General features: G+C 60.4%; 32 protein-coding genes, 3 tRNA genes, 1 pseudogene and 1 CRISPR repeat array (1 of these 37 cut by a window edge). Of the genes and pseudogenes, 25 read left to right on the top strand and 11 right to left on the bottom strand.

What is annotated here, in order from left to right; all coding sequences use genetic code 11:
* Window positions 1-2552: the 5' portion of a bifunctional acetate--CoA ligase family protein/GNAT family N-acetyltransferase gene (locus H567_RS26690; protein ID WP_153306335.1), read on the bottom strand. 199 nt of this gene lie to the left of the window's left edge; 2552 of the gene's 2751 nt are visible here — the first part of the coding sequence; it begins with the start codon at window positions 2550-2552; its stop codon lies beyond the left edge, outside the window.
* Window positions 2553-3024: 472 nt separating this feature from the next.
* On the opposite strand from H567_RS26690, the gene H567_RS0121820 reads away from it, so the two are divergent.
* Window positions 3025-3219, top strand: a complete 195-nt coding sequence (locus H567_RS0121820; RefSeq protein WP_028323008.1) for a type II toxin-antitoxin system VapB family antitoxin — start codon at window positions 3025-3027, stop codon at window positions 3217-3219.
* Window positions 3216-3614: a type II toxin-antitoxin system VapC family toxin gene (gene vapC / locus H567_RS0121825; protein ID WP_028323009.1), complete on the top strand. Its 399-nt coding sequence runs from the start codon at window positions 3216-3218 to the stop codon at window positions 3612-3614. The genes H567_RS0121820 and vapC overlap by 4 nt, the downstream gene beginning before the upstream one ends.
* Window positions 3615-3965: 351 nt before the next feature.
* Here vapC and H567_RS0121830 read toward each other — a convergent pair.
* The 9 genes and pseudogenes from H567_RS0121830 to rpoZ all read right to left on the bottom strand — a co-directional run.
* Window positions 3966-4040, bottom strand: a tRNA-Val gene (locus H567_RS0121830).
* Between the two features lie 87 nt (window positions 4041-4127).
* The gene (locus H567_RS0121835; protein WP_244155544.1) at window positions 4128-4997 is read right to left on the bottom strand and encodes a pseudouridine synthase; all 870 of its coding nucleotides are present in this window, start codon (window positions 4995-4997) and stop codon (window positions 4128-4130) included.
* On the bottom strand, window positions 4879-5523 hold the full coding sequence (gene scpB / locus H567_RS29740) for an SMC-Scp complex subunit ScpB (protein ID WP_051185212.1): 645 nt from the start codon (window positions 5521-5523) through the stop codon (window positions 4879-4881). Before scpB ends, H567_RS0121835 begins: the two co-directional genes overlap by 119 nt.
* The gene (locus H567_RS26700) at window positions 5516-6253 is read right to left on the bottom strand and encodes a segregation and condensation protein A (protein WP_084517765.1); all 738 of its coding nucleotides are present in this window, start codon (window positions 6251-6253) and stop codon (window positions 5516-5518) included. Before H567_RS26700 ends, scpB begins: the two co-directional genes overlap by 8 nt.
* 23 nt (window positions 6254-6276) lie before the next feature.
* Window positions 6277-7263, bottom strand: coding sequence for a tryptophan--tRNA ligase (gene trpS / locus H567_RS0121850; RefSeq protein ID WP_028323011.1), 987 nt, complete (start codon window positions 7261-7263; stop codon window positions 6277-6279).
* Window positions 7264-7366: 103 nt separating this feature from the next.
* Window positions 7367-10084 carry a CBS domain-containing protein gene (locus H567_RS0121855; RefSeq protein ID WP_051185213.1) on the bottom strand — a complete coding sequence of 906 codons (2718 nt, stop codon included), beginning with the start codon at window positions 10082-10084 and terminating at the stop codon, window positions 7367-7369.
* 129 nt (window positions 10085-10213) lie between these two features.
* Window positions 10214-10576: an RNA polymerase-binding protein DksA gene (gene dksA / locus H567_RS0121860; RefSeq protein WP_028323013.1), complete on the bottom strand. Its 363-nt coding sequence runs from the start codon at window positions 10574-10576 to the stop codon at window positions 10214-10216.
* A 146-nt stretch (window positions 10577-10722) separates the two neighbouring features.
* A complete protein-coding gene (gene dnaJ / locus H567_RS0121865; RefSeq protein WP_028323014.1) occupies window positions 10723-11841 on the bottom strand; it encodes a molecular chaperone DnaJ in 1119 nt (372 codons plus the stop codon).
* A 168-nt stretch (window positions 11842-12009) separates the two neighbouring features.
* A pseudogene (gene rpoZ, locus H567_RS30270) lies at window positions 12010-12198 on the bottom strand (DNA-directed RNA polymerase subunit omega); the annotation flags it as partial.
* Between rpoZ and H567_RS28930 the strand changes: the two are divergent.
* The 7 genes from H567_RS28930 to H567_RS0121905 all read left to right on the top strand — a co-directional run bounded on the left by H567_RS28930 (window position 12197) and on the right by H567_RS0121905 (window position 21653).
* Complete coding sequence (locus H567_RS28930; protein ID WP_153306336.1) at window positions 12197-12454, top strand: hypothetical protein; 258 nt, start codon at window positions 12197-12199, stop codon at window positions 12452-12454. The pseudogene rpoZ and the gene H567_RS28930 sit on opposite strands and share 2 nt — an antisense overlap.
* A gap of 85 nt (window positions 12455-12539) precedes the next feature.
* On the top strand, window positions 12540-14060 hold the full coding sequence (locus H567_RS0121880) for a YifB family Mg chelatase-like AAA ATPase (protein WP_028323015.1): 1521 nt from the start codon (window positions 12540-12542) through the stop codon (window positions 14058-14060).
* A 332-nt stretch (window positions 14061-14392) separates the two neighbouring features.
* Window positions 14393-16753, top strand: coding sequence for a penicillin-binding protein 1A (locus H567_RS26710; RefSeq protein WP_153306337.1), 2361 nt, complete (start codon window positions 14393-14395; stop codon window positions 16751-16753).
* Between the two features lie 2 nt (window positions 16754-16755).
* The gene (gene lptB / locus H567_RS0121890) at window positions 16756-17517 is read left to right on the top strand and encodes an LPS export ABC transporter ATP-binding protein (RefSeq protein ID WP_028323016.1); all 762 of its coding nucleotides are present in this window, start codon (window positions 16756-16758) and stop codon (window positions 17515-17517) included.
* Between the two features lie 175 nt (window positions 17518-17692).
* Window positions 17693-18634: a DUF362 domain-containing protein gene (locus tag H567_RS0121895; protein ID WP_028323017.1), complete on the top strand. Its 942-nt coding sequence runs from the start codon at window positions 17693-17695 to the stop codon at window positions 18632-18634.
* Window positions 18631-20298: a 4Fe-4S binding protein gene (locus H567_RS26715; protein WP_051185214.1), complete on the top strand. Its 1668-nt coding sequence runs from the start codon at window positions 18631-18633 to the stop codon at window positions 20296-20298. The genes H567_RS0121895 and H567_RS26715 overlap by 4 nt, the downstream gene beginning before the upstream one ends.
* 155 nt (window positions 20299-20453) lie before the next feature.
* On the top strand, window positions 20454-21653 hold the full coding sequence (locus tag H567_RS0121905; protein WP_028323018.1) for an FprA family A-type flavoprotein: 1200 nt from the start codon (window positions 20454-20456) through the stop codon (window positions 21651-21653).
* Between the two features lie 21 nt (window positions 21654-21674).
* Here H567_RS0121905 and H567_RS26720 read toward each other — a convergent pair whose 3' ends face one another.
* A complete protein-coding gene (locus H567_RS26720) occupies window positions 21675-22502 on the bottom strand; it encodes a nitrilase-related carbon-nitrogen hydrolase (protein ID WP_051185215.1) in 828 nt (275 codons plus the stop codon).
* Between the two features lie 584 nt (window positions 22503-23086).
* On the opposite strand from H567_RS26720, the gene H567_RS27655 reads away from it, so the two are divergent.
* The 16 genes from H567_RS27655 (at window position 23087) to cas2e (ending at window position 43468) form a co-directional block, all read left to right on the top strand.
* On the top strand, window positions 23087-26098 hold the full coding sequence (locus H567_RS27655; RefSeq protein ID WP_084517769.1) for a DEAD/DEAH box helicase: 3012 nt from the start codon (window positions 23087-23089) through the stop codon (window positions 26096-26098).
* An 813-nt stretch (window positions 26099-26911) separates the two neighbouring features.
* Window positions 26912-28231 carry a trigger factor gene (tig, locus tag H567_RS0121930; protein WP_028323019.1) on the top strand — a complete coding sequence of 440 codons (1320 nt, stop codon included), beginning with the start codon at window positions 26912-26914 and terminating at the stop codon, window positions 28229-28231.
* Window positions 28232-28249: 18 nt separating this feature from the next.
* Window positions 28250-28864: an ATP-dependent Clp endopeptidase proteolytic subunit ClpP gene (gene clpP, locus H567_RS26730; protein WP_035255758.1), complete on the top strand. Its 615-nt coding sequence runs from the start codon at window positions 28250-28252 to the stop codon at window positions 28862-28864.
* 6 nt (window positions 28865-28870) lie between these two features.
* Complete coding sequence (gene clpX / locus H567_RS0121940) at window positions 28871-30121, top strand: ATP-dependent Clp protease ATP-binding subunit ClpX (protein WP_028323020.1); 1251 nt, start codon at window positions 28871-28873, stop codon at window positions 30119-30121.
* 5 nt (window positions 30122-30126) lie between these two features.
* On the top strand, window positions 30127-32583 hold the full coding sequence (lon, locus tag H567_RS26735; RefSeq protein ID WP_035255760.1) for an endopeptidase La: 2457 nt from the start codon (window positions 30127-30129) through the stop codon (window positions 32581-32583).
* 97 nt (window positions 32584-32680) lie between these two features.
* Window positions 32681-32755, top strand: a tRNA-Val gene (locus tag H567_RS0121950).
* 1 nt (window position 32756) lies between these two features.
* Window positions 32757-32834, top strand: a tRNA-Asp gene (locus tag H567_RS0121955).
* Between the two features lie 554 nt (window positions 32835-33388).
* Window positions 33389-34243, top strand: a complete 855-nt coding sequence (locus tag H567_RS0121960; protein ID WP_028323021.1) for a restriction endonuclease — start codon at window positions 33389-33391, stop codon at window positions 34241-34243.
* Window positions 34244-35014: 771 nt separating this feature from the next.
* Window positions 35015-37591, top strand: a complete 2577-nt coding sequence (gene cas3, locus H567_RS0121965) for a CRISPR-associated helicase Cas3' (protein WP_208598460.1) — start codon at window positions 35015-35017, stop codon at window positions 37589-37591.
* Window positions 37572-39101 carry a type I-E CRISPR-associated protein Cse1/CasA gene (gene casA, locus H567_RS0121970; RefSeq protein WP_028323023.1) on the top strand — a complete coding sequence of 510 codons (1530 nt, stop codon included), beginning with the start codon at window positions 37572-37574 and terminating at the stop codon, window positions 39099-39101. Before cas3 ends, casA begins: the two co-directional genes overlap by 20 nt.
* Entirely contained in the window at window positions 39098-39595 is a 498-nt protein-coding gene (gene casB, locus H567_RS0121975; RefSeq protein WP_028323024.1) for a type I-E CRISPR-associated protein Cse2/CasB, read from the top strand. The genes casA and casB overlap by 4 nt, the downstream gene beginning before the upstream one ends.
* Window positions 39596-39611: 16 nt before the next feature.
* A complete protein-coding gene (gene cas7e / locus H567_RS0121980; protein ID WP_028323025.1) occupies window positions 39612-40784 on the top strand; it encodes a type I-E CRISPR-associated protein Cas7/Cse4/CasC in 1173 nt (390 codons plus the stop codon).
* Window positions 40784-41515 carry a type I-E CRISPR-associated protein Cas5/CasD gene (gene cas5e, locus H567_RS0121985; protein WP_028323026.1) on the top strand — a complete coding sequence of 244 codons (732 nt, stop codon included), beginning with the start codon at window positions 40784-40786 and terminating at the stop codon, window positions 41513-41515. Before cas7e ends, cas5e begins: the two co-directional genes overlap by 1 nt.
* Window positions 41506-42282, top strand: coding sequence for a type I-E CRISPR-associated protein Cas6/Cse3/CasE (cas6e, locus tag H567_RS0121990; protein WP_035255762.1), 777 nt, complete (start codon window positions 41506-41508; stop codon window positions 42280-42282). Before cas5e ends, cas6e begins: the two co-directional genes overlap by 10 nt.
* Before the next feature lie 9 nt (window positions 42283-42291).
* Window positions 42292-43188 carry a type I-E CRISPR-associated endonuclease Cas1e gene (cas1e, locus tag H567_RS0121995; protein WP_028323028.1) on the top strand — a complete coding sequence of 299 codons (897 nt, stop codon included), beginning with the start codon at window positions 42292-42294 and terminating at the stop codon, window positions 43186-43188.
* A gap of 37 nt (window positions 43189-43225) precedes the next feature.
* Window positions 43226-43468 carry a type I-E CRISPR-associated endoribonuclease Cas2e gene (gene cas2e, locus H567_RS30275; protein WP_353743112.1) on the top strand — a complete coding sequence of 81 codons (243 nt, stop codon included), beginning with the start codon at window positions 43226-43228 and terminating at the stop codon, window positions 43466-43468.
* Between the two features lie 160 nt (window positions 43469-43628).
* Window positions 43629-44205: a CRISPR direct-repeat array (repeat unit 28 nt; unit sequence GTTTCCCCCGCGCATGCGGGGATCGACC).
* The last annotated feature ends 3 nt before the right edge of the window (window positions 44206-44208 follow it).

A 44208-nucleotide genomic window follows, 5' to 3' on the forward strand; every position in this document is an offset into this window, starting at 1 on the left:
ATGCCTCTTTCCCGCGCAATGGCGAACAGCCGCTCCATCAGGGCGGCGCCGATCCCCAGACCCTGCCAGGGGCTCCCCACCGCCACGGCGAAATTCGCCTCCTCCTTCCGCGGGACGGCCATGTAGCGGACCACGGCCAGGACCTTTTCCTCTTCTTCATCCGGATCGAACGCCACCAGGGCCATTTCCCGGTCGTAGTCGATCTGGCTCAATCGGGCCAGCATCTTCGTCGAAAGGGATTTCAAGGGGCTGAAGAACCGGAAATAGATGCTGAGGGGGGAAAGCGCCGAGAAGAGGCCTGTCAAAAGCGGTGCATCCTCCGGCTTGATGGGGCGGACGAAGATCCGCTTCCCGCCTTTGACGGAGATCAAGCCTTCGTACTGGTTCGGATAGGGGCTGATGACCAGGTGTTCGGGAGACGGCCGGTCCGCGGGCTTGATCAGGATATGGGCATCGACTGCCATACCGCCGTCTGGGCCGATCATGAAGGGGTTGATGACCAGTTCCGATATCTCCGGGAAATCCGTCACCAACTGCGCGAGCCTGATCAGCAGCTCCTCCAGCAGTTCGAGGTCCACGGGAGGCGTGCGGCCGTGGCCCTGCAAAACGCGGTAGATCCGTGTCTCCTCCATCAGGCGTCTTGCCAGAAGGCGGCTCAGGGGCGGCAGCGCGAGTGAATAATCCTCGTAGAGCTCGGCGAGAAGACCGCCCGCGCCGAAAAGGATCACCGGCCCAAAATCGGGAACCGTCTTCGAGCCGATGAACAGTTCGTGCATCCGGCCGCAGAGCATCGGCTGAACGGTCACGCCGTCGATGCGTGCATCGGGGTGGGCGGCGCGGGCTGACGAGAGGAGTTGTTCATAGGCCTCCCGCACCTCGCCGGGGGTCCTCAGGTTCAGTTCGACCCCGCCGGCATCGGACTTGTGCGGGATGTCAGGCGAGGCGATCTTCATCGCCGCGGGGAAGCCGAGCCTCGAGGCGATCAGGGCCGCTTCATCGGCGCCGTGGACCGTTTCGGCGGGGTTGACCGGAAGCCCGTAGGCCTCGAGGACCGCTTTCGACTGGACGGCACCGAGCCTCCCCCCTCCGTTTTTCAAGGCTTCCTGGACCACGGCCCTGACGGCGGCGGGATCGAAGTCGAGCGCCCGGTTGAACTTCGGGGGGATCTCCTGAAGCATTTCCAGATTGCGGGCGTAGGAGAGGGCATACGTGAAGGCCGCGACGGCGCGCTCCGGCGAATCGTAGGTGGGGAAGGCGGACCGGTTCATGGTGTCCCGGCCGGGGTCGGCTCCTTCGCCTCCCATCCAGACGGAAAAGAGCGGGATGCTTACCCCTTTTGCCTCGAAGGCGGAGACCAGGGCCTCGGCCACATCGGCTGAGGGGTTGTGCACCTGGGGGACGTAGACTGTCATGAGGGCATCCACCTCCCTGGCGGAGAGGCAGATTTCCGCCGCCCTTTTCCACCGTTCGGGAGTGGCGTCTCCCAGGAGGTCGATCGGATTGCGCCTGCTCCAGATCGGCGGGAGCAGCCTGTCGAGCGCCTCCAGTGTGTCCGGTTCGAGGGCGGCCGGTTTGAGGCCGTAGGAGGCGAGGGCGTCCACCGCCATGACACCGGGGCCGTCCCCGTTCATCAGAATGCAGAGCCGGTTCCCGCGCGGGTTGTGCTGTTTGGCGAAAAGCTCGGCGCAGTCGAACAGTTCGTCCATCGTCTTGACGCGGAGCATGCCGGCGCGCTTGAAGGCTGCATCGTAAACGGCGCTTTCTTGGGCAAGCCCGCGGCTCCCCGGACCGTCAGCGCCGTTCGCATCGCTCGCCGAACGGCCGGATTTCAGTACGACGATGGGTTTGACACGCGAAACGGCGCGCGCGGCGCTCATGAACTTGCGCAGCGCGGTGAGCGTTTCGGCGTAAAGCACAATGGCGCTGACACCCGGGTCGTTCCCGAGGTAGTCGATCAGGTCCCCGACATCGACATCCAGGACGGAGCCGACGCTCACAAAATAGCGGAAGCCGATCCGCTCTCGGGCGGAAAGGTCCAGGATCGCGGCGCTCATGGCGCCGCTCTGGGAGATGAAGGCGAGCCCGCCGCTCAGGTGCTCGCGTTCGGCAAAGGTGGCGTTGAGCTTTGCCGGTGTGCTCACCACCCCCATGCAGTTCGGGCCGATGATCCGGATCCCGGCGGCATCCGCGTGCTCCCGGATGGCGTTTTGGAGGGATCGCCCGTCTTTGCCGGCCTCCTTTCCCGCTGCGGAGATGATGATGGCGCCTCCCACGCCCGCTTCAGCGCATTCGTCGAGGACCTCCGGAACCTGGTCGGCAGGCACGGCGATGACCGCAAGATCCACCGGCTGCCGGACATCCCGGAGAGCGGGGCGGCATTCGAGCCCCATCAGGTGGTCGTATTTCGGGTTGACGGGAAAAACCGGGCCTTCGAAGGGTGTCGCGAGCAGGTTTCTCAGCAGCACTTCACCAATGGAACCGGACTTTCCACTTGCCCCGATCACCGCCACGCTCGATGGCATGAAGATCTTTTCGAGATTGAAAATACTCACCGCGGCCTCCCTGAAAACGCCGTAAGAGGGAAAGAATGCCATCCCGCTTCGGATTTTGCGCGAAGAAGGGTCTGCAAAGCATAGCATTTTTGCGCACGGACTTCTACCTCGAGCGCGCACGGCGAGCTTTTCTTCGGACGACCCGCAGCGGAAACGGTGGACTATTCGAGGCTGGCTGCAGGAAATGATGTTTGGGATCGCTTCTTGAGTTTATTCAGTGAAGGATTTTAATGGCACCGCCAGGGATGAAAATTCGCGCAGGAGCTGTTTGGCAACGGTCACTAAAGGGACTTTTCGGGTATGTTCTTCACCGTTACGGTTGCCATATCAACCCCTTCTAGGTTGGTTGTATTTTGCAACCGTTATGCAACCAACCTGTGCTGCTGTCAAGCGGGAAGCGTTCACCCCTTGACAACGGTTGCGTGTGTATATATTATGAAATTTATACACACGCAGATCAGGAGATGATTTTATGCGAACGAACATTGTGATAGACGATGAACTGATAAATGAAGCCATGACTCTCAGCCAGCTCAAAACCAAGAAAGCTGTCGTCGAAACCAGCCTGAGATTGTTGATCCAAATCAAAAAGCAAGAGCGAATCAAAGATCTGCGTGGAAAATTGAAATGGGATGGCGACCTGGATAAAATGAGGTTGGACGAATGATACTTGTCGATTCATCCGTGTGGATTGATTATTTCAACGGAATTTCCACGTGGCAGACAGACTCGCTTGACAATTACCTTTCGAATGTCCCTGTCGTGATAGGAGATCTGATTCTTGCAGAGGTTTTGCAGGGTTTCAGGTCGAACAAAGACTTTGAAACTGCCAAAAGCCTTCTCAGCGCTCTCATATTCCGGCAAATTGGCGGATACAATGTCGCAATTCAAAGCGCCCAAAACTACCGTTACCTCCGAAAATCCGGTATTACGCCAAGGAAAACAATTGACGTGATGATAGCAACTTTTTGCATTGTCGAAGGGCTGACTCTGCTCCACGATGACCGCGATTTCGCGCCTATGGAAACGCACTTTTCATTGAAAACACTGACCCCGTCATAGGAGCCGCTGTTCGACGAGACGAAGCTGCGGCAGGCGCTTCGACACCGTTCATCCGCGAAACTTATTCACATCCAGACCGAAATTTCAAGCTGAAAATGATAGCCTCTGACAGGCTGCTTCTGTGCCGGCGTAAAAGCCCATGTAAGGAGGGGTAGGCGCAGATTGTGGAAAAAATCTGTTCGCCCCTGGTGTGCGCCTTGATTAGGCGAAAATAAGCAGCCATGTAAAAAGAAAAAGGCCGAGGGATCATTCCCCGGCCTTTTTAGTCACCCTTTAGTCACCTTTTTAAGGCTACTTTGGAGTTAACAGGTTACCTTCACGATATGTTGCAACGTTCCGGTTTTATTAAGCTGGTGGGCGGTACAGGATTTGAACCTGCGACTTCCACCGTGTGAGGATGGCACTCTCCCGCTGAGTTAACCGCCCGATAAATTGCAATCATAGGAGAGGAAGCGCCTTTTGTAAACAAAAAAAATGGCGCTTCCTGTTTTTGGATGGGCACGGGCGGAACATTCAGGGAAGCCCCACGAGGCTGCGCAGCTCCTCCACCTCGGAGGGGGTGAGGAATCGGTAGCGGCCGATCTTGAGGTCGCCCAGCGCGAGGGGCCCGAAGCCGATGCGAATGAGGTGGATGATCCGGTAGCCCAGGGTTTCGATCATGCGGCGCACCTGACGGTTCCTCCCCCGCGTGATGGTGATGCGGATGACGCTCTGCTCAGGGCCGCGCGAGACCACGGTGACGGTGGCAGGGCCGCTCGGGCCGTCCTCCAGGGGGACGCCCCGCCGGAGGGCGGCGAGGTCGCCTTCCGCAATTTCCCCTGCCAGCGTCGCCTTGTAGGTGCGCGGGACGCGGTAGCGGGGGTGGCTCAGGCGGAAGGCCCAATCGCCGTCGTTCGTAAAGAGGAGAAGGCCGAGGGTGTCGAAGTCGAGGCGCCCGACCGGGTAGACGCGGACAGGCAGGTCCTTCAGGTACTCCGCGACGGTCGGCCGGCCCTCGGGGTCGTTCAGGGAGCACATGACCGCAAAGGGCTTGTTCAGCATGAGATAGACGCGGGGGGCGGGCGCGGGGACCGGCCGGCCGTCGACCGCGATGCGATCGACCCCCCAGCGGGCCTTGGCCCCGGCCTCGGCTACGGTTTTGCCGTTGACCGTGACGCGCCCCTCGGCGATCCACTCGTCAGCCTTCCGCCGGGAGGTGACGCCCGACAGGGAGAGGATGCGGTTCAGGCGCTGCTCCTCGCCGCTTTCACGGGGCGGCCCGAAATCAGGGATCTCCGTCGCGGCCGTCCGCACCGGGCGGTTCGGGGAGGATCGCCCGGGCGGGGCCGGTTTCCTCCGGGGCTTCATGGACGGGTGCCGGCGCTTCTGAGGTCTTTTCTTCATCATGGGTTGTCAATTCCTGCAAGTCTTTCAATTGGGGGAGGGCGGCGAGGTCCCTGAGGTCGAAGACCTCGAGGAACCGCCGGGTCGTCCCGTAGATGAGCGGCCTCCCGGGGAGGTTCTTGCGGCCCACGATCCGGACGAGGTCCTTTTCGAGGAGCGTCCTCAGGATGCTGCCCGTGTCGACCCCGCGAAGCCGCTCGATCTCGTGCCGGATGATGGGCTGCTTGTAAGCGATGATCGCCAGGGTCTCGAGCGCGGCCCGCGAGAGCCTCGCCGGGGACGTGCTCAGCATCTTCAGGAGCGCCTGGGCGTAAGCAGTGCGCGTGCGGAATTGGAAGCCGCCCGCCACCTCCCGGAGGTGAAAGCTCCGCCCGAGGGACTCGAACTCCCGTGCCAGCCGTTCAAGGGCCGCCTGTATCCGGTCCAGGGGCTCTTCGGGCAGCCAGGCCTGGATGTCGCGCGCCGACAGGGGGCGGGCCGCGCTGAACAAAAAGGCCTCGATCGTCCTTTCGAGCTCGTCAGTCATCCGCGATGTCCCTCGGGGTGTTTTCGGGGCACGGCAGGATCTGGATGTCGCTTTCGGCCGCCGGCTGAAAGGTCCGTACGAGGCCCATCCGCACCATCTGCAAGAGGGCCAGAAAGGTCACCACGCACTCGAGGCGGCTGATGCCGCCCCCGAGGAGTTCCGCGAAAAAGAGCGGACCCTGGCCGCGGAGCCGGTCGAGGATGTGGGCGATCTTGTCCTTTACGCTCCACACATCCATCTGCATCTGCAGCTGCCGCTCCGGGATGCGCTGGTCGGCCACACGCTTGAAGGCCTGGATGAGCTGGAAGAGGCTGACCTCGAGCTCCGGTTCGACCCCTCCCGAGAGCTCCTGAAGCTCCTGAAAATCCCGCCGCACGAACACGTCCCGCTCCAGGATCTCCCGGTCGAAGAGGGAGCGTGCGGCCTCCTTGAAGGAGAGGTACTCGAGGAGCGGACGGGTCAGCTCCACCCGCGGGTCTTCTTCGTCCTCCTCGCCGCGCAGCTCCGGCAGGAGCATCCGCGACTTGATGTGGAGGAGCGTCGCGGCCATCACCAGAAAATCCCCGGCGAGGCTGACGTTCAGCTCCTCCATCCGGTCGATGTAGGCCAGGTACTGGTCGGCGATCGCGGCGATGGGGATGTCGAAGATGTCCACCTCGTTTTTGTGGATGAGATGGAGCAGAAGGTCCAGCGGACCTTCGAACACCTCCAATTTGATCTCGTAGTCCATGCCGCCGAGCCTGGACGGGTGTTTCAGATTTTGACCACGCTCCGCACCTGCTCCATCGTGTCGCGGGCGATCGACCGCGCCCGCTGGTTGCCCGCTTCCATGATGGCATCCACCCGGCCGGGGTCGCTTTCGAGTTCCCGCCGCTTCGCCCGGATAGGCTCGAGGCCCTTCTTCAGCCCTTCGGCCATCCGCTTCTTGCACTCCACGCAGCCGATGCCGGCCTTGCGGCACTCGCGGTCGATTTCCTGGGCCGTCTCGGGGCCGGTGTAGATCTCGTGGAACGCGAAGACGTTGCAGACATCGGGGTCCCCGGGGTCTGTGCGCTTCATCCGCTGGGGGTCCGTGATCATCTGAGCTACCTTCTGATCGATCTCCTTGTCGGAGTCCGTCAGGTAGATCGCGTTGCCGTAGCTTTTGCTCATCTTCCGCCGGTCGATCCCGAGGAGCCTGCTCGTGGGCGCGAGCAGGGTATCGGGCGCGGGGAAGACCTCCGCCCCGAAGATGTGGTTGAAGCGGCGGGCGATCTCGCGGGTCAGCTCCACGTGCGGGGCCTGGTCCTCGCCGACCGGCACCCCGTCCGCCTTGTACATCAAAATGTCCGCCGCCTGCAGGACAGGATAGCCGAGAAAGCCGTAGGTGAAAAGATCCTTTTGGCTGAGCTCCCGGAGCTGCTCCTTGTAGGTGGGGTTTCTCTCCAGCCAGGGAAGCGGCGTGATCATGGAGAAGATCAGATGGAGTTCGGCATGCTCCTTGATTTCCGATTGTACGAAAAAAGTGGACACCTGCGGGTCGAGGCCGATCGAGATCCAGTCCATGATCATGTCGCGGCGGCTGTCGAGGATGATGTGGGTGTCGGCATATTCGCTCGTCAGCGCGTGCCAGTCCGCCACGAAATAAAAGCAGGTGTATGTCTCTTGCAGCTGCTTCCAGTTGAGCAGCGCGCCGTGCAGGTGGCCGAGGTGCAGTTTGCCGGTGGGGCGCATCCCGCTGACGATACGTTTCTTCTCCATCTGTCTTCCACTCCTTGTGTGTATTCTTGCCGGCGGCGGCGGGCCGCCCCCGGGGGGATTGATCATGGGCGCCGAAAAGGGACGTTCGGGTGCATCGGCGGCTTCAGGTAGCCTCGGCCTTCCCGGCCCGTTCCGCGCCGGGAAAAGCAGGGTAGCGCCGGCGTACGAATTCCACCTCGTCCTCGCGGGTCTTGACGCGGCCGTTCAAGTGCGCCTCCGTGAGGGCCTCGAAGATGTCCCGGAAAAGCGGACCCGATTCGAACCCCATCTCGAGCAGATCCCGGCCCCGCAGGTGCAGCCGGGTCCCCTTGAGCCGCGTGAAATAGTTCGAGATCAGCTTGCGCACACGCTCGTTGTTGGCGCGCGCCATCAGGTAGAGGAGCGTCTCCGTGTGGTAGGGCGTCAGCAGGCAGTAGAGCTGGTAGTTGTCTCCCTGGAATCGAAAGAGGATATTCAACAGCTCTTCGGACTGCTCCCGCTGCTCCACCAGGGCTCGACCCTCGAGGTCGTTCATCCCGAAGCGTTTGGCCAGCTCCCGCAGGTTTTGCGGGTCGAGGGCGGAAGTCAGTGCGTGCCAGTATACCTTCCAGGCGTCGAACGGTTCGTCGAGATAGAGCAGACGGTACCAGGCCGCCACGTTCTCGATCTCTTCGAGCAGGTTCCTGAAGGCGTCCGTGTAAGTGATCTGGGGCGAGATGACCGGGAGCAGATTGAAGACGTCCATCTGCTCGATGGCCCCGATCGGGTTCTGTTCCATCAGGAGGAGCTTCAGTTCGTGGAACAGCCTTTGTCCGCTCACGTCCTTGAAGCAGTTGATCTTGACAGCGTTCTTGATCAGCGAGAGGGTGAGCTTCCCGATCTTGAAACCGAAGCGCTGTTCGAAGCGGATGGCGCGCAGGATCCGCGTCGGGTCCTCGACGAAACTGAGGTTGTGCAGGACCCGCAGCACGCGCTCCTTGAAGTCTTTCTGTGCGCCGAAATAGTCGATCAGCACCCCGAAATGCCGCTCGTTGAGTTTGACGGCCAGGGTGTTGATCGTGAAGTCCCTGCGGTAAAGATCCATTTTGAGCGAGCTGGTCTCCACGATGGGCGGCGCGCCGGGGGCCTCGTAGTATTCCATGCGGGCCGTCGCGATGTCGACCTTGGTGGTGTCCGGCAGGATAAGCACGGCGGTTCGGAACTTCCGGTGGCTGCGGACCCTTCCGCCGTAAATCCTGGCATATTCATGGGCGAACTCGATGCCGTCCCCTTCGACGACGATATCCATGTCCAGATTGTCGCGTTTGAGAAGGATGTCGCGCACCATCCCGCCCACCAGGTAGGCGTTGTACTCGAGGTCGTCCGCCACCCCTCCGAACCGGCGCAGGAGCTCGAGGATGGGGTCCGGCAGACGCTCGTTCAGCAGGCTGATCATGTTCTTCGTGCGCGGCAGCTGCGGAGTGCTCTTGGCGTCATAAAACAATTCGGGCTCGGTCTGGTCGCCCATCAGGATGGAGAGAAGATCCGTGCGGGTGATGACGCCGACGACCTCGTCGTCCTCCACCACCGGCAGAATCCTCAGGCGCGTCCGGATGATCAGCTCCTGGACCTCCTTGAGGGTGGCTTCCGGGCGCACGGTGGCGAACTCGATGTTCATGTAATCGGCGACCTTGATGTGGTTGAGGCCAAAAAAGACAGCCTTTTCAACTACCTGACGTGTCACGTACCCGAGCAGGGCCCCCTGGTCATCGATGACCAGCAGGACGTTGATGTTGTACCGGGTCATGATGTCCGAGGCCTTCTGGACGGTTTCCTCGGGTGCGATGTGCAGGACCGGCGAGGACATCATGTCGGCGGCGGTCTTTTTGGGGTTGACGGCGGTCTTGAGGATGGCCATAAGGTCGCTCTTGACCTGGACCAGGGTCCTGTCCTTGATGGTGGCCGAGGCGGCCTGCGGATGTCCGCCGCCGCCGAGCGCGACCGCGATCTCTCCCACGTTCACGTCGGGGATGCGGCTGCGCGCGACGAGATAGGTCCGGTCTTCCATCTGAGCGAGCGCGAAGATGACGTTCAGGTTCTCCATGTCCATGAACTTGTGGACCAGGACGGCGAAGTCCCCGACGTAATCGTCCCGGATCACCTCGGTGATGACGACCTCGATCCCGTTGACGGCATGGGTCGTGGCCGAGCGGGTGAGATCGTTCAGGATCCAGACCTGTTCCGTGGTCAGCTCCCGCGTGAGGAGGTCCGCGACGACGTTGTGGTCGGCGCCCATTTCGGCGAGCCACGCCGCGGCGCGGTAATCATCGGCGGTGGTGGAGGAGAAGGTGAAGGAGCCGGTGTCCTCGTGGATGCCGAGGCACATGATTGTGGCCTCGACCGGAGAGACCTCGATGCGCCGCTCCCGGATGAGGCTGGTCAAAAGGGCGGTGTTCGAGCCGATCTTGCGGACGACCTCCAGGTCGCCGTGGACGTCATCCTCCGAGTCCGGGTGATGATCGTAGATGTGGACCTCCAGTCCCTTTTTCCCGATGATCCCGGCGAACTTCCCGATCCGGTCCCGCTGGCGGGTGTCGACCAGGATCAGGCGCTTGATCCGGCTCAGGCGGATCTGCCGCAGCTTCGCGAAGTTGAACAGGTAGGAGGTGGAGTGGACGAAAAAGTTCCGGAGGTTTTTTTCCTGGGAGCCGGGAAAGACGAGCGCCGCTTTGGGATAAAGCTTGCTGGCGGCGATCATGGACGCGAGCGCGTCGAAATCCGCGTTGATGTGGGTCGTGATGACCTCTTCATAATCCTCGCCCGGCCGCTCGGCCTCGGGCGTGTTCTCCGGCTCTTTTTCCATATCGTGCAATAGGGCACCATGCGGCTGTGTGCGCTGCCGTCGATCAGGCAGGTTGGGCTTCCCGGTGGGGTGGCCGGGTTCGGGGCCCGAATCCGGCCGGTTGATCGGAAAGGTGGTTTGCAGCCGGTATCAGACCCCGCGAAGCCTTTCCTCGTTTTCCTGCTTCTTTTTGCACTCGATGCACAGGGTGGTGACCGGACGCGCCTTCAAGCGCTCTTCCGAGATGTCTTCGCCGCAGGATTCACAGATGCCGAACGTGTTGGTGTCGAGGCGCTCGAGGGCTTCCTTGATCTTGCCGATCAGTTTCCGTTCCCGGTCGCGGATCCGCAGGGTGAAGTTCCGCTCGGATTCCATGGAGGCCCTGTCGGTCGGGTCCGGGTAGTTCTCCCGTTGATCGGTCATGCCGCTCACCGTCTTGTTGGCTTCCTCGAGCAGCGCTTCCATCCGCTCGTTGAGGAGTTTTCTGAATTCTTCCTTCTTCTCTTCCGTCATCATCATGACTGTCTGCTCCGCTTTCACAAGGCATAAGATGTTGAACGATGAACACCATCAGGTGACGATGTGAAGCCAGTGCGGTGCCCCTGTGGCACCTGTCGAACGGATCGTCTCCGGCGGGCATCCGGAAACGCCTCCCGCTGTCAGGGGATCACCTTCTGCCAGAAGGCCTTCCCCTTTTTCTTCCTGCCGCCCGGACGCTTGTCCTGCGTTCGGGCGAAGGCCTCGAGCAGTTGCCGCTGCTCGTCGTTCAATTTCCGGGGGATTTGGACCCTGACCTTGACGTACAGATCCCCCCGTCTCTGGTTCCGAAGGCTCGGCATGCCCTTGCCCGGGAGCTTGAGCACGTCATCCGGCTGGGTCCCATCGGGGATCTCGAGCTCGACCTCCTTCTCCTCCTTGCCGAGCACGGGCATCTTGATCTGGTCGCCCAATGCGGCCTGCACGAAAGAGATGGGGATCTCCGCCATCAGGTCGGTGCCGTCACGGGAGAAGATTTCATGCGGCTTGAGGTGCACGACAACGAAGAGGTCGCCCGGCGGCCCCCCGTTTTCCCCTGGCTCCCCTTCACCGCGCAGGCGCAATTGGCTCCCGTTGTCGACGCCGGCCGGGATCTTCAAGGTGATGCGCCGTTCTACGCGCTGCTTGCCGCCTCCGAGGCATTTCGGGCAGGGGTCCGTGATGATGCTGCCTTGCCCGTGGCAGCTCGGGCAGGTGCTGCTGACCTGGAAAAACCCCTGGGAACGGATGACCTGGCCGCGCCCCCGGCAGGTGGGGCACACCTGGCGCTGGGTCCCCGGCGCGGCTCCCGTGCCGCCGCACTCGTCGCAGACCTCCAGGCGCGGAAAGACGACTTCTTCTTCCTTTCCGGCGAAGGCCTCCTCGAGGCTCAGTTCGATGTCGTAGCGCAGGCTTCCGCCCTGGCGGGGCCGCGGGCCCCCGCCCCGGTGGCCGCCGAACCCGAAGAAATCCTCGAAGATGTCCCCGAAGCTGCTGAAGATGTCCTCGAACCCGCTGAAGCCGGTAAACCCTTTGTTCTCGAGCCCGGCGTGGCCGAAGCGGTCGTAGATCTGCCTCTTTTCGTGGTCCCGGAGGACCTCGTAGGCCTCTGCGGCCTCCTTGAAATGTTCTTCGGCCTCCCGATTGCCGGGATTCCGGTCGGGATGATATTTCAAGGCCAGCTGACGGTAGGCCCGCTTGATGTCGTCATCCCCGGCGTTCTTGGGCACGCCCAGGACTTCATAATAATCTCGTTTTGCCATGGCTCCGAACTATTCGTTTTTCTCGGGTGCTTCCGGTGCTTCTTCCTCGGCCTGCAACGCGTCCGCTTCGGGTTCGGTCGGTTCGATCGGGGAAGCGACGGCGGTGAACGACTCGGCGATGCCCTCCAGGAGCAGCGAGTCCCTCGACTCCAGACGGGCGGATTCGTCAGCCGGCTCCTTCGGGATGACTTTTCCTGTGGCGATCTCCCTCAGCGCCGTGACGATGTCCTTGTTTTTGCAGACGACTAGCGGCTCGGCTCCTTTTCTGAGCTGGCGCACCCTTTTGGCTGCAAGGTGAATCAGACCGAAGCGGTTGTCAATCTGCTTCAAACAGTCTTCTACGGTGATTCTGGCCATGCTTGCTCTCCAGGTTTCAGGTCGTTTCCATCTGGAAATGGTTTTATTGGCCAATCCCAGCGTCAATCTGCGCGTTCACTTGTGCGGCGACCTGCAGATCGCCTCCGCACAAACGCTTGATCTCCTTGCTCTTGGCCAAAAATCCTCATTTCCGGATTGGAAACTGGATCATAAGGGGAAATCATTCCCGGAAACACATTCGCCTGAGGGCGGCGGATGCCGCCCCGCAGCGATGGAACCTTGTTGTGCAATCTAAAATAAACTTTACTTTATATACCTTGCCGTGCTAGCTGTAAACCATAAAAATGCAAACCTCCAACACGGCCGGCGGTTCATTCCCCATGCTCTCCAGGATCCTCAGCAGCGCCGTCCTCGGCATCGATGCATACATCGTTCAGGTAGAAGTGGACATCTCACAAGGGCTTCCCGCCTTCGCCACGGTCGGCCTCGCCGAAGGGGCCGTACGTGAAAGCAAGGAGCGCGTCAAGGCTGCGATCAAGAACTCGGGCTTCACCTTCCCGTCCGACAGGATCACCGTCAATCTGGCGCCGGCCGACATCCGCAAGGAGGGGTCGGCTTTCGATCTGCCGATCGCCCTGGGGATTCTCGCCGCCACGGCGTCGATCCCAGCCAGCCTCGATGAGCGGCATCTCTTCCTGGGGGAGCTCGCCCTGGACGGAAGCGTCCGTCCGGTCAAAGGCATCCTGCCGATCGCCGCAGCCGCCAGGTCCCTCGGCTTCGAGGGCATCTTTCTTCCGGGTGACAACGCGGCGGAGGCCGCCGTCGTCCGCGGGATCGACGTCTTTCCGGTCGAAAGCCTCGCGCAGGTCGCCGCCGTGTTGAATCGAGAGGAAACGATAAGCCCTGCCGGTCCGCAGATCACGCCAAGGAACTCCGCGGGGTCCGTCGACCCGGATTACAACGAGGTCCTCGGTCAGGAAGACGCCAAGAGGGCCCTGGAGATCGCCGCCGCGGGAGGGCATAACGTGCTCATGATCGGCCCGCCCGGGGCGGGAAAGACCATGCTGGCGCGCCGCCTGCCGACGATTCTGCCTGAACTCGGCCTCGAAGAGTCGCTCGAGACCTCGAAGGTCTACAGCGTGATGGGCCTCATGCCCGAGGGCGGCGGTCTCCTGCGCTCCCGTCCTTTCCGGTCGCCTCACCACACCATCTCGGACGCGGGCCTGATCGGCGGAGGCTATATCCCGATGCCGGGGGAGGTCAGCCTCGCCCACAACGGGGTGCTGTTCCTGGACGAACTGCCGGAGTTTCACAGGGGCGCGCTGGAGGTCATGCGCCAGCCCATGGAGGATGGATCCGTGACCCTCGCCCGGGCACGCTTCAAGGTCACCTACCCGGCGCGCTTCATGCTCGTTGCGGCCATGAACCCGTGCGCCTGCGGGCATTACGGCAACCCGCGGAAGGAATGCGTCTGCACCCCGGTTCAGATCCAACGCTACCGGAGCCGGATCTCCGGCCCGCTTTCGGACCGGATCGACATGCATATCGAGGTGCAGGCGGTGGATTACAGGGATATCGGGGCCGGCACCAGCGGCGATCCCTCGGCGCTCATCCGTGAGCGGGTCGACACGGCGCGGGGGATCCAGCGCGCCCGGTTCGAAGGCGAGGGGATCTATGCCAACGCGCAGATGACCAACCGGCACCTGCGGCGCTTCTGTCCGCTCGGGGCAGAGCCCGCAAAGCTCCTCGACACCGCGATGCAGCGCCTGGCGCTTTCCGCCCGGGCTTACACCCGCATCATCAAACTCGCCCGCACCATCGCCGACCTCGAGGGGTCGGGGGCGATCGGGACGGTGCATGTGGCCGAGGCGATCGGATATCGGACCCTCGACCGGGCCTAGCCATCCGCCGGAAATCGCTTTCCGGTCCGGTCTCGGCGTTCGTCCACGCGTTTGCCTGCGCGATGACCCGGAGGCTCGCGTCCGCTCGAAGGCTGCGCAGGGGAGGTTTCGTGGATGTTCGTCTGTCCGGCCTCCTGAAACGGGGGTCTTCCATGCCGGCGCACGGTGAGGGCGGGGTCTTCGTGCGGAGCTTTACAAAAAGGGGCTCGATGCGATAATCTTGTGCTGCGGCATCGATTATCGTTTTTTTTGAGGCGGGCGGCGGGGGCTTCGGCGCGGGGCACAAATGAAGGTTTGGATGAAACCGCCGTCTGCCGCGACGGGGGCATGTCTTGTTCAAGCGTCTTTTTCTGGGATTTTCCATCCTTTTCGGGGTGGTGCTGCTGGGGCTGCTCGGTGTGGGTGTCTACTTCTGGTACATCTGGTCGAGCAACCTCCCTTATATCGGCGTCCTGAAGGATTACAGACCGCCCGTGGTGACGCGGGTCTACAGCGCCGACGGCGAGGTCATCGGCCGGTTCTGGGAGGAAAAGCGGGTGCTCGTCGATCTCGACGTCTGCCCGGACCACCTGATCGAAGCCTTTGTGGCTGCTGAAGACGCGCGGTTCTTCGAGCACGAAGGGGTCGATGTCAAGAGCATCGTCCGGGCGATGATCCGCAATTTCACGGCAGGCAGGATCGAGCAGGGCGGGAGCACCATCACCCAGCAGGTCACCAAGTCCCTGCTGCTGAAGAACCCGGAAAGGACCTACCGGCGCAAAGTCCGGGAGGCCACCCTGTCCCTCCAGGTCGAGCGGGTCTTCACCAAGCACGAGATCCTTTACCTTTATCTGAACCAGATCTACCTCGGGCAGGGCGCCTATGGGGTGCAGGCCGCAGCCGACACCTATTTCGGCAAGACGGTCGAGGACTTGACCCTCGCCGAATCGGCGTTGCTCGCGGGTCTTCCGCAGGCGCCGGCGCGCTATTCGCCGGTCAGGCACTTCGATCGGGCCAAGGCCAGGCAGCGCTATGTGCTCGAACGGATGGTGGAGGAAAGATTCATCACGCGGGAAGCCTTCGAGGAGGCGCTCGCAGAAGAGCTCGACATCCGGGAGCGCGAGGACAACACCTTCCAGAAGGCGCCGTATTTTACGGAGTATGTGCGCCGGGACGTCCTGGAGCGTTACGGCCGGGAAATGCTCTATCGGGGAGGGCTCGAGATCCACACCACCGTCGACCTGAAGCTTCAGGCGTTTGCCAAAGAGGCGCTTCTGCGCGGCCTGGGCGAACTCGACAAACGCGAGGGCTACCGGGGTCCGCTGCGTCGTATCGCTGGCGCCGAGGCGGATCGATTTCTGGAAGAGCAGGCCGGGCGTTTCGCCGAAGCCCCGCCGAAGGCCGGTGACACCCTCGAGGGGCTGGTGCTCGAGGTCGGCGACCGCGGGGGCGCTGTGGCGGTCGGGCTGGGCCATGAGAAGGCGCTGCTCCCCCTCAGCCACATGGCCTGGGCGCGCAAGCCGAACCCGCGGGCGGCCCATTACGCCGCCGAACTGAAAAAGCGCTCCACGGCCCTGCGCCCGGGTGACGTCATCCTGGTCCGCCTCCTTGCGGAGGACCCGCCGGAGGGGTATTCCTGGGTGGCGGCGCTCGAACAGACCCCCGAGGCGCAGGCGGCGATCCTTGCCATGGATCCGGCGACGGGGGCCGTTCTGGCCATGGTGGGCGGAAAAGATTTCAACGAGAGCCAGTACAACCGGGCAACGCAGGCAAAACGGCAGCCCGGGTCGGCCTTCAAGCCCATCGTCTACGCCGCCGCCCTCGACAAGGGCATGACGCCGGCTGACATCTTGATGGATTCGCCGATCATCGCCGGGGGCGGGGAGGCGGGCTCCGTTTGGAAGCCCAAGAACTACAAGGATACCTTCTATGGGCCGACCCTCATGCGCACGGCCCTGGCGCAGTCGCGCAACGTGATCACCGTCAAGCTCCTGCGCAGGATCGGCGTGCCCTATACGATCGATTACGCCCGGAAGCTCGGCATCGAGTCCGATCTGGCCCCCGATCTGTCCCTGGCCCTCGGTTCCTCCGGTGTGTCCCTGCTGGAGATGACGCGGGCCTATGCGGTCTTCGCCAACGAGGGCAAGGCTGCACCGCCGGTCTTTGTGACCCGTATTGTGGATCGCGATGGAAGGGTGCTGGAGGAAAACCGCGCCGAGGCTGAACAGGTGATCTCGAGAGAGACCGCGTATGTGATGACCGACCTGATGAAGGCGGTGGTCGAGGAGGGGACGGGCACGCGGGTCAAGGCGCTGCAGCGCCCCGCCGCCGGGAAGACGGGGACGACGAACGATCTGCGGGATGCCTGGTTCCTGGGGTTCACCCCGGACCTCGTCACCGGGGTCTGGGTCGGCTATGACGATCAGCGGTCCATGGCCCGGAACGAGACCGGGTCCCGTGCAGCCAGCCCGGTCTGGCTGTACTTCATGCAGGCGGCGCTCGAGGGTGAACCGGTGAGGGATTTCGAGGTGCCCGAGGGGATTGTGTTTGCGCGGATCGATGCCAAGACGGGGCTTCTGCCGGGTCCATCATCCGGTCGAACCGTTCTCCAGACCTTCGTGGAGGGCACCGAGCCGAAGGAAGTGAGCCCGGAGCCGGCGGCCGCGCGCCAGGGGCATTTCAGCGAGTTCGATCTGGGCTTCGAGGGGAATTGACGATGACGGGCAATCAGGTGCTCGAGGCGGTCGACCTCACCAAACGGTACGGCGGGCGCGTGGTGGTGAACGGGGTCAGCCTCAGGATCCGGTCGGGCGAGGTGGTCGGGTTGCTCGGGCCGAACGGCGCGGGAAAGACCACCACGTTTTACATGATCATCGGGCTGGTGCGGCCGGATAAAGGCAAGGTCCTGTTGAACGGGGAGGACATCGGAGACCTTCCCATGTACCAGCGTGCCAGGAAGCACATCACTTACCTGCCCCAGGAGCCCTCCATTTTCCGGAAGCTCACCGTGGAAGAAAACATCATGCTGGTGCTCGAGACGCTCCGTATGACGGCCGAAGAGAAGCGCCGGCGTCTGGCCGAACTCCTGAAGGAGCTCAATGTCGCGCGCCTGGCGAAGAACAAGGCCTACTCCCTGTCAGGGGGCGAGCGGCGGCGGGTCGAGATGACGAGGGCCCTGGTGCTTTCTCCGGCGTTTATTTTGCTGGACGAGCCCTTTGCGGGCATCGATCCGCTGGCGATCAACGACATTCAGAACATCATCGAGCAGTTGAAGGAAAAGGGGATCGGCGTGATCATCACGGACCACAATGTGCGGGAGACCCTCAAGGTCTGCGACCATGCCTATATCCTGAACGACGGGGTGATTCTCGAGTCCGGACCGCCGGAAAAGATCGCCGCCAGCAAAAAGGCGCGTGAGATCTACCTCGGCGAGCATTTCGAGATGGACGGATCCCGCTCGGCCGAGGCGGCGCCGTGAGAACCGGGGTGCTGGCGGGGGACGTCGAGTGCGGAAGGCATTGAAAGGGAATGGCGATGGTTCCGGTCCGTAGCGGACGGGGGCATGTGGACTACGGCTGCTGCGGTGGGGAGCCGCCGGGCGCCGGAAGGGGCGCGCCGGGTCGGGCCGGCGGGTGGAGGCGGGAGGTTCAGGGATGTTCGAAAACGAGATCACGCGCAGGACGTTTGTGAAGGGGACCCTCGGCTGGGCTGCAGCCGGCTCCCTCGGGATGATGATCGGCGGGTGGCCGTTGAGGCGGATTTACGCGTCGCCCTATCCGGACGTGGCCGTGGCCGAAGGGCCCGGACCCAAGGCGACGCGGGCGGCGGTCAAGGCCCTTGGCGGCATCGGGCGCTTCGTCAAGGCGGGCGACAAGGTGGTGATCAAGCCCAACATGAGCTTTGCGAGCAGCCCCGAAGAGGCGAGCAACACGCATCCGGATGTCGTCAAAGAACTGGTCGGCCTGTGCCTCGAGGCGGGCGCCTCGTCCGTCAAGGTCCTGGACAACACCCTGCGGCCGACGGAGCTCTGTCTCGAAAAGGGGGGGTTTTTGGAGGCCTGCCGCATGATGCCGAACACCCGTGTGGAAGGCCTCAAGGAGGAGCGTTTTTTCAAGGAGGTCGCGGTGCCTGAAGGGCTGAATCTGCGGAGCACCAAGGTGATGCAGGAGGTCCTGGAGGCCGATGCGCTCATCGCGGTGCCGGTGGCCAAGTCCCACGGGGCGACCGGGGTGACCGTTTCCATGAAGGGGATGATGGGGCTGATCTATGAACGGGAATCCTTTCACTATTCGATGGACCTGAACACGGCCATCGTGGACCTGTGCACGGTCATCAAACCGAAGCTGGTCGTCGTGGACGCGACCCGCATCCTGAGCGACGGGGGGCCCTACGGGCCGGGGAAGATCATCCCTTTGAACCAGGTGATCGCCTCGACGGACATGGTCGCCGCCGACGCCATGGCGGTTCAGCTCGGGACCTGGTACGGGCGGCGGATCGAGCCCCGCCAGGTCAAGCACATCCGCATGGCCCATGACCGGGGCCTCGGCAACATGGACATCCAATCCCAGGTGGTCAAACAGGTCAGCGCCGGATGAGACTGCAGCGCCTGGTGCAGTCATTGGCCCTGGCGGGTTTCCTGTGGCTGTTGCTCCTCAATGCTTTCCCCCCGCCGGACTGGATCGATGTGGATCTTTTTCTGCGCCTCGACCCGCTCCTCTCGGTCGGCACCATGCTGGCCGGGCGGGCTTTTGTGCCGCGGCTCGGCTGGGCGCTCGCGATCCTGGCGGCGGCCTTTTTCCTCGGCCGTTTTTTCTGCGGCTACCTCTGCCCGATGGGCGTCACCATCGATCTCTGGGACCGTCTGGCCCGCGGGAGGCGCCGGCGCGCCGCCGGTGCCGGGCCCGTCCCCAGGCGGCTGCGCCGGTCGAAATATCTGATCTGGATCGGCGTCATGGGCGCTGCGGCCGCCGGATTCTCGCTGGTCTTCTGGTTTTCGCCTCTCTCGCTCGTGACGCGTTTCTACGGCCTGGCCCTCTATCCCCTGCTGCTCGACGGTGCGTCGGCCGGGCTCGGGGTGCTGCGGCCGGCGGGGGAGTGGTTCGGGTGGGAGGGGATCCGCTATCTCGAACTGCGTGAGCCGGTTTTTGCGACGGGGCTCTTCGTCGCCTGCCTGGTCATGGCGGTGCTGCTCCTGGGGTGGTTCGCGCCGCGCTTCTGGTGCCGGTACCTTTGCCCGGCGGGGGCGATGCTGGCCCTGTGCTCTCGGCGGCCTCTTCTGCGGCGCCGGGTGTCGGATGCGTGCGTCCGCTGCGGAAAATGCGCGCAGGAATGCCCGATGGGCGCCATCCGAGAGGATTTTTTCGGCACGGATCACCAGGAGTGCATCGTCTGCCTGAAGTGCCGGGACATCTGTCCCACCGGCGCGATCTCGTTCGGGCCGGCGTCCGGGAGGGAACGCGCCGAAGCGCCCGAGCCGGACATGGAGCGGCGGCACTGGATCGGAGCGGGCCTGACGGGGTTTGCCGCCGGGGCTCTCTCGATGAACGGGCTGGGGCAGCTCTTCGACGTCACGAAGGCAGCGGATCTGCGCTCCTCGCGGCTCGTGCGTCCGCCGGGTGCGCTGCCGGAGCGGGCCTTCCAGGCGCGGTGCGTGCGCTGCGGCGCGTGCATCAAGGGCTGCCCGACCAACACCCTGCAGGCGGTCTGGTTCGAGGCCGGGCTCGACGGGATCTGGACGCCGAAGGTCACGGCGCGCCTTGCGGCCTGTGAGCAGTTCTGCGCCCTCTGTGGGCAGGTCTGCCCGACGGGGGCGATCCGGCCTCTGCCGCTCGGGGAAAAGATGTACGCCAAGATCGGGACGGCGCGGATCATCCCCTCCCGGTGCATCGCGTGGGAGCAGGAAAAGAGCTGCCTGATCTGCGACGAGATCTGCCCTTACAACGCCATCGTCTCCCGTTTCATCCCGGGGCATTCCGTGACGGTCCCCTTCATTCAGGAGGATCGCTGCAACGGGTGCGGGTACTGCGAGAGCAAGTGCCCCGTCGACGGCGAGTCGGCCGTGGTCGTGGAGGTGCTTGGGGAAGTGCGGCTGACGAGCGGGAGCTACCGTCAGTGGGCCCGTGAGCGCGGTCTCGTCTTCGAGGCGAAGCAGGGGCTCGAAGAGACGGTGCTGGCGCCGCCCGGGGAGGGGGAGGGCGCATCGGGGCCCGCAGAAGCTGCGGGGTCCAGGCTGCCGCCCGGCTTCGACCTCGAAGACTAGGCGATTTCCATCCGGCAGGCGCCTTCCGGGATGGTTTCGACAGCTGATTGGAGAGGGGTACGTCTTCGGATTGGTCCGGGGTCCGTGCCCGACAAGCGGTCCCGCCTGCAATCCGGGCGGTTTGCAGGCGGGGCGAGGCACAGAAAGGGGGAAGCATGGCTGCTGTGGAGTTTTTGCCGAACGTCTATTGGGTGGGAGTGGTCGACTGGAATCTGAGGGACTTCCACGGGTACGCCGCCGCGCCGCGCGGGACGACCTACAACGCCTATGTCATCAAGGGCGAAAAGACCGTCCTCGTCGACACGGTGTCGGCCGCCTGCAGCAGGGCCTTTTTCGAGGCGGTCGAGGCGGTCGTCCCGCTGGAGGCGATCGATTATCTGGTCGTCAACCATGTGGAGCCGGACCACTCCGGCTGTCTGATGGAGGCCGTCGAGCGGATCCGGCCCGAGAAGATCTTCTGCACCGCCATGGGAAAGGCCTTCATGCTTTCCCACTACCACCGCTCTGACTGGCCGTATGAGGTGGTCCAGACCGGCCAGAGCCTGCCCCTTGGGGGAAAGACGATCGATTTCCTCGAACTCAAGATGCTGCACTGGCCCGACAACATGGGCTGCTACGTCCGCGAGGACGGCCTCCTGATTTCGAGTGACGCCTTCGGGCAGAACTGGGCCACCAGCGAGCGGTTCGACGACGAAATGGATTTCAACGAGATGGCGGGTTTGATGGGGTCCTACTACGCCAACATCATCCTGCCGTTTTCGGAGCATGTCCTGAAGGCCCTCGGGCGGGTCGAGGAGCTCGGGTGGCCCATCCGGATGATCGCGCCTTCTCACGGCGTGATCCTCAGAGGCCACGTGGAGGAGGCCGTCGGGCTGTACCGCAGGTGGGCCCGGCAGGAGGTGGCCCGAAAGGCGGTCATCGTCTATGACACGATGTGGAAGAGCACGGCGCTCATGGCCGAGGCGATCGCCGAGGGGCTCATCGAGAAAGGGGTCACGGTGAGGGTGTTCCACATGAAGGCCTGCCACCACAGCGACGTGGTGGCCGAGGTGCTCGATGCCGCTGCGGTGATCCTGGGCTCTTCGACCCACAACAACGGGATGCTGCCGCTCATGGCGGACATGGTGCGCTACATGGAGGGCCTGCGGCCCCGGGGCCGGGTCGGTGCGGCCTTCGGGTCCTACGGCTGGAGCGGCGAGGCCCCGAAGCAGCTCTCCGAGGCCCTGGAGCGGATGCGGATGAAGGTGTGCGACGTGCTGCGGGTCAAGAACGTTCCGGCGGAGGCCGACCTCGCTGTCTGCAAGGACCTCGGCCGCCGCCTGGCGGGCGAGGTCGACGCACTCGCCGGGGCCTGACCGGCCGTCCTCACGCGGGCATTACCGGAACGGCTGTACGGTCTTCCGGAATTCCTCGGTGGTCTCTTCCCAGCCGGCCTGGATGTGGAGCGGCTTCCGGTCCTTCAGAAACGGATGGCTGCGCCGCAGGTTCAGGACCTCCCCGGCATCGATCTCCGCCAGCAGAAGGGTTTCTTCGGCCCCCGCCCGGGCGAGGGCTTCCCCGTTCGGCGAGATGACGGCCGATCCGCCGCTGAAGGCGTGTCCGCCGCCCTCGCCCACCCGGTTGACCCCGACGACATAGGCCTGGTTTTCGACGGCGCGGGCGGGCAGCAGGACGTCCCAGTGGCTTTGGCGTGCCGCAGGCCATGAGGCGATAACGAGAAAGAGGGTGCAGGCGCCGGCCAGGGTCCGGAAGAGCTCCGGGAAGCGCAGGTCGTAGCAGATGAGGCAGGCGGCCCCGAACCCGGGCAGGGCGAAGGGCGCCGGCCGGGCGCCCGGCCCGTAATGGCGGTCTTCGTCCAGGATTCCGATCTGATGGATCTTGTGATAGAGGGCGAGGTCGGCCCCGTCGGGGGCCGTGACCAGGGAGGCGTTTCGAGGCCGCCCGGGACCGTCCTTGATGACGAAGCCGCCCGCGACGTGCATGCCGGTCTCCCGGGCGAGGGTGCGCAGAAAGGCGCGGGTGGGGCCGTCCGGGGCCTCCTCCGTCGCGTTCGTGTCCATCGAAAAGCCGGTGGCGAACATCTCGGGCAGGACAAAGAGGTCCGCCCCGGCCCGTGCGGCGGCATCGGCCATGCGGCGGGCCGCCGCGTAATTGGCGGTGCGATCGTGCCAACGGATATCCATCTGGGCTGCTGCGATCTTCATGCGGTGCGGATCCTCGGCTTTCAGCGCGGTTGTGCGCGCGGGTTTTTCAGACTCGGCGCCGTGAATCAGGCGCGATTTATGGGGGCTGCGGATCGGGGATGGCTGCCGGCGGCTCCCCGGCACCCAGTCGGCAAGGATGCCGAATACCAGTATGCGCGAACGGCCCGCTTTGGACTAGTGATTTTTGGCGGGCCATCAGCACAGTCCTTGCTGGGCATAGCGACAGCCTTTGCGAATCGTTGCGACAGGGCTTGAGGATCACCACCAGAGCGTTGACGGTCACTCTTTATCCATCCGGAAATGATTTCCCGGCAGAACCCGGTTTCCGATCCGGAAATGAGGATTTTTCTTCACACGCTGCGCGTGCTCAGTCCCACCCCTGTGGGGCGGGTCCCGGTTTCTTCACACGCTGCGCGTGCTAAGTCCCACCGTTTCGCGGCGGGTCCCAGTTTGTTAAATATAAAGAAAATCAAGCGTTTGCGCGGAGTAGACCTGCAGGTCGCCGCACGAGCAGACGTGCAGATTGACGCCGAGATTGGCCAAAAAGACCACTTCCGGATTGGAAACCACTCAGGAAAGCACGAATGCACGGCACGAAAGAAATGCAGTCCCCGTCTAAGCCCTCGGCGGCGCGGGGGCAGGACGATCGAATGAAGGCGCTGTTCGAGCGAATGGAGTTTCACAGGAACGGGCTGGCCCTCCTTCCGGCGCCTTCCGACCCCAAACCCGGGGCTGCGTTTCTTTACGACGGCGGACCCCGCGGTCTTCAGCAGCGTTTTTGCACCTGCGGGACCCAGGAAGCCGTCTCATGCCCGCATACGAAAGACCTCGCGAGGGCGGGAAAGGCCTTGAAAGACGCTTTCGGTGGCCAAGCCCCCGACAGGGCGTTTCATGAGAGCCCCTGGTTCAAACTCGGCGTTTTCCTGGGCGAGGGTTCGTCGGATACCCCTGAATCGGTGCGGTTTCAGGTTCAAGAGGGCGAGCCTGCGGTGATCCAGGTAACCGGGAGGCGCGACGCCCCCCTGGTGACATATTTTCCCGAAGGCGGCGAAGGGCTGCGGTTCATGGATCGATGCGGCCGCGGCCGCCCCGCCGCAGGGCCCCTCTCCCGCGGCGAGATCATCGACCGGCTGCGTCTTTTGACGATGACGGAGACCGAACGTCTGCTGGCCAGAAGAGGCTCGAAGACCCGGGGGCAGCTTCTGGAGGAGGGGTTCTGGTTCCGTTTCGCCTATCACTTCTTCCGGGAGTACGCCGGCTGCGCGATGCGTTTCGAACCGGCGATTTCGAAGCGCAACGGTGAGTTCACCATCCTGTGCAGGGGAGAGGCCGAACGGGAGTTTGCTCGCGTGTTCGTGCCGAGGGAGCGGGTCAAGGGGCTCCTCGGCAGCCTCGGGGGGATCCTTGCCAACCGCCACCGGTTGGCGATCCACCCGGTCCCGCTCAAGTCCATCTTCAAGGTCAGCGCTACGACCGAGATGGATCTCGAGATCCGGCCGATGATTGAAGTCCTGCAGGCGGGCGGTGAAAGGGCTTTCTTCGACCGCGAAGACCTCGAGCGCTACCGCTACGGCGAACTGGTCTACATACCCGAGCTGGAGCTACTGGCGGAGTTGGAGCCTCCCGGAGAAAAGGCGCGGAAGTTCGGGACGCCGGTCAGGATGGTCCTCAAGAAATCGCAGATCTCGAGCTTCCTCGAAGAGGCGCTGGGGGACGGCGGCGACTGGGCGACGGGGCGAGCATCGGAGGTTGTGGGGTTGAGGCTTCACCGCGAGGCGGACTGGCTGTCGATCGAGGCCGGGGAGATGGACCGCGACTGGTGCTGGCTTTCGGCTTCGTACGGCTTCGGGGAGGGCAGCCTGACGATCGAGGAACTGCTGGAAGCGCGCCGAAACGGACAGCGGTATGTCGGTGTCGCGAGGGGCTGGGTAGATCTCCGCTCAGAAAAGCTGGCCGCGCTGGACGCTTTTCTGGAGCGGCTGCCGGAGGGTTGCCGCGCCGAAGGAAGGCGGGGGCTCCGGCTTTCGAGGATGGATCTCCTGCGTTTGAGATCGACGGTTGCAGGGCGTCCGCGCATCGGGGGAAAGCACGCGCAGTCTTCCGTGGTCGAGGCCTTTCTCGACCTGAAGGCGGCGCGGCCGCTGCCCGCGCTCGCGGGGATGCGGTGCGAGCTGCGGCCTTATCAGGGCGAAGGCCTTCGCTGGCTGTGGTTCCTGGTCGAAAATGGGCTGGGCGGACTCCTCTGCGATGAGATGGGCCTCGGCAAGACCCATCAGATCATGGCGCTGATCGAGGCGCTAGCGGAGACCGACCGCCTTCCCTTGCCCTGCCTGGTCGTTGCGCCCACGACGGTCTTGAGCCACTGGGAAAAGAAGCTCCGCCGGTTCGCTCCCGGGCTTGCAACGGCCGTCTACCACGGGGGCGATCGGCGCCTGGACGATGCCGGAGCCGGGCCGCAGGTTGTGTTGACGAGCTACGGGATCCTCCGGCAGGACGCCGAGCAGATGAAGGCGGCGTCGTTTTCCCTGGCGGTCTTCGATGAGATCCAGTATCTGAAGAACCCCGAGACGCAGGTCTACCAGGCGGCCCGGAATGTCCGCGCCCCGGTTCGGATCGGGTTGACCGGGACGCCGATCGAAAACCGCCTCTCGGACCTCAAGGCCCTGATGGATCTGACCGTGCCCGGATACCTTGGCGGCGACCGGTTTTTCGAGCGGCATTACGCCCGGCCGATCATGCAGGACGCCTCGGAACAGGCGCGGCAGGAACTCGTGCAGGTGCTCCGGCCTTTTGTCCTGAGACGGCGGAAGAGCGCCGTTCTGCAGGATCTGCCGGCGAAGATCGAGGATTTCCGGAGCTGTGTGCTGAGCGCGGACCAGTTGAGGCTCTACCGGGAGGTCATCGCATCCCGAAGCCCGGAGATCCGTTTGGCTCTGGCCGATGCCGGCTGCCCGGTGCCGTATCTTCACATTTTCGCGCTGCTCGATCTGCTCAAGCGGATCTGCGATCACCCCGCGCTGGCGGTGAAGGAGCCTCTGGCCTACACGCAGCACGAATCGGGCAAATGGGAGGCCTTCAAGGAACTGCTGGCCGAGGGGATCGACAGCGGGCAGAAGATCGTCGTCTACAGCCAGTATCTGGGGATGATCGACATCATGGCGGAGTTCCTCCGTTCGGAAGGGATCGGGCACGTGACGCTCACGGGCGCCACCCGGCAACGGGGGAAGGTGATCGAACGGTTCAACGAGGACCCGGATTGCCGGGTCTATGTCGGCAGCCTCAGGGCCGGTGGAACCGGCATCGATCTGATCGCCGCGTCCATGGTGATCCACTACGACCGGTGGTGGAACGCCGCCCGGGAGGACCAGACCACGGACCGCGTCCACCGGATTGGGCAGAAACGGGGCGTCCAGGTGTTCAAACTGATCACCGAGGGGACCCTGGAGGAGAAGATTGCGGCCGTCATAGCAAAGAAGAAGGGTTTGATGGAGGAGGTGGTCCCGGAGACGGACCCCGGCGTCCTGCGGCAGTTCAGCCGCGAAGAGCTGCTCGATTTCATGGACATCCCCTTCCTGAATTTCAAAGGAGGAATCTGACCTCCGCCCACCTCCCGCCATGCCGCCCTGTCCGAGATGCGGCAGAATTCCATGCCTCGGAGCCCTTCCCCTGACCGCCTGCCAAGCGGCGTCACCGATGTCCGCCTGCGGGACGCCTTGCGGTCATCCCTGAACCCCGGGTAAGCCCTTTTTTGGTTGAAGATACGTTGACAAATTTTCATTCGATAAGTTAAAATTCCAGGTTTATGGTTTGGATTTTTCTCCGTTTTGGGAAAGGTCCTCTGAAGCGGTGGACGCCAGATGCGACCCATCCGGCCGTTTCGTTTTTTTGTGGAAAAAGGCTGATCGGTCTCACACGAGGTGTTCCGTTGGATGAGGGGGCGTTTCGTCCTCTCTAGGGCAAACGATGCAGAGCGGAAAGACGAATCGGAAGGCTTCCGAGGAATGGGTCGCAAGCCTGATCAAGCGGCGAAAAACCTCTTCGGGAACCTTCTTTTGTAGGCTGTGTGCTTGAAATCGCAGGAAGGGTCGTTATTTTGATACGAAATGCTTCGGTCGGATACACGATCTCTCCGCGTCCGAGAGCATCCTGCCTCAGATGCGGCCAGCCTCCGCTGTCGTGTATCCGTCCAGAATACAATCCTGAAGGGTGTCCACTTCTGCGAAGGTCTTTGGACACCAGCGTGTTTCCGATTCAGCAGTGATTTTCAACGATTTTGCGGAAATCGGCCCAATGGTCCGTTTCCGGCCCGCGCCCGCAGGCGTTCGGAAAGGAGCCCCGCGGGGTCTGCGCAGGAGAGGTGAAGATCCGCTTCGGATCGGGAACGATCTCACAGAGCGAGGAAAGAACGTATGAGAACCCAGGTGGAAGACATCAGTGCGGTCAAGAAGAGACTGGTGGTGGAGATCGATGCGGCGGAGGTGGACAAGGAATTGAACGAGGCCTACAAGCGCCTCGGCAAGACAACCAAGCTCCCGGGATTTCGTCCCGGCAAGATACCGCGCACCGTGCTCGAAAGCTATTTCGGCCGTCAGGTCCGGGAGGATGTGGCGAGAGACCTCATCAACCACACGATATCCGAAGCGCTCAACGAAGCGCAGACCTTCCCGATCGGTGCGCCGATCCTCGAGAAGGAAGACCTGAAGCCCGGCGAGGGTTTCCAGTACAGTGCCGTGATGGAGGTCCGGCCCGTCATTCAGCTGCCGGAATACGAGGGGATCGAGGTCCAGAAAGAGGTCCTTCAGGTGACCGACCAGGACGTCGAGAATCAGCTCGAGCGGATCAGGCAGGGGAACGGGAAGCTGGAGACGATCGAAGAGGACAGGGCGATCCAGACGGGTGACTACGTCGTGGTGGACTACGAGGTCTACGACGGTGAGGAGCCGGTCGAAGGTTTCGCGGCCACCGATGCCGTGATCAAGGTCGGGACGCACGAGTTCGACGCCGCTGTCGAAGAGGCCTTGATCGGGGCGCGGAAAGGCGAGGAGAAAGGGGTCACGGTCCATTTCGGCGACCACCACCCGCGGGTGGATCTGGCCGGCAAGGATGTCCTTTTCAAGGTGCGTGTGAAGGAACTGAAGTCCCTCGATCTTCCGGCCGTCGATGACGCCTTTGTGGAGGGCCTGGGGGCTGATTTCAAGACCGTCGACGACTTGAAGGCGAAAATCAGGGAGGAAATTCGGACGGCCGAGGTGCGGCGGATCGACCAGGAGGTGAAGCAGCGGCTGATCGAGAAGATCGCCGAAAAGGTCGAGGTCGAGCTGCCCCCTGTGCTGGTGGAATCCGAACTGGAGATGCGGATCGAAAACCTCAAACAGAGCCTCAAGCGCTCCGGAGCCGACCCTGAACAGGCCGGTCTGACCGACGATCGCATGAGGGTCGATCTCAGGCCCGTTTCCGAGAAGCGTGTGAAGAATATGCTCATCCTCGGCGACATCGCCAGGGAAAAAGGCCTGAATGTGGAAGAAGAGGACTTGGAGGAGCACTTCGCCTCGCTCGCGGCGTCGACCGGTCAGGACGCGGCGATCCTGCGGAGATACTATGAAGCCAGGGAGCTTCTGGACGGCCTCAGGCAGCAGCTGCTGGAGGAAAAAACGTTGAAGTACCTGGTTGAGCATGCTAGGATTTTAGAAGTAGAACGAAGTGTTCTAACCGGAAATGCAGCAAAATAAGGAGAACGTGTTTTCACAATGCTGATACCTATTGTTGTCGAACAGTCGAACCGCGGCGAGCGGGCTTACGATATCTACTCGAGGCTCCTCAAGGACAGGATCATCTTCATGGGCGAACAGGTCATAGACGCCACGGCCAACACGGTCATCGCCCAGATGCTCTTCCTCGAATCGGAGGACCCGGCCAAGGATATTCACCTGTATATCAACTCGCCCGGGGGTTCTGTCACCGCCGGTCTGGCGATATACGACACCATGCAATACATCAAGCCCGAAGTGATGACGATCTGCATGGGGCAGACAAGCAGCATGGCTGCCCTGCTCCTGGCGGCCGGTGCCAAGGGAAAGCGCTATGCGCTCCCGCACGCGCGGATCATGATCCACCAGCCTCTTGGCGGGGCGCAGGGTCAGGCGACAGACATCAGCATCCACGCCAGAGAGATCCTCAAGGTGCGGGAGACCCTCAATCAGATCCTGGCCGCCCATACAGGGCAGGGCATGGAGCGCATAAACCAGGACACGGAACGGGATTTTTTCATGACCGCCGAAGAGGCCAAAGCCTATGGTATCATCGACAAGGTCATCACCCGCAGGGAAATGGCGGGTCTATCGGAACATACTGACGGAAGGTAAGGTGATATGAGCAAACATCACGATTCCGGCGACGACCTCTTATGCTCCTTCTGCGGAAAAAGCCAGGACGAGGTCAAGAAGCTGATCGCGGGGCCCTCCGTGTACATCTGTGATGAGTGCATTCAGCTGTGCAACGAGATCATCGCGGAGGAGTACACGCAGGATGCGGACGGCCGCAGCACGAAGGATCTGCCCAAGCCGTCGGAGATCAAGAAGATCCTCGACGAGTACGTGATCGAACAGGACAAGCCGAAGAAGGTCCTGTCCGTGGCGGTCCACAACCATTACAAACGCATCGCCACCAAGATCGACATGGAAGGGGTCGAGATCGAGAAGAGCAACATCCTCCTGATCGGACCGACCGGTTCGGGCAAGACCCTCCTGGCGCAGACCCTGGCCAGGATCTTGAAGGTGCCCTTCACGGTCGCGGATGCAACGACCCTGACGGAGGCCGGGTACGTGGGCGAGGACGTGGAGAACATCATCCTGAACCTCGTTCAGATGGCGGATTACGACGTCGAGGCGGCCTGCAAGGGGATCGTTTACATCGACGAGATCGACAAGATCGCCCGCAAATCCGACAGCCCGTCGATTACGCGTGACGTCTCCGGCGAGGGGGTGCAGCAGGCGCTCCTGAAGATCATCGAGGGGACGATGGCCAACGTGCCGCCGAAGGGCGGGCGGAAGCATCCGCAGCAGGATTTCGTCAAGGTCGACACCAGCAATATCCTCTTCATCTGCGGCGGGACGTTCAACGGCCTCGACAAGATCATCCGAGGCCGCGTGAACAGCAAGATGATGGGCTTCGAGGCGGACATCAAGCGCAAAGAAGAGATGGACATCAATAAGACCATGACCCTGGTCCAGCCGGAAGACCTGATCCGCTTCGGGATGATTCCGGAGTTCATCGGCCGCATCCCCATCATCACCACACTCGATCAGTTGAGCCTCGATGCCCTGGTCCGGATCCTGAGCGAACCGAAGAATGCACTTCTGAAGCAGTATCAGAAGCTCTTCGAACTCGAAGGGGTCAAGCTCAAGGTGACCGACGGCGCCCTTCTGGCCATAGCGCAGGAGGCCATCAAGCGCAAATCGGGCGCCCGCGGACTGCGCTCCATCCTGGAGTCCGTCATGCTCGACATCATGTACGACATCCCGTCGACACCGGGCGTGCATGAGTGCGTGATCAGCGAAGATGTGATCCTGAAAGGGGAGAACCCTCTTCTCATCTATGAAAACCAAGTTGGATATGCGTAAGGCTTATGTTTAAAGTGACGAATAAAGATGCCGCCGGTGAGGGGATGACCGAGAGGTCTTACTACCCTCTCCTGCCGCTCCGTGATGTGGTGGTCTTTCCGAATGTGGTGGTGCCGCTTTTCGTGGGCCGGGAAAAATCCATCAGTGCGCTCGAGTTCGCCATGAGCCACCAGAAGGAGATCTTCCTGGCGTCGCAAAAGGACGCCAAGGTGGATGAACCCGCCCCGAAGGACATTTACACCATCGGGACCCTCAGCTCCGTGCTGCAGCTCCTGAAGCTGCCGGACGGGACGGTCAAGGCCCTGATCGAAGGGAAGGCCAGGGGCCGGATCGACCACTTTCTGGACAAGCAGGATTTCTTCATGGTCGAGGTCTCGCGGCTGTCGGACCAGCGTGAAACCGACGAGGAGACCATCGCCCTGATGCGCAGCATCAGCGTCGGCTTCGAGGAGTATGCGAAGCTCAACACCAAGATCAGCCAGGAGGTCGTCTCCACGGTCACCGGCATCGAGGATCCGGTGCGGATGGGGGACACGATTGCGGGGCATCTCTCGCTGAAGGTCTCCGACAAACAGCGCCTGCTCGAGATCCCGGACCTGAATGCGCGGCTCCAGGAGCTTTTTGAAAAGCTCAACGGAGAGATCAACATCCTGCGGCTCGAGCAGCGGCTGCGCAGCCGGGTCAAGAAGCAGATGGAGAAGACCCAGAAGGACTACTATCTGAATGAGCAGATGCGGGCCATTCAGAAGGAGATGGGCACCAAGGACGACTTCAAGGCCGAGTTGGACGAACTCGAAAAGAAGATCAAGGCGAAGCGCCTCCCGAAAGAGGCCCACACGCGGATCCGGCAGGAGTTCAAGAAGCTCAAGATGATGTCGCCCATGTCCGCCGAGGCGACGGTCGTCCGCAACTACATCGACTGGATGCTGTCGCTCCCCTGGCTGGAGAAGACGAAAGAGAAGCTCGACATCGAAGAGGCCGAAAGGATCCTCGAGGAAGACCACTACGGCCTCGAGAAGCCGAAGCAGCGGATCCTGGAATATCTGGCGGTCCAGCGCCTGACGAAGAAGATCAAGGGCCCGATCCTGTGTCTGGTCGGACCTCCGGGGGTCGGGAAGACCTCGCTGGCGAAATCCGTCGCGAGGGCGACCGGCCGGAACTTCGTCCGGCTTTCCCTGGGGGGCGTGCGGGACGAGGCCGAGATCCGTGGACACCGGCGGACCTACATCGGGGCGTTGCCGGGCAAGATCCTTCAGCTTCTCAAAAAGGCCAAATCCAACAATCCGGTGTTCTGCCTGGACGAGGTGGACAAGATGAGCATGGACTTCCGGGGGGACCCCTCCGCCGCCCTGCTCGAGGTGCTCGACCCGGAGCAGAACAACGCCTTCAACGATCATTATTTGGACCTGGATTACGATCTGTCCGACATCTTCTTCATCACGACCGCCAACAACCTGCACAACATCCCGCCGCCGCTTCAGGACCGGATGGAGATCATCCGCCTGGCCGGCTACACGGAGCTCGAGAAGCTGAGCATCGCCAAGTACTTCCTGATCAAGAAGCAGGTCGAGCAGAACGGTCTGGACCCGAAGAACATCCGCTTTTCCGACAAGGCCGTCCTGGACATCATCCGGCACTACACCCGGGAGGCCGGGGTGCGGAACCTCGAACGCGAGATCTCTTCGATCTGCCGCAAGGTCGCCAAGGAGGTCGTGCGCCGGGGGAAGGGGACATCGGTCACCCTAACGGCCCAGTCCCTTCACAAGTACCTGGGGGTGCAGAAATTCCACTACGGGCGGGCCGAGGAAAAGGACGCCATCGGCGTCACCACCGGGCTTGCCTGGACGGACTTCGGCGGCGAACTGCTCCAGACCGAGACGACCATCATGCCGGGCAAGGGAAGCCTGGTCTTGACGGGAAAGCTCGGGGACGTCATGCAGGAATCGGCGCAGGCGGCCCTCAGCTACGTGCGCTCCCGGACGCGGCAGCTGCGCCTCCCGGACAACTTCTACGAAAAGATCGACATCCACATCCACGTCCCTGAAGGGGCCACGCCCAAGGACGGGCCCTCGGCCGGGATTACCCTGGCGACCTCGATCGTCTCGGTATTGACCCGCCGGCCCGTCAGGAGCACCCTGGCGATGACCGGCGAGATCACCCTGCGCGGACGGATCCTGCCGATCGGCGGCCTCAAGGAGAAGATCCTCGCCGCCCACCGTGCGGGTCTTTCCAAGGTCCTGATCCCCTTCGAGAACAAGAAGGATATCGAGGAGATCCCCAAGAAGATCCTCCGCAAGGTGGAGCTCGTCCTGGTCAACCACATGGACGATGTCCTGCGTGAGGCGCTCGTGGTGCCCGAAGGGGAATCCCTCTTCGCGACCCAGGATGAGTGTGAACCCTTTTACCTGGCGCCCTGTGAGGAGCGCAAGAACGATCCGGGATCGGAGTTGATCGCCCATTGAGGATCGGGCTCCCCACGCTCGAAAATCGTTTGGCCGGGGCACTATTTCTCTTGACAGAACCAGCCGCCTTCCGCTATAAAGATATGATCTTCAGCTTGGGCGGATAGCTCAGCGGGAGAGCATCGGCCTTACAAGCCGAGGGTCGCAGGTTCAAATCCTGTTCCGCCTACCACGGGGGCGTAGTTCAGCTTGGTTAGAACGCCGGCCTGTCACGCCGGAGGTCGCGAGTTCGATCCTCGTCGCTCCCGCCAGTTAATACAAGGGGTTACGTCAAAAACGTAGCCCCTTTTTTTTGTGCTGGGAATGCACCCAGCACTATACCCAGCACCCGCTAAAATCCAGGTTCGCAGCTTCGGTAATCGCCGCCCTTGGCAAAACTGGGGATTGTTTCCCATAGTTGTTTACTACCCAATCCAGCGCGTAAGCGCTCCTATTTATAAACTGTTGTTTATAGGAACGTGAAGGATCCATCCCGGCCCTTAAACCCAGCGCCGGCCGGCATGGTGGAATGGGATGGCCATTTCCCGCTGTCTCCGTCTGCCCTGATGGAGGTGTGAACAGCCATTCAGAAGCAGTACTGCCACGCGTTTGTTGGGACCATGTTTAAATCTGCGGATTTTAAACCGTTTTCGGCTACCCTTTGACTGCCCACCCGGAACTCAGGTCTAAGTATCTTGAATAATAACGTGTTTTTGCTATCATGTGAGTATCAGGTTGGAAGCCGGTTTGAAAAGACGCTCCTTATGTAATACATACTAAAATGCGTAGTTCTTATGATTTTTTCTCTACTTTCCAGAGGTAAAAAATGAAGACAAGTCCGAATCTACCTGCCCTTGTTCAGTTCTTTTTACCCATAATAGACGCCCTGAAAAAACTTGGAAGCTCTGCCAGTCCATCGGAGCTCAAAGACGAACTTGTGGTCAGTCTTGAAATAAGCGAGGATGAGCTATCGGAGCGTTTCGGTAACAATTTATTTCGTGTTGATATGTTGATTAATTGGGCCAAGGCTTATTTGACTCGTGAAGGTTTGCTTGATGTTTCTGACCCTCATGTATGGCGCTTGACCGAAGATGGACAACGCAGGCATCTTACAGAACAAGATGTAAAGCAGATTTTTCATAAGATTCACAGTGGTTTTATAACTAAAAAACGCATCAAACGAAGGTCTAATAAACCGATAATCACTGATGAAGAGCAAGGCGCGCCTCATGGAGCGGAACTTATTGAGATCCTCAAAGCCCTTTCTCCGGAAGGTTTCGAGAGACTCTGCCAAAGGCTGCTTCGATCATCGGGGTTCATTAAAGTTGTGGTGAAAGGGCGGTCTGGTGATGGAGGCATAGATGGTGAAGGAATCCTTGAAATCAACCCTCTCGTAAGCTTGAAGGTTATTTTCCAGGCAAAACGATATAAGGATGCAGTCCCTTCATCTCAAGTTCGGGATTTCAGAGGCGCTATGCAAGGCCGCGCAGAGAAGGGAATTTTTATAACAACCGGCCGGTTTACACAAGAAGCCAAGAATGAAGCCATCCGGGAGGGCGTACCTCCGATTGAGCTGGTTGACTGTTCCAAATTGGTTAAACTTTTTGAGCAGACGTCGTTAGGGCTAAAACCCCGAACTATTTATGAAATTGACAATGAGTTCTTCGATGAATACAGGTGACCCTTAACTTCCTTTTTACGTATGATGAAAGCCTTGAAATCCACTCTATTTGGTCTTTTCCTACCCCGCTCCACTTTTTGTGCAAAAGAACGATGTAAAAATCGTCAATCCTAAACTACTATCATTACGTCCAGACTGCACTATAGGCAGGATATTATTGCGGATCTCAAAAGGTTTTCACCGGTCGGTGATAATTCTCCCCCTTTGATGAGACCACCCAACTGCCGCTCGTGACTCCAAGTAGTTTCTTTCTCCTCACAAAAAAATATCTCCGCGTTTGACCGGATCTGTCAAAACTCAATCGTAAAATCCGTCTACGAAAATGAGCTTACTTCCACCACTCCGTTCTAAAATGCTGATGGGAGTGGTGTTTCCAGATTTGGGGCAAGAAATTGGGCCTCTGTCGTATAAACGCGGCTTTTTGATGTTGACTATAGGTCTTGGTAGGTATAGGGGAAAAGAGCGTACAAGACTAGAACACAAAGAAGGCTGCTATATTGGGATTTAGTTGCGGTTAGGCCAGTTCAACAACGGCATACCTATGTTCCAGGAATTCCTTCAACACGCGAGAGACCACGCTTTCATATAAGACGAACAAATTTATCCTTATGATTGAACATAGTGGTATCTTATCTTAGGAAAAAAACGCTGTAATATCATAGAGTTTTTAATTCACACATTTCTTCCTGCATGAGGATGCAATAATCTAGTTTTGACAAACGACCGCTCATGGAAAATGATTATGACAGTCAAATTAGGGAGGATCTACCGTTGAGCCTTTTTTGGGGTAAACTGAAACGCGACGAAAATTCCAACAAAGTGCTCGAGAGACTGTCTCTGCGCGATCACTGCATAGATGTTGCCATGGTTTTCAGGCAGCTCTGCAGACTGCCATCGATCCGCCGCACTTTGGATTATGCCGCAGGGATAGATTTCAGCGAAAGGCAGCTGGATCGACTTGCGGTGTTCGCGCTTGCCCACGATCTTGGAAAATGCAACTGGGGATTTCAAGTGAAGCAGGATTTGGCTGAGCGTATCACTGCGGGCCACGTCAAGGAAACACTGCCGCTTTTTTTTCACCCAGACACCGCTGAAAAATTCTTTAGTGCTTTCCAGTGCGATCGGTTGATTCGCTGGGTCGACAAATCTGAGTCAGTTTTCCGGCTTTTTTTAGCCGCGATTTCCCATCACGGTCGCCCTGCTTTCACAATGGAGGACGGGAACGGCCTTTTTGCTCAAACGGCAAGCAAGTTCTGGATGCCGAACAAAGGCCTTGATCCGATGACTGGTCTGAGAGAACTGCTCGAGGCTGCACATAGCGCTTTCCCGGACGCCTTCGACGGTGCATCCGACCCGATTCCAATCACGGAAAGCCTGCAGCACCGTTTCGCGGGCCTGATTATGCTGGCCGATTGGCTTGGATCCCATAGCGAAGGATTTTTTCCGTTTTGCCACACGGGCAACCGCGTTGATTGGTCCCGGCTCCGTGCCCGCCAGGCGGTGAAAGAAGTCGGGCTCGATATCAGCGCCCACCTTAAGCGCCTCGCTGGCGAGGTTCCCGATTTCTCTGCGCTCTTCGGCTTTCCGCCTTATCCTCTGCAGTCGCGGCTGTCCCGAACAGAGGGGCCTCTTCTTATAGCAGAATCCGACACCGGCTCCGGAAAGACCGAGGCTGCTCTCATCCATTTTCTGTCCTTGTTTGCGGCCGGCCTGGTGGATAGCCTTTATTTCGCATTGCCAACGCGGGTAGCTGCCCGGGAGCTTTACGAACGTGTTCTCAAGACCATGCGCGCCGCCTTCGGAAGTGGCTGTCCACCCGTTCTGCTGGCTGTGCCTGGTTACGCGCGGATTGACGGCGAACCTTTATATGCGCTGCCATCCGAGGAGCGGCTCTTCTTCGAACCTAAAGACTATCGTCCCCTCCGTCAATGGGCTGCTGAACGGCCTAAGCGGTTCCTATCAGCGACGGTAGCGGTCGGAACGATCGATCAAGCGCTTCTTTCAGCGATTCGCGTCGGCCATGCCCACCTTCGCAGGGCCTGTCTCGACCGTTCTCTTCTTGTAATAGATGAAGTGCACAGCTCTGATGTCTATATGCGGGCCTTGTCTCGGCGTATGCTCAGTGAGCATCTGAGTGTAGGTGGACGGGCCTTGCTTCTATCAGCGACCCTTGGCAGTGTTGCAAGAGAGGCGTATCTGAATCTCGAAGAACGCTCCGGATGCACCTCCTGCGAAGAGGCTTCTGCGTTGCCCTACCCGGCGCTTTCTGCGCTGGGTTCCGGGACGGAAAGCGTTCCGAACCCAGGCAGTCGGCCCAAAAAGGTGACGGTCGAGCCGCTTCCGGTTATGGAAAGCCCGGATTCCATGCTGGATCGGCTGGAGCGCGCGGTGTCAGAGGGGATGCGCGTCATGGTGGTTCTCAATACCGTTCAAAGGGCAATCGACCTCTGCCGCGCGGCCGAGCGCCGGCCTTTGCTCAGGCATGTTCTTTTCTCCTGCAACGGTGCCTTGTGCCCGCACCACGGGCGCTTTGCGCGGCCGGACCGCGAGATCCTGGACAAGGAAGTCAGCCGTCGGCTCGGAAAAGGTTCCCTAGCGGGTCCCCTCCTTCTGATTGGCACCCAGACCCTCGAGCAAAGCCTGGACATCGACACGGATTGGCTGGTGACGGACCTCTGTCCCATGGATGTTCTGCTTCAGAGAATTGGTCGACTGCACCGCCATGACCGCGGCAAGCGGCCGGCGCCGGTCTGCTCGATTTTAATGCCGGCCACGCCGGACTTGAGCCTCTATCTGCGCGAAGACGGCGAGGTCCGGTTCAGCGCTCCGGCCGGCTTGGGGGCTGTTTACGAGGATATGCGGATCCTACAGCTCACTCTTGACCTCGTCGCTGGCGGGCCAGTTTTCGACCTTCCGCGCGACAACCGGCAATTGGTAGAGGCTGCGACTCATCCCGACAGGATGCTCACGCTCCAGGGAGAATCTTGGCTGAAGCATGGCCAGCATATCGAAGGAAAGGTTCAGGCTATGCTCATGGCTGCCGGAGGTGCTGTAATACCCCGCGCGCATTTCGGCGATTTTTCCTTTCCGTCCTCTCTGGACACGCGTCTTGTAACTCGGCTTGGGCTCGATGACCGCCGTTTGTCTCTTGGCCGTGTTTACAGGGGCCCATTCGGCAGGGAAATTGATGAGATTGACATCCCAGGGCACCTGGGTCGTGGAATTCAGCAAGAAGAAGCGGATTTGATCGAGGTTTCGTCCGAGGGTCTCCTCATCCAGGTGGGACGCTACAGTTATCGCTATTCACGTTTTGGATTGGAGAAGATCGATGAATGTGTTGACGGATGAACTATTTAAAGCGGCGACTTCGGAAGGATCTGCCCGGCTAAGCCTGCCGGGGCTTTTGGAGTCTCTGGGGCAGGATCGAGTCGCGTCCTTGGGTGGGATCCAGCGGCACCAGGTGGATATTTTTCACATCTTTCTTTGCTACCTGGCGGGCTCTGTGCTCGCGCGGGCCAGTCGGGACTCGCCGACTCAGACGGCCGCCTTCTGGCGCGAAGGCTTGCGGTCCCTGGTTGACAAGGATGACGACTGCGCATGGGAACTGGTGGTTGAAGATCCGACCAAATCAGCGTTCATGCAGCCACCGGTCTCGAAGCAGCGGGTTTTCGAAACAGACTACAAGCACAAGTCGGACACTCTTGACGCGTTGGATGTGCTCCAGACGGCAAAGAATCATGACATCAAAACGGCGCGTGCGCATTGGGGGGATGAGGAAGCTTGGGTTTTTGCCCTGATCTCGCACCAGAACAGCTCAGGGTTCCTAGGGCAGGGGAATTACGGCATCGCGCGCATGAACGGCGGTTTCGGTAGCCGAGTATGCGTCGGATGGCAGGAAAACCGGCGTCCCGGCAGGCGTTTTCAAAGAGACGTCAGAATCCTCATGGCACATAGGAAAAACCTACTGAAGGAGCCTTACCCTTATATCGATCGAGGTTTGACTTGCCTTTGGACCGAGCCATGGGACGGGGTTGAGAGCCTCCCGCTCTCAAAGCTCGACCCTTTCTTTATCGAGGTCGCCAGGAGAGTGAGGCTATTGGATCGAAATGGCCCATCGGTTTTCAGCGCTACGTCGAAGACAAGCAGGGTTTCGGCAAAAGATTCAAAAGGAAATATCGGCGACCCCTGGACACCTGTCAAAGAATCCGACTCATCGGCTCTGACCCCATCTGCCAGCGGATTCACGCCCGAGCTTTTACGGAATCTGATCTTCCGTGATAACTACCTGCTATCCCCCATCCAGACCCCGGCTTCGGATGAGGGGGCCGGCTGGTTTTGTGCTTCGGTGCTTGTGCGCGGGCAGGGGACCACGGACGGGTTTCATGAAGCCGCTATTCGAATACCCGCTCGTGCCAGAGCGTTTCTGTTCGGAGGAGGCAAGCCCATTGATCAATTGGCGGAATGGTCCAAACTGGGGCTCGATATGGCAGGCGATATCCGAAACAGATGCCTCAGACCCTCGCTCTACTCGCTGATGGAAGGCGGACCAGACAAGGTAGATTTCGGCAAACGCGAAATCACTGCTTGGGTGGATTCACAGGCTCGCCTTTTTTCCCGTGCCTGGCAGCCGCGCTATTTCAAATGGCTCTGGTCTACCCTGGATGCTGAAGATACCGTGGCCGCCCTGCGACCATGGCTCCTCGAGCTAAAGCACCTTTCGCAGGCACTTCTTGAAAAGGCATTTCGCATTTGCCCGGCCAGAAGCGGACGAGGATATCGTGCCATCTCCCGAGCCAATGCCGTCTTTTTCGGCGGACTCAACAAAAACTTTGCCGACTATATGGAGGAACGGAAATGACGGAAAACAAGAATCGCTCGCCGGCTGCTCATGTGCCGGAATTGGCGGCCATCCTCAAGGCAGAGCACTTCCCCACCGGGGAGCGGGCCGCGCTGAAACGGATGGCATTGGACGGACCTGCGCCTCTGGCCTTCCACCGGTTTATGCTGCGGCACATTGATCCTCCGTGGCATGCGGATGTGCTTATTCCGGCATGGCGGGCGCTGCTCTGTGCGCTGGCGATCCAAAGGGACGGAGGCTTTGACCCTTCAAGACCCTTGGGACAAACCTTGGCTGAGGCTGACTTTTCCGAACATCGACTCGAAAGACTTCTGGCTGCCGGTGGAGGAACTCTCCGCAGCCTAGCCCTTCGCGCCGCTCGCCAGATAGCGGCCAAAGGGATCGCGGCGGACTGGAGACAATTGGCCGAACTGCTTTTCAGTCGTGATCCGGAAATTCGCGAAAGCGTCAACCGGCGCATAGCCCGAGACTTTTACCGAACCCTGCAATCCTAAAACCGGGAGGAATGAAATGTTCTTGCAGATTCACACCCTGACGTCCTATGCCCCAGCACTACTCAACCGCGACGACGCCGGCCTCGCAAAGCGCATCCCGTTCGGGAACGCGGAGCGTATGCGCGTTTCCTCCCAGTGTCTCAAAAAACACTGGCGTGACGAACTTCACCGTAGACTCGATCTCCCGAAAGGCATCCGGTCCAGAATGTTTTTCGAGAGGGAGGTCTGGCGCAGAGCGGTAACCGCCGGCGTTGATGAAGAGACGGCAATGAAACTCGTAACAGCCCTGATGAAGGCTCTGATCACCGCCAAAGATGGAAAAGCCAAACAGACAGACGGCAACCCGCTGCATCTGAAACAGCCGGTGCTCTTCGGAAAACCGGAGGCGGACTACCTGGTAAGCCTGGTCACCGATTGCGCAGGGTCTGGAAAAGACCCGGACAAGGAACTAAAAGAGAGACTAAAGGCTGAGAAATACAATTTGCGCGCATTGATGAAATCGGCTGGACAGGATGATCTTGTAGCCGGGATCGAAGGGGCCCTGTTCGGCCGCTTTGTGACATCCGACATCCTGGCGCGTGTTGACGCCTCGGTTCATGTGGCCCACGCCTTCACGGTGCATCCGCTCCAAACGGAAGTGGACTACTTCACGGTCGTCGATGATTTGAAGGAAGAACTTGAGCATGCCGGCGCCGCCCATGCAGGTGATATGGAGCTCGGAGCAGGGGTGTTCTACGGATACGTTGTCGTAGACGTGCCGCTCCTGATTTCAAACCTCTGCGGCTGCGACCGCTCAGCATGGAAAGCACAGCCCCAGGAGACTGTAAAAGACGGCAAAGATGTGCTCGAGCGCCTTATCAACGCCATCGCTACAGTCAGTCCCGGCGCAAAGCTGGGCTCGACCGCTCCTTACGCCAGGGCAGCCCTGGTGTTGCTGGAATGCGGTGAATACCAGCCGCGGACCCTAGCCAATGCCTACCTTGAAGCGCTTCTGCCTAAGGGGGACATCATGCAGACGGCTGTGGATAGGTTGGGAGTTCATCTCAGTGAACTGGACGGCATGTACGGCCGAAACGAAGAGCGTTTTATAGCATCCACCAAAGCGACTTCGGCTTTCCAGGAAGCTCTAAGGGGAACTCTAGCCCAATCTGTAGAAGGGTCTCTCGGCGCCCTGTGGAGAGAGGAATAATGAAAGGTCTTATTCTGCGTTTCGATGCTCCTTTGATGAGTTTCGGCGGTGTGAAGGTCGACCAGAACAACCCTACAGAACGGTTTCCCGGCCTTTCCATGATGGCTGGGATGTTTGCCAACGCGTTCGGCTGGACTCACAAGGATACGGAGAAGATCCAGCAACTACAGGGGAGGCTCATCTGCGCCTCGCGCTGGGATATCGAGCCGACTCTCATCCTGGACTATCAGACCGTTGATCTCAATCAACCAAAGATGAAATCTCCGGGCTGGACCACTTGGGGAGTTCCCGAGCATCGCGAAGGGGGCCCGGACGCAAAATTTGGAACGCACCAGAGGTACCGTTTTTATCTGGCCAACGGTGTGTTGATTTTAGTCATCGCCTTACCTGATGAAAGTTTCCCGGACATCTTAGCTGTTGAGAAGGCCTTGGATCGGCCGGCGCGGCCACTGTTCATAGGCCGCAAAACATGCTTGCCTTCGTCGCCCATTTTAGTGGGGCGGATCGAAGGCGAAAACGTTCTGGACATGCTGCAACAGATTCCCCGGGCATGTCGACAGGCTTCATCAAATAAGGAAATCATGCCCGCCTGTTGGCCGGCCGACCTCGGCAATAAAAGGGCTGGACACGCCCGGGAGGTTTTTGACCTGCGGGACTGGAAAAGTCAACTGCACCGAGGCAGCCGTTCCATAGCAGAAGGTTTGATCGAGGAGGCATCTCAATGTTCATGATCGATATGCATCTTGATGCAGCCAAGTTGATGCGGTTTGCGCAAATGCAGGGCCACCCCCTGTCTTCGGACGAAGACTTCGGCTACATGTCGCATGCTTGGATGTTGGCTGCATTTGGCAGTTTGGCGCCTAAGCCTTTCAGGATTTTGGAGCGCCGCGACGGGCTCCATCTCCTTGGATACGCAGAGTATTCGGCGAGTGCGCTTTGTGAGCACGCGCGGCACTTTGCCGAACCCGCTGCATCTGAGGTCTGTCAGTGGGATGCGATAGCTTCTAAAAGCATGCCGGACACTTGGGAAAAGGGAAGACGACTTGGATTCGAGGTCCGGGCGTGCCCGGTATCTCGCAAAGGAAAAGAAAGGGACGTGTTCCTCTCTGCTCTGGAACATGCCAAGGCACTTGGGGAAAGAGTGCCTCAAAGGGAAAAAGTCTACGCAGACTGGTTGGTCCAGAGAATGAAGGGCGCCATAAAACCGGGGGGAGATTTTATCGACCCGACAGGCAACTCGGAAGAACCTGTCGTTGAACTGCTTCCTGCCGGGATCTCAATTGTGGGGTTAAGGAGGATAAAGCTTCTTAGAAGCACAAAGGGCGCAAGTCCCAATCGGAGGAAATCCATCGAAAGACCGGATGTCTTGTTCTCAGGCGAGTTCCGGATCCGGCGGACTGAGGCATTCGTCAACCTTTTGAGACGAGGCATTGGGCGTCATCGTGCCTTCGGGTTTGGAATGCTTCTCCTGCGGCCTCCTGCGGAGCACCTGTTATAGGGAGGGGGGATGAGCAACGGCACCCTTTTACCTGGGCGACTGGGACTAGCCACCGCAAGGGTACCCTACGTGGACCGGCACGGTCTGGTAGGTCTTTCTCGTGGAAGGCTTTTCGTTGAAGACGGGACCCTTCGGTTCGTCTGTGCAAAGTCTGATGAACTGGATGCCGGGGATTACGCCATCCCCTATCAAAACATTTCAATGATCCTCCTGGGTCCCGGTTCAACAGTCAGCCATGATGCCCTCAGATTGCTTGCACGGCACGGGGTTCTATTGGCAGCGGTCGGCGAAGGATGGGTCAAGTATTATACGGCACCTCCGATGGGGCAGGGCCGCAGCAATGTGGCTCGTGCCCACGCGCTTCTCTGGGCAAATGAAAAAAAGCGGATCGGAGTTGCGAAGAACATGTACGCCATTCGTTTCTCCATGATCAATCGTCACCAGGATATCAACGTTTTGAGGGGTATCGAAGGTAGCCGAATGAAAACGGCCTACAAACTCCTGGCGGACCGGCACGATATTCCATGGAATGGAAGACGCTACGACCGGTCGGATCCCACCGCTGCTGATATACCAAACCAGGCCATCAATCATGCTGCAACCTTTGTGGAGTGCGCCGCAGATATAGCCGTGGCGGCCGTCGGGGCCCTGCCCCCGCTCGGCTTTATCCACGAGGATTCGAGCAATGCCTTCACCCTGGACATAGCCGACCTTTACAGGACCGAACTTACCATCCCGCTGGCTTTTCGATGTGCGCATCAGATATTGAACGACCCAAGGGCTGTTCTTGAACGGCTGATTCGCCAGGAAGCATCAAAAGAGTTTAGGCGCTTTAAACTGATTCCAAAGATGATCGACCGTATTAAGGATTTGCTGCATGGCAATGACGGTGGTGGTGACGCGTAACGTGAGGGACAGGATCCGGGGATTTCTGTCGTCCACTATGCTTGAACTCGCGCCAGGCGTATATACGGCGCCCAGAATCTCCCCCGCTGTGCGAGATAGAATTTGGGATGTTCTGAGCGACTGGTATTTATATGAAAATGATGCATCGATCGTGATGCTCTGGGCGGACAATACGTCCGCCGGGGGGCAGGCGATTCGAATCTTAGGGTCTCCTCCGATCGAACTGGTCGAAATAGACGGTTTGATCGTGTCCCGCCGACAAGGTTCTTTGACAACATGAACCTTATAGAAACGCTTTATTAAACGGTTCTATCGAGGTTTTTAGGCTTGAAAAAAACTCCTTCAAGAGCCCTCAACCTTTTTGAATGCTGTTCGCTGGAACGGGAATTTTTAGAGCGAAATCCTTAAAGTTTAATCATTTTAATTTGTTACTAGCAAGAGTTTCCCCCGCGCATGCGGGGATCGACCTGGGAAGGCCGACTTCATGAGCCATCAGCATAGGTTTCCCCCGCGCATGCGGGGATCGACCTGCTCAAAGCGGACGCGAATGGCTTGCCCGTGGGTTTCCCCCGCGCATGCGGGGATCGACCCGCACGATTGGTCGCGGATATACTGGTAGAAATGTTTCCCCCGCGCATGCGGGGATCGACCCTTATGATGGGAGTAAGGCGAATAGTGGTGTAAGTTTCCCCCGCGCATGCGGGGATCGACCCCTGGAGGATAGCGGGATAGCGGCGGCTGACCTGTTTCCCCCGCGCATGCGGGGATCGACCTGCCACTTAATATATCCAACCGCCGGAGATACGGTTTCCCCCGCGCATGCGGGGATCGACCTGGGAGCTTGCCGCAGGGGCGCTGAGTGACAGCGTTTCCCCCGCGCATGCGGGGATCGACCGTGCTACCAAACATGGATTAGTCACTGATCTAAGTTTCCCCCGCGCATGCGGGGATCGACCCGTCACTTTGCAAGCGTATTCGGAGATAATATAGTTTCCCCCGCGCATGCGGGGATCGACCCCC

It is taken from the genome of Desulfatiglans anilini DSM 4660 (assembly GCF_000422285.1).
Lineage (GTDB): Bacteria > Desulfobacterota > DSM-4660 > Desulfatiglandales > Desulfatiglandaceae > Desulfatiglans > Desulfatiglans anilini.

What these genes read in the sequence shown, in the direction of transcription:
- dnaJ (WP_028323014.1), bottom strand. Translation starts at nt 11,841, where the DNA reads ATGGCAAAACGAGATTATTATGAAGTCCTGGGCGTGCCCAAGAACGCC.
- H567_RS0121855 (WP_051185213.1), bottom strand. Translation starts at nt 10,084, where the DNA reads ATGGAAAAAGAGCCGGAGAACACGCCCGAGGCCGAGCGGCCGGGCGAG.
- vapC (WP_028323009.1), top strand. Translation starts at nt 3,216, where the DNA reads ATGATACTTGTCGATTCATCCGTGTGGATTGATTATTTCAACGGAATT.
- cas7e (WP_028323025.1), top strand. Translation starts at nt 39,612, where the DNA reads ATGTTCTTGCAGATTCACACCCTGACGTCCTATGCCCCAGCACTACTC.
- H567_RS26720 (WP_051185215.1), bottom strand. Translation starts at nt 22,502, where the DNA reads ATGAAGATCGCAGCAGCCCAGATGGATATCCGTTGGCACGATCGCACC.
- trpS (WP_028323011.1), bottom strand. Translation starts at nt 7,263, where the DNA reads ATGGAGAAGAAACGTATCGTCAGCGGGATGCGCCCCACCGGCAAACTG.
- H567_RS28930 (WP_153306336.1), top strand. Translation starts at nt 12,197, where the DNA reads ATGCTTGCTCTCCAGGTTTCAGGTCGTTTCCATCTGGAAATGGTTTTA.
- dksA (WP_028323013.1), bottom strand. Translation starts at nt 10,576, where the DNA reads ATGACGGAAGAGAAGAAGGAAGAATTCAGAAAACTCCTCAACGAGCGG.
- clpX (WP_028323020.1), top strand. Translation starts at nt 28,871, where the DNA reads ATGAGCAAACATCACGATTCCGGCGACGACCTCTTATGCTCCTTCTGC.
- H567_RS27655 (WP_084517769.1), top strand. Translation starts at nt 23,087, where the DNA reads ATGCACGGCACGAAAGAAATGCAGTCCCCGTCTAAGCCCTCGGCGGCG.
- H567_RS26700 (WP_084517765.1), bottom strand. Translation starts at nt 6,253, where the DNA reads ATGGACTACGAGATCAAATTGGAGGTGTTCGAAGGTCCGCTGGACCTT.
- H567_RS26715 (WP_051185214.1), top strand. Translation starts at nt 18,631, where the DNA reads ATGAGACTGCAGCGCCTGGTGCAGTCATTGGCCCTGGCGGGTTTCCTG.
- H567_RS0121960 (WP_028323021.1), top strand. Translation starts at nt 33,389, where the DNA reads ATGAAGACAAGTCCGAATCTACCTGCCCTTGTTCAGTTCTTTTTACCC.
- lptB (WP_028323016.1), top strand. Translation starts at nt 16,756, where the DNA reads ATGACGGGCAATCAGGTGCTCGAGGCGGTCGACCTCACCAAACGGTAC.
- H567_RS0121835 (WP_244155544.1), bottom strand. Translation starts at nt 4,997, where the DNA reads ATGAAGAAAAGACCTCAGAAGCGCCGGCACCCGTCCATGAAGCCCCGG.
- H567_RS0121880 (WP_028323015.1), top strand. Translation starts at nt 12,540, where the DNA reads ATGCTCTCCAGGATCCTCAGCAGCGCCGTCCTCGGCATCGATGCATAC.
- casA (WP_028323023.1), top strand. Translation starts at nt 37,572, where the DNA reads ATGAATGTGTTGACGGATGAACTATTTAAAGCGGCGACTTCGGAAGGA.
- H567_RS0121895 (WP_028323017.1), top strand. Translation starts at nt 17,693, where the DNA reads ATGTTCGAAAACGAGATCACGCGCAGGACGTTTGTGAAGGGGACCCTC.
- cas1e (WP_028323028.1), top strand. Translation starts at nt 42,292, where the DNA reads ATGAGCAACGGCACCCTTTTACCTGGGCGACTGGGACTAGCCACCGCA.
- scpB (WP_051185212.1), bottom strand. Translation starts at nt 5,523, where the DNA reads ATGACTGACGAGCTCGAAAGGACGATCGAGGCCTTTTTGTTCAGCGCG.
- tig (WP_028323019.1), top strand. Translation starts at nt 26,912, where the DNA reads ATGAGAACCCAGGTGGAAGACATCAGTGCGGTCAAGAAGAGACTGGTG.
- clpP (WP_035255758.1), top strand. Translation starts at nt 28,250, where the DNA reads ATGCTGATACCTATTGTTGTCGAACAGTCGAACCGCGGCGAGCGGGCT.
- cas2e (WP_353743112.1), top strand. Translation starts at nt 43,226, where the DNA reads ATGCTTGAACTCGCGCCAGGCGTATATACGGCGCCCAGAATCTCCCCC.
- H567_RS0121820 (WP_028323008.1), top strand. Translation starts at nt 3,025, where the DNA reads ATGCGAACGAACATTGTGATAGACGATGAACTGATAAATGAAGCCATG.
- lon (WP_035255760.1), top strand. Translation starts at nt 30,127, where the DNA reads ATGTTTAAAGTGACGAATAAAGATGCCGCCGGTGAGGGGATGACCGAG.
- H567_RS0121905 (WP_028323018.1), top strand. Translation starts at nt 20,454, where the DNA reads ATGGCTGCTGTGGAGTTTTTGCCGAACGTCTATTGGGTGGGAGTGGTC.
- cas5e (WP_028323026.1), top strand. Translation starts at nt 40,784, where the DNA reads ATGAAAGGTCTTATTCTGCGTTTCGATGCTCCTTTGATGAGTTTCGGC.
- cas6e (WP_035255762.1), top strand. Translation starts at nt 41,506, where the DNA reads ATGTTCATGATCGATATGCATCTTGATGCAGCCAAGTTGATGCGGTTT.
- casB (WP_028323024.1), top strand. Translation starts at nt 39,098, where the DNA reads ATGACGGAAAACAAGAATCGCTCGCCGGCTGCTCATGTGCCGGAATTG.